Source organism: Arthrobacter sp. 05T423 (assembly GCF_056396245.1).
The window spans coordinates 396,787-453,011 of record NZ_JBFTLC010000001.1 but is presented as its reverse complement, the minus strand read 5'-3'; the positions used below and the strand labels follow the sequence as shown (position 1 = coordinate 453,011).

The 56,225-nt window shown below is 66.5% G+C and carries 55 protein-coding genes (2 of these 55 only partly in view); 11 read left to right on the top strand and 44 right to left on the bottom strand.

Features of this window, described 5'->3' with window-relative positions; genetic code table 11:
- Together AC1DFE_RS02150 and AC1DFE_RS02145 are read left to right on the top strand one after the other, a co-directional pair.
- Window positions 1-25, top strand: the final stretch of a protein-coding gene (locus tag AC1DFE_RS02150) for an alpha/beta fold hydrolase (protein WP_476904266.1). Its footprint begins 803 nt before the window's first position; 25 of the gene's 828 nt are visible here — the last part of the coding sequence; its start codon lies off the left edge, out of view; the stop codon is at window positions 23-25.
- 141 nt (window positions 26-166) lie between these two features.
- On the top strand, window positions 167-820 hold the full coding sequence (locus tag AC1DFE_RS02145; protein ID WP_476904265.1) for a phosphoribosyltransferase: 654 nt from the start codon (window positions 167-169) through the stop codon (window positions 818-820).
- 20 nt (window positions 821-840) lie between these two features.
- On the opposite strand, the gene AC1DFE_RS02140 is transcribed toward AC1DFE_RS02145, so the two are convergent.
- The 3 genes from AC1DFE_RS02140 to AC1DFE_RS02130 all read right to left on the bottom strand — a co-directional run bounded on the left by AC1DFE_RS02140 (window position 841) and on the right by AC1DFE_RS02130 (window position 4,327).
- Window positions 841-2,172 (bottom strand): MFS transporter, encoded by a 1,332-nt coding sequence (locus AC1DFE_RS02140; protein WP_476904264.1) that lies wholly within the window; start codon window positions 2,170-2,172, stop codon window positions 841-843.
- A 119-nt stretch (window positions 2,173-2,291) separates the two neighbouring features.
- On the bottom strand, window positions 2,292-3,746 hold the full coding sequence (gene hpaB / locus AC1DFE_RS02135) for a 4-hydroxyphenylacetate 3-monooxygenase, oxygenase component (RefSeq protein WP_476904263.1): 1,455 nt from the start codon (window positions 3,744-3,746) through the stop codon (window positions 2,292-2,294).
- A 50-nt stretch (window positions 3,747-3,796) separates the two neighbouring features.
- Complete coding sequence (locus AC1DFE_RS02130; RefSeq protein WP_476904262.1) at window positions 3,797-4,327, bottom strand: flavin reductase family protein; 531 nt, start codon at window positions 4,325-4,327, stop codon at window positions 3,797-3,799.
- A 201-nt stretch (window positions 4,328-4,528) separates the two neighbouring features.
- Here AC1DFE_RS02130 and AC1DFE_RS02125 point away from each other — a divergent pair, with 201 nt between their 5' ends.
- Window positions 4,529-5,263 carry an IclR family transcriptional regulator gene (locus AC1DFE_RS02125; RefSeq protein WP_476904261.1) on the top strand — a complete coding sequence of 245 codons (735 nt, stop codon included), beginning with the start codon at window positions 4,529-4,531 and terminating at the stop codon, window positions 5,261-5,263.
- Here the strand turns inward: AC1DFE_RS02125 and AC1DFE_RS02120 are convergent.
- The 4 genes from AC1DFE_RS02120 to AC1DFE_RS02105 all read right to left on the bottom strand — a co-directional run bounded on the left by AC1DFE_RS02120 (window position 5,251) and on the right by AC1DFE_RS02105 (window position 12,051).
- A complete protein-coding gene (locus AC1DFE_RS02120; protein ID WP_476904260.1) occupies window positions 5,251-6,618 on the bottom strand; it encodes an MFS transporter in 1,368 nt (455 codons plus the stop codon). The genes AC1DFE_RS02125 and AC1DFE_RS02120 overlap by 13 nt on opposite strands.
- Window positions 6,619-6,732: 114 nt before the next feature.
- Window positions 6,733-9,825, bottom strand: coding sequence for an AAA family ATPase (locus AC1DFE_RS02115; protein WP_476904259.1), 3,093 nt, complete (start codon window positions 9,823-9,825; stop codon window positions 6,733-6,735).
- Window positions 9,822-11,006, bottom strand: a complete 1,185-nt coding sequence (locus AC1DFE_RS02110; protein WP_476904258.1) for an exonuclease SbcCD subunit D — start codon at window positions 11,004-11,006, stop codon at window positions 9,822-9,824. Before AC1DFE_RS02110 ends, AC1DFE_RS02115 begins: the two co-directional genes overlap by 4 nt.
- Before the next feature lie 55 nt (window positions 11,007-11,061).
- Window positions 11,062-12,051, bottom strand: a complete 990-nt coding sequence (locus AC1DFE_RS02105) for an MIP/aquaporin family protein (RefSeq protein ID WP_476904257.1) — start codon at window positions 12,049-12,051, stop codon at window positions 11,062-11,064.
- Between the two features lie 188 nt (window positions 12,052-12,239).
- On the opposite strand from AC1DFE_RS02105, the gene AC1DFE_RS02100 reads away from it, so the two are divergent.
- The gene (locus AC1DFE_RS02100; protein ID WP_476904256.1) at window positions 12,240-13,346 is read left to right on the top strand and encodes an ADP-ribosylglycohydrolase family protein; all 1,107 of its coding nucleotides are present in this window, start codon (window positions 12,240-12,242) and stop codon (window positions 13,344-13,346) included.
- 181 nt (window positions 13,347-13,527) lie between these two features.
- Here AC1DFE_RS02100 and AC1DFE_RS02095 read toward each other — a convergent pair whose 3' ends face one another.
- A complete protein-coding gene (locus AC1DFE_RS02095) occupies window positions 13,528-14,538 on the bottom strand; it encodes a 3'-5' exonuclease (RefSeq protein ID WP_476904255.1) in 1,011 nt (336 codons plus the stop codon).
- Between the two features lie 68 nt (window positions 14,539-14,606).
- Between AC1DFE_RS02095 and AC1DFE_RS02090 the strand changes: the two genes are divergently transcribed.
- Window positions 14,607-15,380 carry a VTT domain-containing protein gene (locus tag AC1DFE_RS02090; protein ID WP_476904379.1) on the top strand — a complete coding sequence of 258 codons (774 nt, stop codon included), beginning with the start codon at window positions 14,607-14,609 and terminating at the stop codon, window positions 15,378-15,380.
- Between the two features lie 92 nt (window positions 15,381-15,472).
- Here AC1DFE_RS02090 and rdgB read toward each other — a convergent pair whose 3' ends face one another.
- The 6 genes from rdgB to clpS all read right to left on the bottom strand — a co-directional run bounded on the left by rdgB (window position 15,473) and on the right by clpS (window position 19,814).
- A complete protein-coding gene (rdgB, locus tag AC1DFE_RS02085) occupies window positions 15,473-16,135 on the bottom strand; it encodes an RdgB/HAM1 family non-canonical purine NTP pyrophosphatase (protein WP_476904254.1) in 663 nt (220 codons plus the stop codon).
- On the bottom strand, window positions 16,132-16,890 hold the full coding sequence (gene rph, locus AC1DFE_RS02080; protein ID WP_078026682.1) for a ribonuclease PH: 759 nt from the start codon (window positions 16,888-16,890) through the stop codon (window positions 16,132-16,134). The genes rdgB and rph overlap by 4 nt, the downstream gene beginning before the upstream one ends.
- A 40-nt stretch (window positions 16,891-16,930) precedes the next feature.
- Window positions 16,931-17,728: an MBL fold metallo-hydrolase gene (locus AC1DFE_RS02075; RefSeq protein ID WP_476904253.1), complete on the bottom strand. Its 798-nt coding sequence runs from the start codon at window positions 17,726-17,728 to the stop codon at window positions 16,931-16,933.
- A complete protein-coding gene (murI, locus tag AC1DFE_RS02070) occupies window positions 17,725-18,750 on the bottom strand; it encodes a glutamate racemase (RefSeq protein WP_476904252.1) in 1,026 nt (341 codons plus the stop codon). Before murI ends, AC1DFE_RS02075 begins: the two co-directional genes overlap by 4 nt.
- Before the next feature lie 124 nt (window positions 18,751-18,874).
- Window positions 18,875-19,441: a DUF2017 domain-containing protein gene (locus AC1DFE_RS02065; RefSeq protein WP_476904251.1), complete on the bottom strand. Its 567-nt coding sequence runs from the start codon at window positions 19,439-19,441 to the stop codon at window positions 18,875-18,877.
- Entirely contained in the window at window positions 19,434-19,814 is a 381-nt protein-coding gene (clpS, locus tag AC1DFE_RS02060; RefSeq protein WP_476904250.1) for an ATP-dependent Clp protease adapter ClpS, read from the bottom strand. The genes AC1DFE_RS02065 and clpS overlap by 8 nt, the downstream gene beginning before the upstream one ends.
- A gap of 96 nt (window positions 19,815-19,910) precedes the next feature.
- Here clpS and AC1DFE_RS02055 point away from each other — a divergent pair, with 96 nt between their 5' ends.
- Complete coding sequence (locus AC1DFE_RS02055) at window positions 19,911-21,239, top strand: nicotinate phosphoribosyltransferase (RefSeq protein ID WP_476904249.1); 1,329 nt, start codon at window positions 19,911-19,913, stop codon at window positions 21,237-21,239.
- Between the two features lie 9 nt (window positions 21,240-21,248).
- Entirely contained in the window at window positions 21,249-21,884 is a 636-nt protein-coding gene (locus AC1DFE_RS02050; RefSeq protein ID WP_476904248.1) for an isochorismatase family protein, read from the top strand.
- Between the two features lie 27 nt (window positions 21,885-21,911).
- Here AC1DFE_RS02050 and AC1DFE_RS02045 read toward each other — a convergent pair whose 3' ends face one another.
- The 8 genes from AC1DFE_RS02045 to AC1DFE_RS02010 all read right to left on the bottom strand — a co-directional run bounded on the left by AC1DFE_RS02045 (window position 21,912) and on the right by AC1DFE_RS02010 (window position 31,264).
- Window positions 21,912-23,690, bottom strand: coding sequence for a DEAD/DEAH box helicase (locus AC1DFE_RS02045; protein ID WP_476904247.1), 1,779 nt, complete (start codon window positions 23,688-23,690; stop codon window positions 21,912-21,914).
- Window positions 23,690-24,031 carry a DUF3039 domain-containing protein gene (locus AC1DFE_RS02040; RefSeq protein ID WP_476904246.1) on the bottom strand — a complete coding sequence of 114 codons (342 nt, stop codon included), beginning with the start codon at window positions 24,029-24,031 and terminating at the stop codon, window positions 23,690-23,692. Before AC1DFE_RS02040 ends, AC1DFE_RS02045 begins: the two co-directional genes overlap by 1 nt.
- A 51-nt stretch (window positions 24,032-24,082) precedes the next feature.
- Entirely contained in the window at window positions 24,083-24,865 is a 783-nt protein-coding gene (gene nagB, locus AC1DFE_RS02035) for a glucosamine-6-phosphate deaminase (RefSeq protein WP_476904245.1), read from the bottom strand.
- 91 nt (window positions 24,866-24,956) lie between these two features.
- Window positions 24,957-26,528 (bottom strand): transporter, encoded by a 1,572-nt coding sequence (locus tag AC1DFE_RS02030; RefSeq protein ID WP_476904244.1) that lies wholly within the window; start codon window positions 26,526-26,528, stop codon window positions 24,957-24,959.
- A complete protein-coding gene (locus AC1DFE_RS02025; RefSeq protein WP_476904243.1) occupies window positions 26,510-27,274 on the bottom strand; it encodes an ABC transporter ATP-binding protein in 765 nt (254 codons plus the stop codon). The genes AC1DFE_RS02030 and AC1DFE_RS02025 overlap by 19 nt, the downstream gene beginning before the upstream one ends.
- Window positions 27,275-27,331: 57 nt before the next feature.
- Window positions 27,332-28,429 (bottom strand): NADH:flavin oxidoreductase/NADH oxidase, encoded by a 1,098-nt coding sequence (locus tag AC1DFE_RS02020; RefSeq protein WP_476904378.1) that lies wholly within the window; start codon window positions 28,427-28,429, stop codon window positions 27,332-27,334.
- Window positions 28,430-28,434: 5 nt separating this feature from the next.
- Window positions 28,435-29,415: a co-chaperone YbbN gene (locus AC1DFE_RS02015; RefSeq protein WP_476904242.1), complete on the bottom strand. Its 981-nt coding sequence runs from the start codon at window positions 29,413-29,415 to the stop codon at window positions 28,435-28,437.
- Between the two features lie 79 nt (window positions 29,416-29,494).
- Window positions 29,495-31,264 carry a hypothetical protein gene (locus tag AC1DFE_RS02010; protein WP_476904241.1) on the bottom strand — a complete coding sequence of 590 codons (1,770 nt, stop codon included), beginning with the start codon at window positions 31,262-31,264 and terminating at the stop codon, window positions 29,495-29,497.
- A gap of 192 nt (window positions 31,265-31,456) precedes the next feature.
- Here AC1DFE_RS02010 and AC1DFE_RS02005 point away from each other — a divergent pair, with 192 nt between their 5' ends.
- Window positions 31,457-32,821, top strand: a complete 1,365-nt coding sequence (locus tag AC1DFE_RS02005) for an AI-2E family transporter (RefSeq protein ID WP_476904240.1) — start codon at window positions 31,457-31,459, stop codon at window positions 32,819-32,821.
- 65 nt (window positions 32,822-32,886) lie between these two features.
- Here AC1DFE_RS02005 and AC1DFE_RS02000 read toward each other — a convergent pair whose 3' ends face one another.
- Both AC1DFE_RS02000 and AC1DFE_RS01995 read right to left on the bottom strand, forming a co-directional pair.
- Window positions 32,887-33,684, bottom strand: a complete 798-nt coding sequence (locus tag AC1DFE_RS02000; protein ID WP_476904239.1) for an alpha/beta hydrolase — start codon at window positions 33,682-33,684, stop codon at window positions 32,887-32,889.
- A 59-nt stretch (window positions 33,685-33,743) separates the two neighbouring features.
- Complete coding sequence (locus AC1DFE_RS01995) at window positions 33,744-34,100, bottom strand: ATP/GTP-binding protein (RefSeq protein ID WP_476904238.1); 357 nt, start codon at window positions 34,098-34,100, stop codon at window positions 33,744-33,746.
- 128 nt (window positions 34,101-34,228) lie between these two features.
- Between AC1DFE_RS01995 and nucS the strand changes: the two genes are divergently transcribed.
- Entirely contained in the window at window positions 34,229-34,924 is a 696-nt protein-coding gene (gene nucS, locus AC1DFE_RS01990) for an endonuclease NucS (RefSeq protein WP_476904237.1), read from the top strand.
- A gap of 295 nt (window positions 34,925-35,219) precedes the next feature.
- The gene (locus tag AC1DFE_RS01985) at window positions 35,220-35,423 is read left to right on the top strand and encodes a cold-shock protein (protein ID WP_003804766.1); all 204 of its coding nucleotides are present in this window, start codon (window positions 35,220-35,222) and stop codon (window positions 35,421-35,423) included.
- 124 nt (window positions 35,424-35,547) lie between these two features.
- Here AC1DFE_RS01985 and AC1DFE_RS01980 read toward each other — a convergent pair whose 3' ends face one another.
- The 12 genes from AC1DFE_RS01980 to AC1DFE_RS01925 all read right to left on the bottom strand — a co-directional run bounded on the left by AC1DFE_RS01980 (window position 35,548) and on the right by AC1DFE_RS01925 (window position 45,143).
- Complete coding sequence (locus tag AC1DFE_RS01980; RefSeq protein WP_476904236.1) at window positions 35,548-35,979, bottom strand: DUF2550 domain-containing protein; 432 nt, start codon at window positions 35,977-35,979, stop codon at window positions 35,548-35,550.
- A 10-nt stretch (window positions 35,980-35,989) separates the two neighbouring features.
- Window positions 35,990-36,274 (bottom strand): F0F1 ATP synthase subunit epsilon, encoded by a 285-nt coding sequence (locus AC1DFE_RS01975; RefSeq protein WP_306924356.1) that lies wholly within the window; start codon window positions 36,272-36,274, stop codon window positions 35,990-35,992.
- A gap of 1 nt (window position 36,275) precedes the next feature.
- Complete coding sequence (gene atpD / locus AC1DFE_RS01970; RefSeq protein ID WP_476904235.1) at window positions 36,276-37,730, bottom strand: F0F1 ATP synthase subunit beta; 1,455 nt, start codon at window positions 37,728-37,730, stop codon at window positions 36,276-36,278.
- A 73-nt stretch (window positions 37,731-37,803) separates the two neighbouring features.
- The gene (locus AC1DFE_RS01965) at window positions 37,804-38,694 is read right to left on the bottom strand and encodes a F0F1 ATP synthase subunit gamma (protein ID WP_476904234.1); all 891 of its coding nucleotides are present in this window, start codon (window positions 38,692-38,694) and stop codon (window positions 37,804-37,806) included.
- A 76-nt stretch (window positions 38,695-38,770) separates the two neighbouring features.
- The gene (gene atpA / locus AC1DFE_RS01960; protein ID WP_476904233.1) at window positions 38,771-40,408 is read right to left on the bottom strand and encodes a F0F1 ATP synthase subunit alpha; all 1,638 of its coding nucleotides are present in this window, start codon (window positions 40,406-40,408) and stop codon (window positions 38,771-38,773) included.
- An 83-nt stretch (window positions 40,409-40,491) separates the two neighbouring features.
- Window positions 40,492-41,319 (bottom strand): F0F1 ATP synthase subunit delta, encoded by an 828-nt coding sequence (locus AC1DFE_RS01955; protein WP_476904232.1) that lies wholly within the window; start codon window positions 41,317-41,319, stop codon window positions 40,492-40,494.
- Complete coding sequence (locus AC1DFE_RS01950) at window positions 41,319-41,876, bottom strand: F0F1 ATP synthase subunit B (RefSeq protein ID WP_476904231.1); 558 nt, start codon at window positions 41,874-41,876, stop codon at window positions 41,319-41,321. The genes AC1DFE_RS01955 and AC1DFE_RS01950 overlap by 1 nt, the downstream gene beginning before the upstream one ends.
- Window positions 41,877-41,929: 53 nt before the next feature.
- Entirely contained in the window at window positions 41,930-42,148 is a 219-nt protein-coding gene (gene atpE / locus AC1DFE_RS01945) for an ATP synthase F0 subunit C (protein ID WP_211882710.1), read from the bottom strand.
- A 77-nt stretch (window positions 42,149-42,225) separates the two neighbouring features.
- Window positions 42,226-43,026 carry a F0F1 ATP synthase subunit A gene (gene atpB / locus AC1DFE_RS01940; protein WP_476904230.1) on the bottom strand — a complete coding sequence of 267 codons (801 nt, stop codon included), beginning with the start codon at window positions 43,024-43,026 and terminating at the stop codon, window positions 42,226-42,228.
- A gap of 81 nt (window positions 43,027-43,107) precedes the next feature.
- Complete coding sequence (locus AC1DFE_RS01935; RefSeq protein WP_476904229.1) at window positions 43,108-43,446, bottom strand: AtpZ/AtpI family protein; 339 nt, start codon at window positions 43,444-43,446, stop codon at window positions 43,108-43,110.
- A complete protein-coding gene (locus AC1DFE_RS01930) occupies window positions 43,439-43,924 on the bottom strand; it encodes a hypothetical protein (RefSeq protein ID WP_476904228.1) in 486 nt (161 codons plus the stop codon). Before AC1DFE_RS01930 ends, AC1DFE_RS01935 begins: the two co-directional genes overlap by 8 nt.
- Before the next feature lie 91 nt (window positions 43,925-44,015).
- The gene (locus AC1DFE_RS01925; RefSeq protein ID WP_476904227.1) at window positions 44,016-45,143 is read right to left on the bottom strand and encodes an MraY family glycosyltransferase; all 1,128 of its coding nucleotides are present in this window, start codon (window positions 45,141-45,143) and stop codon (window positions 44,016-44,018) included.
- A 331-nt stretch (window positions 45,144-45,474) separates the two neighbouring features.
- On the opposite strand from AC1DFE_RS01925, the gene AC1DFE_RS01920 reads away from it, so the two are divergent.
- Window positions 45,475-46,371 (top strand): glycosyltransferase, encoded by an 897-nt coding sequence (locus AC1DFE_RS01920; protein ID WP_476904226.1) that lies wholly within the window; start codon window positions 45,475-45,477, stop codon window positions 46,369-46,371.
- A 34-nt stretch (window positions 46,372-46,405) separates the two neighbouring features.
- On the opposite strand, the gene AC1DFE_RS01915 is transcribed toward AC1DFE_RS01920, so the two are convergent.
- The 8 genes from AC1DFE_RS01915 to AC1DFE_RS01880 all read right to left on the bottom strand — a co-directional run.
- On the bottom strand, window positions 46,406-47,176 hold the full coding sequence (locus tag AC1DFE_RS01915) for a WecB/TagA/CpsF family glycosyltransferase (protein WP_476904225.1): 771 nt from the start codon (window positions 47,174-47,176) through the stop codon (window positions 46,406-46,408).
- Entirely contained in the window at window positions 47,173-48,012 is an 840-nt protein-coding gene (locus tag AC1DFE_RS01910; RefSeq protein ID WP_476904224.1) for an L-threonylcarbamoyladenylate synthase, read from the bottom strand. The genes AC1DFE_RS01915 and AC1DFE_RS01910 overlap by 4 nt, the downstream gene beginning before the upstream one ends.
- 15 nt (window positions 48,013-48,027) lie before the next feature.
- The gene (gene prmC / locus AC1DFE_RS01905) at window positions 48,028-48,927 is read right to left on the bottom strand and encodes a peptide chain release factor N(5)-glutamine methyltransferase (RefSeq protein ID WP_476904223.1); all 900 of its coding nucleotides are present in this window, start codon (window positions 48,925-48,927) and stop codon (window positions 48,028-48,030) included.
- Between the two features lie 15 nt (window positions 48,928-48,942).
- Window positions 48,943-50,016: a peptide chain release factor 1 gene (prfA, locus tag AC1DFE_RS01900; RefSeq protein ID WP_476904222.1), complete on the bottom strand. Its 1,074-nt coding sequence runs from the start codon at window positions 50,014-50,016 to the stop codon at window positions 48,943-48,945.
- A 195-nt stretch (window positions 50,017-50,211) separates the two neighbouring features.
- Window positions 50,212-52,398, bottom strand: coding sequence for a transcription termination factor Rho (rho, locus tag AC1DFE_RS01895; RefSeq protein ID WP_476904221.1), 2,187 nt, complete (start codon window positions 52,396-52,398; stop codon window positions 50,212-50,214).
- A 440-nt stretch (window positions 52,399-52,838) separates the two neighbouring features.
- Window positions 52,839-53,813: a homoserine kinase gene (thrB, locus tag AC1DFE_RS01890; protein WP_476904220.1), complete on the bottom strand. Its 975-nt coding sequence runs from the start codon at window positions 53,811-53,813 to the stop codon at window positions 52,839-52,841.
- 2 nt (window positions 53,814-53,815) lie between these two features.
- A complete protein-coding gene (thrC, locus tag AC1DFE_RS01885) occupies window positions 53,816-54,922 on the bottom strand; it encodes a threonine synthase (RefSeq protein WP_476904219.1) in 1,107 nt (368 codons plus the stop codon).
- Window positions 54,923-56,225, bottom strand: partial view of a homoserine dehydrogenase gene (locus tag AC1DFE_RS01880; RefSeq protein ID WP_476904218.1) — the 3' portion only. 14 nt of this gene lie beyond the right edge of the window; 1,303 of the gene's 1,317 nt are visible here — the last part of the coding sequence; the start codon falls outside the window, past its right edge; its stop codon occupies window positions 54,923-54,925.

Below are 56,225 nucleotides of genomic sequence, written 5' to 3'. Positions count from 1 at the left end.
GGCCATCGCGTTCCTCGGCGGTTAAGGGACCCGGCAACTCGGCGACCTCCGGCGGCGGCCTTCCGCTCTACAGCCACTGCCGCAACCATGTCGAATACCCCCCCTCCCGCCGGAGTCGACGGGCGTAGGCTGGATCCTGGGGGCGGAAACACCGGAAGAGGAACCCATGGGCATGGTCTTTGAGGACCGGGAAGACGCCGGACGGCAGCTGGCTGCCGCCCTTCCGCAGTTCCGCGAGCGCCCGGACACCGTCGTGCTGGGCCTCGCCCGGGGCGGCATTCCCGTGGCCGCCGCCGCGGCCGACGTCCTGCACCTGCCATTCGGAGCCCTCCTGGTCCGCAAACTCGGAATCCCCGGCCATGACGAGACCGCGTTCGGTGCCCTGGCCTTCTCGGGCGGAAGGGTGGTCCGGCTGCTCAACAGGCCGCTCGTGGAGCGGATGCATGACGACGGCGTGCGGCAGGAATGGCTGGACCAGGTGGAGCACCGGGAGCGCGCCGAACTGATGCGCCGCGCCGCCAGCTACCCGGCCGCGCAGCCCGACGTCCACGGCAAGACGGCCCTGCTCGTGGACGACGGACTGGCGACGGGGGCCACCATGCGGGCAGCCGTCGAGGCCGTCCGGTCCGCCGGCGCGGCAGCCGTGGTGGCCGCCGTCCCCGTCGGTTCGATCGAGGCGCAGAAATCACTGTCCCGCGTCTGCGAAGTCCTCTGCCTCCACCTGCCGGGAAGGTTCCGGGCCGTGGGAGCCTTTTACCGGCATTTCGAGCAGCTGAGCGATGAGGATGCCATCTCCCTGCTGCAGGGCGCCCGCATCTAGGGGGCCGGCTGGCCGCCGAATCAGTGGTGGCTCACGCCAAGCGGGCGGCCCCGCGTTTCCTTTGCCAGGATCACGCCGACGGCCGAGATGACGCACAGAATCATGATGTAGATGCCGATGGAGCCGGTCCACTTGGTGCTCTGCAGAAGTGATTCGGCAATGGTGGCGGCAAACGCGCCGCCCAGGATGGCGCCGAACGCGTAGCCGATCGAGATGCCCGAGTACCGCACGTCGGCGGGGAACATCTCCGCGTACATGGCCGACATCGGACCGTAGGACAGGCCCAGGCCCACCGTGAGGACGAACAGCGCCACGCCGTAGAGCACGATGTCCCTCGTGTCGATGAGGGCGAACATCGGGATCATCCACGCGAACACGATGGCGTAGCCGGTCAGGAAGGTCTTGACCCGGCCGATCCGGTCGGAAAGCCAGCCGCCGACCAGGGTGAAGATCAGCCACCCGAACGATGCCACCGTGGTGGCCAGCAGGACCTGTGGCGTGGGCATCTTCAGCGTCCTGGTGGCGTAGGCGATGAAGAAGGCAATCAGGAGATAGCCGGCGGCGTTGTTGCCGATGAAGATCATGGTCGAGTAGAGGACAGCCTTCTTGTGGCTCCGGATAAGTTCGCCAAGCGGCGCCTTGCTTTCTTCCTTGCGCGCAGCCATTTCCTTGAAGACCGGGCTTTCACCCACGGCGCGGCGGATGAGGTAGCCCACCACGATCAGCACGATGGAGAGCAGGAACGGAACCCGCCAGCCCCACGAGGCGAAGTCTTCCTTGGACATGCTGGTGTTGAGGAAGAACAGCAGGCCGGTGGCGAGGATCATCCCGACGGGAACGCCGATCTGCGGATAGGCGCCGAACAGGCCACGCCTGCTCTTGGGGGCGTGTTCCACCGCCATCAGGGCCGCGCCGCCCCATTCGCCGCCGGCGGAGAAGCCCTGGATCACGCGGAGGGTGATCAGCAGCACCGGCGCCCAGAAGCCGATCTGGGCATAGGTCGGCAGCAGGCCGATCAGGGCCGTGGCGGCACCCATCATGATCAGGGTGAACACCAGCATAGCCTTGCGGCCCAGGCGGTCTCCCAGGTGTCCGGCAACGATCGCGCCGAGCGGGCGGAACAGGAAGCTGATGCCGATCAGGGCGAAGGAGAGGATCTGCGCCAGGCCCGGGTTGGATTCGTTCAGCGGTGCCAGGAACAGCGGCGACAGCAGCGTTGCCGTCAGCTGGGCGAAGATGAAGAAGTCGTACCACTCGATGGTTGTGCCGACCAGCGTGCCGGCGAGGACTTTGCGCTCCTCGCGCTTGCTGCTGGGTCCCGTCTCTGAATCGACGCGTGAAGTTGCGGTCATTGAAACTCCGTGGCTGGGGGCAGTGCTACTGCCGGTGGCGATCAAGGGGGTTGCCGATTTACTGATCGAACGGTCAGTTAGTGTGAAGGATACTATGGATTTATGGTGTGGCGCACCCCTCAGTCGGTCCGGTGCAGGAACTCGCGCAACCGCGCCCTGACGGGTTCGCGGTTGTAGGTGTTGACCAGCGCGCTGGCCATCCGGACGGGATCGCCGAAGAAGAAGTACTCATAGAGGGACTGCCGGCCGGAGAATCCGGAGATCGAGGCGTCGAAGGCAAGCTTGAACAGCCGGACCCGCTCGGGCCCTGTCAGCGTCTTCCCCTGCAGGTACAGGTCGATGTCCGCCCCGGCCTCACCATTGACGTCCGCTTCACCGGGCAGGGCCATCAGCCCTGACGCGGAGAACTTCCGGATGATCTGCGGGAAACGCTGAGCCGTCTTCGGGTACCAGTTGCGGGCAGCGTTGAGGGTGGTCCACCTGGGCAGCATCACGCCGGCCTCGTTGAGTTCGGCGTCAGCTTCCGACGCGCGGACCAGCGCCTTGCCGATTTCGACGTCGATGATCAGCTCGGCAATGTCCTCCTGGATATGCTGGAATCCGTCGATGCCGATCGACTCTGCGAGCTCGGACGCCAGGCCCAGGAAGAACTCGCTCTTGGCGATGGTCCGGGTGACCACCTGGTGGGTCATGAGGGCGCCGGCGCCCGTCTCGGCATAGAACGAGTTGCAGAGCTGGGGATTGCCGAGCATGAAGATCCGGCTGCTGGGAACGAAAACGTCGTCGAAGACGGCCACGGCGTCCATTTCCTCGTAGCGGGACGCCAGCGGTTCATCGTGGGTGCTGCCGCCGTTGTACAGGGAGGTCCGGCACAGGTACCGGAGCCCCGGTGTGTCATTGGGGATGGCGAAGGCGAAGGAATAGGGGGCATCCTCCGGAGTGCCGCGCAGTACGGTGGACGGGAAGACCAGCAGTTCATCGGCGATGGGTGCGATCGTGGCCAGCATGCGCGCGCCGCGGACCACGATGCCGTCGTCGCGTTCCTCCACAATGCGGGCGGTGAGCTGGCCGCCCAGCTGCTCAGAACCGGAGACCGACCTGTTCACCTGCGGCGGGATCAGGGTATGCGTTGCCAGCATGTCGTTTTCGCGCGCCCACTCGTAGTAGTTGCCGATGTTCTCGGCAAACGTGGGGTCGGCCTGGGAGAACCATTTCCCGGCCGCACCCAGGGCGGTGAGCGCGGAGTTCATGTAGTCGCCCGTGCGGCCCAGGAATCCGTTGGTGGCCTCAGCCCAAGTGGAGATCGCCAGGCGCCGGCGCTGCAGGTCCTCGATGGTCCGGGGCACCAGGAAGGACGCGTTGACAAGATCTCCCGTAGCCGGGGACGCATAGGTCAGGGCCTCCTGGTACCGCTGGTCGTGCTGCATGTCGAACAGCTTGGCGTAAGAGCGCGCAACGTTATGGAAGGCGGGGTGTTCGGCCACTTTTTCCCTGACCACTTCGCCGTCGATCGCGATGTTCAGGGTCATGGCATTGAGCTTGTCCAGGTACTGCCGGCCGGTTCGAATACCCATTGCTGCCTCCAGTCGTCGTTGAACTGTCAATTGGTGGTGGTGAAGCGCTCCTACAGCAGGTCTTCCATCCCCAGCTGGCTCTCCGGAATGATGGTGAACGCACTGTTGGCAAAGGCCAGGGCGTCTCCGCTGCGGTGGTTGAAGTCCACCACCTCGCCGAGGTACAGGGTGTGGTCGCCGCCGTCGTACGCCGCCCACGGCCTGCACTCAAAGTAGGCGAGCACCCCTGAGAGCCGGGGCGCCGCTGCGCCTTCCACCCACCGGGGCTCGGGCCCCTGACGCCCGGCGAAGTGCAAGGCCAGCAGCCGCTGCTCAGCGCCCAGGATATTGACGGCGAAGGGCCGGCCGGCCAGCTCGTCGTGCGCTTTGGCGGTGCGGGCTATGCTGACCAGGACCAGCGGCGGGTCCATCGAGACGGCCGTGAAGGAATTGACCGTGATGCCGTGACGCTTGGCGGCCCCGTCGAAAGTGACAATGGCGACCCCGGTGGCGAACCGGCCCAGGCTGCCGCGGAAGCGGTGGGCATCGGGAACCGAGGTCCTGCCCGGAACGCCGGGTCCCACCGCCGGGTTGACCGTCATCGTTGATCCCCTGGGTACTTGACCCTCGCCTTCGGCGTATGCCTCCGGCCTACTGTCCACCGCCTCTGGCGTACCGGTCCGCATTCGCTAGACTGTTCTATAGTTGAACGTGAAATTCCTATATGGAACGCTAGCCCAAGGTGACGGGCAACACAAGACCCGTTGGCTATTCGCCCCGCTTACATGCCTAGGATGGACAGCATGACTCCCAACGCCGGTGCCGCAGCGCAGATTGCGCCCGCCCAGGCATCCCCTTCCCAGACCCTCTCCAGGGGCATCCGGGCACTGGAAATCCTTGCGGAAGCCGACCGCCCGCTGACCATCGCCGAGCTCGCGGAGGCCATGGGCGTCCACCGCTCCGTCGCCTACCGGATTCTGCGGACCCTTGAGGACCACTCGCTGCTGGTGCGCGACGACGCCGGCCGGGTCCAGCCGGGCCCGGGGCTCGCGGTGCTGGCGCGCGGCGTTTCGAGGAACCTCCAGACCGCTGCCCTTCCCGAACTGACCCAGTTGGCGAACACGCTCACCATGACCGCCTTCGTGGCAGTGTGGGACCATCAGGAATGCGTGACGCTCGTGACCGTGGAGCCGCGGCACTCGGCCGCAACAGTGGTGCAGCACCCCGGATCCCGGCATCCAATCAGCTCCGGCGCGCCCGGCATCGCCATCCAGTCAGCCCTGACGGAACTCGAGTGGAACCAACTCGCGCCCGCCGTACCCTATAGGCCCGAGGCGGCCGAGGCCAGGAAACGCGGTTACGCGGCTAGCCACGACGAAGTCATCGCCGGTGTTTCCTCCCTCGCCGCCCCCGTACGGGTGCCCGGCGGACGCCCGGCGGCCGTGGCCGTCGTCTACATCCGCTCAGCCCAGGATCCGGCCGAAGTGGCCGCCGCCCTTACCGCCAGCGCAGCACGGATCGAGGGTCAGCTCGCCTGAGCTCGCCGCTCCCTGGAACGGACGACGACGGCGGCCCCCGCGCCAAGTGCCAACAGAGCCGCCGCGGCTGCTGCCGTGACGAGGAAGGCGGCGTTGTGGCCGCCGCCCTGCGCCAGCTGGCCGCCCAATGACGAGCCCAGGGCGGTGCCCGCGACGATGCCGCTGGCGAGCGCTGTCATCACCGTGGCGAGGCGACCCGCCGGTGCCATCAGGCCGCCGATGGCAAAGACCGTCACCATGACCGGACCCACCGGCAGGCCCAGGGCAAGGAGAACCAGCACCATGCCCCAGCCGTCGGTGGGGAGGAAAAGCAGGGCTGACAGCGCGGCCATCGCTGCCGCACCGGCGACCCAGCGGGCGGCCAGCGGGAAGCGGGCGGGCCAGTAAGCCACCGAGATGGCGGCCGCCGCCGAGCTGATCCCCATGACGGCGTACAGGAGTCCGGCCGCCTCTGACGTTGCGAAACCGGCCGAGAAGGCGCTCAATGCTGCCTGCGAGGACCCGAAAAACGTGCCCATGCAGACCATTGCCAAGACAGGGAGTGCCACGGGGGCCAGGCCCCCACGCCTGCCGCCGGCAGCGGCCACCGAATTTCCGGTGCGGGCAGCTCCGTTGCGGGCGCGGGTGCTGGCAGCAGCGCGCCGCGGAACGGCCGTATGGGTCCGGTGAAGGGCAAAGGCCGGGACGAGCGTGAGCGTGAGCGCGGCGGACAGGGCCAGCGGGAGCCACGGGGCCACCAGGCTGGCCAGGACTCCCACGAGGGCCGGACCGAGTACGAAGGTCAGTTCATCGGCCGTGCTCTCATAGGACAAGGCGACGTCCAAGTCAGAACTGTCGCCGGTGCGCCGGCTTTCGGCTGTGAGGGCCATCCACCGGACGCGGGCCAGCGGGCCGACCTGGGGGCAGCTGAAACCTGCCAGGAACGCGACCGTGATGACACCCCACGCGGCGGCGACGTCCCGCGCCCCGGGATCCAAAAACGTGGCGGCGATGACCGCAAGCACGGCTACGACATTCAGGACAGCCGAGACCAGCAGCACCGGTCGCTGGCCGAGCCGGTCCGCAAGCGCGCCGAGGATCGGCGCGCCGACCGCGGAACCGATGCCCACGGCGCCGGCTGCGGCTCCGCCCACGGCATACGAGCCGGTAACCGATGTAACGAGGGTAAGGGTTCCCAGGGTCAGCATCGCGAGGGGCAGGCGGGCAAACAGGCCCAGGGGCAGGAATCCCCTGCCTGCCAGCGCCGGAAGGCGGGCGAAGCGGCCGCCGAACCGTGACGCTGGAGCCTCCGTGCTCGCGGACGGGGTGATGGGACGGGAGTCGGCGGGTGGCTGGGGCGCGGTTGAAGTGCTCATGTATCCGGGCTCGTTCAGTCGTGCGCATCGTCCCTCCTCCCGATGCGCTGAACCCGGTAACGGTCCCATGATACTGGATGCGTTGATGCCCGCGAGGTGGCGGGTATCCGCGGATCAGGCCGTCATGAGTGCGTCAACGATGTGCACGGTGGAACCGTTGCGCTGCTTCACCACCCGGAGCTGGCTGCCGATGCGCTGCTTCATCTCCCCCACGTGGCTCACGAGACCCACAACCCGGCCGCCGTCACGCAGGCCCTCCAGGGCATCCATGACTTGCTCCAGGGCCTGCTCATCGAGGCTGCCGAATCCTTCGTCGACGAACAGCGTTTCAATGTCGACGCCCCCGGCCTCCTGCTGCACCACGTCTGCGAGGCCCAGGGCAAGCGACAGCGAGGCCATGAAGGATTCGCCGCCGGAGAGTGTTGAGGTGTCGCGGTGGCGGCCGGTCCATTCGTCCACGACTTCCAGCCCCAGACCGGACTTGGCGTTCCTGGCTGCCCTCGCGTCCGAGTGCCGCAGTGTGTAGCGGCCGTCGCTCATGGACACGAGCCTTTCAGATGCGGCAATGGCAACCTGCTCGAGCCGTGCCGCCAGCACATACGCGTTCAGGCTCATGCGGTAGCTGTTGTCGCCGGAACCGCGGACCGCTTCGGCCAGGCCCTTCAGGACCTCCGCGCGTTCCCGCGGCTCCCGGCCGGATGCGGCGAGATCGTCGTACTCCGCACGCAGGTGTCCGAGCTTCGTGGCGGCCTGCAGGGCCAGGCCTGCCGCCAGTGCAATATCCTTTGCTGCCCCGGCAGCCTGCTCAGCTTCGGTGCGCAGCTGGTCCAGGTCCGCTGCGGCCGTTGCTGATCCGGTGTCCTGTTCCTTGGCCGCCAGGACAAGTTCCTCACTGGCGAACAGTTCCTCAAGCCGCGCTTCCTCGTTCCGCCCGGCCTGGACGGCCGACTCCAGCCTCGCCGCTTCCGGGCCCGGCAGGAGGGCAAGGCGTGCCTCGGCGGCGGACTCAAATCCGGCCTCGGGAAGTGCGCGGTCCAGCTGGGTCCGCGCCTCGGCCAGGCGGTCCGCGGCCTGGTCCAGCTCCGCCCGGGCAGCATCAGCCTGTTCGAGAATGTCGATGACCTGACCGATGACGCCGCTGCGGAGACCAAGGCTGGCGTGGCCGGCACGAAGTGCCTCCAGCGATGATTCCAGGGCGGCCGACTGGCCTTCGATTTCGGTCAGGGCGGCCTCCGTCTGCGCCAGGTGCGACAACGTGTCCACGCGCACTTGTTCCGTGGCGTCGATGCGTTCGGCAAGCTCCTCCTGCCGCCTCCGGCTGGCTGCCAGCTCCGCTACGGCGGCTGCGGCCTCGGCAGCCGCTTCCCGGGCGGCCCCGGCGGCCTCCTCCGCCACCGCAGGATCCGTGTCGCCGCCCTGGCCGGCGAGAACGGCGACCAGCTGCCTTGCCTCGGAGAGCTCGGCGTCCAATGCAGAAAGGGCCTTGTCGGCCACCTCGCTGCGCTCCTTGGCGCGCTCCTCTTTCTCGGCGAGACCCAGGACGGAGTCCCCGGCCGGTACAGGTGCCGGATGCTCCGGGCTGCCGCAGACAGGACAGGGCGTCCCCTGTTCCAGCCGCGAAGCCAATTCGGCGGCGGCATTGGTCAGGCGTTCCTCACGGACGTCCAGCCATTGGCGGCGCAGTTCCTGGTGCTGTTCCCTGCCGCTGAGGTGCCGTTCGGCCACCACGGCACACTGGGCCACCGCGGTTCCGTAGCGCGCGACGACGTCCACCAGCTCATCCGCAGCTGCGGCTTCCTTGGTGCGCAGCACGGATTCGCCTGCGAGCTGCTCCAGTGGCTGCAGGGCAGCACGCAGGGCATCCATCTCGGTGCGGAGGGAAAGCAACCGGACTGTGTGGTCATCACCGGCGCAGCTGAGTTCCTGCCGCCGCTGAGTAAGACCGGCCAACCGTGCCTGGAGGCCGTCCAACCGGTCCTCGTCGGCAAGCCGTTCGCCGATCACAGCGGCCAGCGCCCGCAGGCGCGAAAGCTCCGCTGCCACGCCGGCGGCGCTGAATTGTGCGGCGGCAGTGTGTTCTGCGGGGCTGCCTTTGGCGAAGGAACCGTGTCCCATGCGGAGTGCCATACCGCCCAGTTCGGTGCTGGACTCCGCTGCCTCCTGTAAACCGGACGCGGCAAGACTCATGGATCCCTCAGCCCGGACCAACAGTGCCTCGGCGGCGGTTACCGCCTTTAGCTGGCCGCCGAGGAGTTCTGCCTTCCGGTGCAGGCCGAGCGCGGCCGCCGAGCTCCCCAGTCCCGGTGCGGCCGCCTCCGCGTCTGCCTTGCGGCGCAGGGCAGAGGCAAGCTTCAGGCGCCTGCTCTCCCTGGCCAGCTCGACGTCGAGCCTCTCAGCGCACCCGCGGCGCCGCTGTTCGCAGGATTCCGCGTCCTTGGCCAACGCAGAGGCGCGCTCGGAGGCAGCACCCTCCAGCCATGACAGCAGTCCAGGAGCGCCTGGGGATTCCTGCGCTGCCTCGGGATCCACCTCAAGAGCCGCCGCCTCGGCCAGTGCCCTCGCCCTTAGAAGGCCCAGCTTGCCCTCAAGTTCGGCCACTTCGCTGGCGGCCCGTGCGGCCTGCGACGCCAGTTCGCGCTCTACCGCCTCGAACCGTTCGGTTCCGAAGAGTTTCTGCAGCAATTCCAGCCGGTCCGAAGCCTTGGACCGCAGAAAGGCGGCGAAGTCCCCCTGGGGGAGCATGACCACACGGGTGAACTGCTCCCGGTCCATGCCAAGGAGCTCGGTGATTTCAGCACCGGCTTCGTCGTTCCGGCCGGATTTTTCCACCCATGCACCCGCAACCCGTTCCCGGAGGAGAGTCTTGGCCTGCTGCGTGGTGAACCCGTTCCGACCGCGGGCGCTCGGCTTGTCCCAGGCCGGAGACCGGGAAACCTCAAAACGCCTGCCCCTGGCCGTGAACTCACACGTGACGCGGGGTTCGGCCGCCGAATCAGCATGGTCGCTGCGAAGCCTCTTGCCGTCCTGCCGGGCGCCGGGCACGGACCCGTAGAGCGCATAGCAAACAGCGTCCAGCACACTGGTCTTGCCGGCACCGGTGGGGCCGTTCAGCAGGAACAGCCCGTGGGCGCTCAGCCGGTCAAAGTCGATTTCCTCAGTTCCGGCGAACGGCCCGAACGCGAAGATTTCCAGACGGTGGATCCTCATAGTGACGCCTCCTGCAGACGGACGTTCTCCAAAGCCTCGGTCAGCGCGGCCTGTTCTTCCGTGCCGGGTTCCCGGCCGCGGACATGCTCCAGGAATCCGCAGCAGACGGCAAGATCATCCTCGGCCTCCGCCAGCCGGGTGCTGTAGTTCGCCCCGGACGCTGCAGGTGCTCCCTCCGGCTCGAAACCAAGGACGAGGGTGTCCGGGAACCTGACCCGCAGCCGCTCCATGGCCTGGGCCGGCCGCTGGGCATCCGTCAGGGTCACCTGGCAATAGGCCTGCTCTGCCCAGGCGTGCTCGGGTGACTCCAGCAGTCCGTCGAGGCTTCCCCGGAGGACGGCAAGTTGCCTGGGCGCGTCCCAGAGAATCTCCTCAACCGCGGTGACCCCAGACGCATCGACGTCGATGAGCCAACCGCCCTTCTGGTGCTTCGCTTCGGAGAAGGAGTAGGCCAGCGGCGAGCCCGAATACCGCACCTCGGCGGAGAGGGACTGCCGGCCATGCAGATGGCCCAGCGCGGTGTAGCTGAACCCGTCGAACAGGTCCAGGGGGACGGCGCCCACTCCCCCGATGCTGAGGTCACGTTCGCTGTCCGAACTGATCCCCCCGCTGGCGAAGGTGTGTGCCAGCACAACTGAATGGACCGTCCGGGATCCGCCGCGCGCGGCGACGTCGGCCCGGATGCGTTCCGTAGCGGCGCGGGTGACTTCGAAGTGGCTGGCTGTATCCACCCCCAGTTGATCGGCGACCAGCCGTGGCTCGAGCCACGGGATGCCATAGATGGCCAGGACCGGGTCCTGTTCGCCATGCCGGTCCGCCCCGCCGAGCGGCAGCATGACGGGGACGTCCAGTTCCCGGAGGAGGGTGCGCAGATGAACGCCGCCCTTCTCCAGCAGCCGGGAGGCGAAGCCAAGCCGAATGGCGGAGTCATGGTTTCCGCTGGTGAGCACCACCTGCGCCCCTGCCCCGGTCAGGCGGACCAGGGCATCGTCGAGCAGGTTGACGACATCGACGCCGGGCAGTGCTCTGTCATAGACGTCGCCGGCGATCAGCACGACGTCGACGGACAGCTCTCCGACCCGGGCCACGAGCTGGTCGACAAAGGAGCGCTGGGCGTCCAGCATGCCGACGCCGTGGAAAGACCGGCCCAGGTGCCAGTCGGAAGTGTGCAATAACCGCATATTCATAAGCTAAACGCGGGCACTGACAAAATTGCCGACCCCGCGCTTCGGCGCGTCAGGACTGCTTGCTGCGCGGCCCGTCGAAGAAGTCGCGCGCCTCGTCGCGGCCGGCGTCATCTGCTACGGCCGTGTGGCCATCAGCCACACGGCCCTCGGCCGCACGGGTTTCCTTGGCAGCCGCAGGTTTTTCGGCCGGGCCTTCGTCCACGTCGTCCACGAGGTCAGGCTCCGGATCCGCCTCGTCATCGGAGTGGTCCGTGGCCACGGCAGCGGCAGTGCGGCTGCGAGCGTCGGCGAACCCGCGGAAAACCAGGCCAGCGATGCCGGCGCCGACGATCGGGGCAACCCAGAACAGCCACAGCTGCTCCAGCGCCCAGCTGCTGCTGAACAGCGCCGAGGCGGTGGCCCTGGCCGGGTTGAAGGGCGCGTTGCCAAGGGCCTGGCCCAGCTGCAGCAGCACGGCAAACGCCAGGCCGACGGCGAAGGGGGCGGCGGCCGCGTGGTGGTTGCGGCGGGCCGTCATGCCGAGGAACACGGCGACCAGGAGGACCGCTCCCAGCACCTCCACGAGCAACACACCGGCCATCGACGTCTGGATCACGGAGTGCTCGCCGAAACCGGCCGTAACGGTGTCGAACGCCGTGCGGGCGTCGGGGATGTTGGGCACCGTGCGGAGGACCCCAAAGAGCGCGAGTGCCCCCGCCGCGGCGCCGACCAGCTGTGCGCCGATGTACGCTGCTGCGGCAGCGATGCCGATCCTGCCCGCCACGAGGTTGCCCAGCGTGATGGCCGGGTTGAAGTGTCCGCCCGAGATGTACCCGAAGGCCAGCATCGCCGCTGTTACGGCGAGGCCCCCGGCAAGGGCGCCGGGCAGCGGATTGGATTGTGGAAGGGTGAAGAGCGGCACGCCCAGCCCGGCGACCACCAAAAAGAGCGTTCCGAACGCCTCCGCTCCGAGCCTGGACAGGAGTCCCGGCCGGAATCCGTCGTCACCGGCAGAAGGCCTCCGGTCATCGGTCGGGGGGACGGACACAGGGGTGGTCATGTGAGGGAATTCCTTTGGTTCGGTCAGCGGGGAATGCCGCCCGCATCGGGAGCGGCCCAAGCAGTCTGGCAGCAAAGTCTGGACGGTTGCTGAAACTGAGCTTATCCTCCGGTGATCGGACACGCGGCACCCCGCGGCCAAAATCACAGGGTGCGGGACAGATCCGGCGGGCAGGTAAATTTGCCTGCATGAGCAATGAACCCGGCACTGTTCCGTCCCCCGAGTCCCGCATCCATGGCTGCCTGCTCGGCGGCGCGCTGGGAGACTCGCTCGGCTATGCCGTCGAGTTCGACCCGATAGGGGAAATCCGGCGCCGTTTCGGCGCTGCCGGACTCCGGGATTTTGACGTGCTCGACGGCGGATCCCACTTTTCGGACGACACCCAGATGACCCTGTACACAGTGGACGGGATTGTCGAGGCCCTGGAGTGGGCCAACTCGGGTGTTGGAGCTGACGCCAATGCCTGCGTGTGGCTTGCGTACCTGCGCTGGCTGGACACGCAGGGAGTGCCTGTTCCGGAATCCGCGCCGCGGCCGCAGCCGCGCTGGATTGACGGCCAGGAGGTGCTGCGGCACCGGCGGGCACCCGGCAATGCCTGCCTGAGCGGTCTGGCCACCGGCCAGATGGGAACGATCGCCCGGCCGGTCAATCCCGCTTCGAAGGGCTGCGGAACCGTCATGCGGTCCGCGCCGTTCGGCCTGGTCCCGCACATTCCAGCGGACTCCGTGTACAAGTTGAGCTCGGACGCGGCCTCGCTCACCCACGGGCACCCCTCCGCCCGGCAGAGCGCCGGCGCTTTCAGTCTGCTCATCCATTCCCTGATTCAGGGCAGCAGCCTGGCCGAGGCAGCACAGGACGCACTCGCCCGTGTACTGGCCGACGATGGGGCGGCGCCCGAACTCCGTGAGCGGCTGGATGCCGCAATCCGCCTCGCCGGCGAGGCCGTCGGGGACCCGGTGTCCGGTTCGGTGCTCAGCCCGGAGGACCTGGTCCGTGAACTCGGTGAAGGCTGGGTGGCGGAGGAGGCCCTCGCCGTCGGGCTTTATGCTGTTCTGGCGACCGCCACCCCATCAGGCGGAGATGCCCCGCCCAATCCGGTGGCCCATTTCAAGGCCGCCATCGCCGTGGCCATCAACCACAGCGGCGACAGCGATTCCACCGGGTCCATCGCCGGCAACATCCTGGGCGCGCACTACGGCACGGCCTGCCTGCCGGCGGAGTGGCTGGCGGCGCTCGAGGCCCCCGAGGTGATCCGCGGCATGGCCGGGCAGTTGGTTGCCGTCACGTCTGCCTGAGCGGAATGTTGTTGCAGGCCTCGCAGGCACCCTCGGGATGAGCCCCCGGCGCTGCTGCAGGCCGAAGATGGGCCAGCCGAGGCAGAATCCGGCGAAGGCTACCAGCGAGCCGGCGCCGAGCAAACCCACGCCACGGGCGCCAGCCTTGGGAAAGGCGACGGCAGCACTCAAGCGGGAAGCTTTATTGCGCCATGTGTACCGGCGCGCCGCCCACCATCTGCAGGAACTCCCCCTCGGAAATCACCTCGATGGCCTGGCCGCGGTCGTGCAGTTCCAGGACGCGTTTGGCCTTTCCGGTGAGCCGGCCCGAGCGCAGGTCACCGGCCACGAAGCCGTCCCCCACCACCAGGACGCTGGTCCGCGCCGTGACCCGGCTTTCGGGGCGCGCCCCCAGTTCAGCGGACCGCGTCTTCGCTTCGGGCCGCGGAATCGCGAGCTGGCCTGTGAACACGACGGTCTGGCCGAACAGCGGATTCCCGGGTTCGGCGTCGGGATTGGGCTCAGGGTTTGGCCCCTCCTCAGGCCACCCGCTGCGGAACGGCCGGGCCGGGGCAGCACCGGCGCCGCCCGCGGCGGCGAGTGCCGAGACGGTGGCCTTCGAAAGCTCGCCGCTGAAAGGGTCGAACGCCGGCTGCTGGGGCAGGGACAGTCCCAGCGAAAGGTAGAGCTCGGCGACGCTGTTGGCCCGGTTTCGCCCCGCGATGTCGATGAGGATCCCGGCGCAGGCCCTTGCGTCCTCGGCCGCGTCGTGGTGGTTCACGAGCGGCACGCCTGCTTCCTCGGCGGCAAAGGGCAGCGAATTGGAAACCAGGGAGTAGCAGCGCCGGGACAGCATCACGGTGCACACGTAGTCGTAGGCGGGGCCCGGAAGCCCCGAGACCTCAAGGCCGGAGCGGATCACGCCGAGGTCGAAGGCAGCATTGTGGGCTGCGAGGATGTCGCCGCCGATGAACGCGCCGATCTCCGGGAAAAGCTCACCGAAGCGCGGCTTGCCCGCCACCTGTTCTGGCCTGATGCCGTGGACGCGGACGTTGTGATAGTCGAAGGAGTCGTGGTTTTCCGGCGGCCGCATGAGCCAGGAGGCTTCCTCGACGATGACGCCGCCGCGGACCTTGGTGAGGCCAACGGCGCACGGCGAACCGCGGAAGCCGTTGGCGGTCTCGAAGTCGATCGCCGTAAAGTCCAAACCCACGGGGACAACTGTAGCCCGGCGGGGGAACGGAACCCGTCAAGTACCCTTGAATCGTGAACTTTAATGCATTGAGCGACTTTGCCGTGCCCGCGCTGGGTGGCGCCGGCCCCGTCCAGCCGCATCTGGCATCCTTCCTGCCCGATTGGCTCAACCCCCAGGTCTTCCTGGCCGATCCGGCCCTCGCCCCCTGGGTTGTTCTGCTGGTGTGCGGGATCATCTTCGCAGAAACCGGACTGCTGATCGGGTTCTTCCTGCCCGGTGATTCCATGCTGTTTACGGCGGGCCTGCTCGTGGCCACCGACACGATCAAATTCAACATCTGGCTCTTCACCGCGCTGATCGTCGTGGCCGCAATCATCGGCAACCAGGCGGGCTACCTCATCGGCTCCAAGGCCGGTCCCGCCATCTTCAACAAACCGGACTCACGGCTTTTCAAGCGCGAGAACGTCGATAGTGCCCATAAGTTCTTCGAAAAGCACGGCGGCAAGGCCCTGATCCTTGCACGCTTTGTGCCCATCATCCGCACCTTTGTCCCCGTCATCGTGGGCGTTGCCCAGATGGACAGGCGCAAGTTCTTCCTCTTCAACGTCATCGGCGCTGTCCTGTGGGGCGGCGGCGTGACGCTTCTCGGCTTCGTGCTGGGCGACAAGGTTCCGTGGGTGCGCGAAAACCTGGACATCATCTTCATTGTCATTGTCCTGCTCTCGGTGATTCCGGTCGGCATTGAAGTGGTCCGCAGCATGACCGCCAAGCGCGCGGCTGCGGATTTCGGGTCGGATCCGGTGGATGAGTTCATCGAGGAGCACGAACCCGAGGCGGAGCGCAAGACGAATCTGGATTAACGCCGGCGGCCCGGCCGGGTTTCCGCTGCCAGCCGGACCACCACACGCAGAAAGGCACCTCACAAGGGAGGTGCCTTTCCTGTCTGTGGATATTAGCTGCCTGCCGGAACTTGGCGGAGGGCCTCGACGATCGAGGGAAGCAGCGCACGGAACGCCAGTCCGCGGTGGCTGATGGCGTTCTTCTCCTCCGGGCTGAGCTCGGCGCAGCTGCGGTCCAGGCCCGTGGGTTCCAGCACGGGGTCGTAGCCGAAGCCGCCATCGCCCCGCGGCTCGCGCAGCAGCGTGCCGGCCAACTGCCCATACTCCACCACTTCGCGGGCCCCGTCCGCGGATGCCGACGCCGGCACGGCGAGGGCCGCGGCGCACACGAAGGCGGCGCCCCGGTGGCCGTCCGGCACGTCTGACAGCTGGGCCAGCAGCAGTCGGAGGTTGGCGTCGTCGTCACCGTGGCGCCCCGCCCACCGCGCCGAAAAGATCCCCGGCGCGCCGCCAAGGACATCCACGGCCAGCCCGGAATCGTCGGCGATGGCGACCAGTCCCGTGGCCTCGGCCACGGCGCGCGCCTTCAGCAGCGAGTTTTCGGCAAAGGTCACCCCGGTTTCGGCGACGTCGGGCGCTCCGACGGCGGCCGCGTCGACCACCTGTGTGTCGACGTCGAGCCCCGGGACCTGCCCGCGCAGCAGCTCACGCAGCTCACGCAGCTTGCCGGCGTTGCGCGTGGCCAGCACCAGCCGGGGCGCGCTGTTCCCACTCACGGCGCTTCGGCAAGGGTCTCGCGCTGGATGGCGGCCAGCTGTTCGGTCCCCAGCAGGGCCAGGTCCAGCAGCTTGTTGAGCTCGTCCCGGTCAAAGGGTGCGCCCTCGGCCGTGCCCTGGACCTCCACGAACTTCCCGGAGCCGGTCACCACCACGTTCATGTCGGTTTCGGCGCGCACATCCTCGATGTACGGCAGGTCCAGCATCGGGATGCCGTCGATGATCCCCACCGACACGGCGGCGATGGTGTCCACCAGGGGCTGGGCGTTGCGCGCGATCATCTTGTTCTCACGGGCGAAGCGGATGGCCTCGGCGAGCGCCACGTAGGCGCCGGTGATGGCCGCCGTCCGGGTGCCGCCGTCGGCCTGCAGGACATCGCAGTCCAGCACGATGGTGTTCTCGCCCAGCGCCTTGGTGTCGATGATCGACCGCAGCGAGCGGCCGATCAGGCGGGAAATCTCGTGGGTGCGGCCGCCGATCTTGCCCTTCACGGACTCCCGGTCGGAGCGGGTGTTCGTGGCGCGCGGGAGCATGGCGTACTCGGCGGTCACCCAGCCCCGGCCCTCGCCCTTGAGCCAGCGCGGAACGCCTTCGGTAAGGGAAGCGGTGCACAGGACCCGGGTGTTGCCGAACTCGATGAGGGCCGATCCCTCGGCCTGCTTGGACCAGCCGCGGGTGATGCTGATGGGCCGGAGCTGGTCGGGGGTGCGGCCGTCGGCACGGATGACGGGGGCAGTGGTTGCTTCGGAAGTCATGCCTTTAGCTTATCGAGGCTGCACGTCATGCGGAGCCAGGTCAGACCGTGTAGTGCACGCCCGCCACGGCCACAGCCACGTCACCGGCAAAAGCGGGACGCGCCTCGGCCATGACTTTGGTCTGTGAGGTCCACACCGGAATATGGGTGAGCAGAAGGCGCCGGGCGCCGGCGGCAGTGGCTGCTTCCCCGGCCCGCTTGCCGGTCAGGTGGACGTCCTTGATGCCGTCGTCGCGGCCTTCCTCGAAGGCCGCCTCGCACAGGAAGAGGTCCGCATCCTTCGCCGCCTCCTCCAGCCCGCGGCAGGAGTCCGTGTCGCCCGAATAGGTCAGCACCCGGGTCACGGCGCCGCCCGCGGCACGCGGCTCGGTCACCTCCACGCGCAGCGCGTAGGCCTCCTCCACCGGGTGGTTCACGGCGAACGGCGTGACCGTGAAGGGGCCCACGGTGACGGACTGCCGCTCGGTCCAGTTGGTGAAGTCGAACTCCTCGTGCATCCCGGGATCCAGGTCCAGGCCGTAGGCGGTTGCCATCCTGTCGGCTGTGGCGGCGGGACCCCAGACGGGGATCCTTCCCCGGTCCCAGCCGCCGGGCTTCCAGCGCACCGCCACGTGCAGGCCGCAGAGGTCCATGCAGTGGTCGGGGTGCAGATGGGTGAGGAAGATCGCGTCGATGTCCTCGAGGTCGGTGTACCGCTGGATGGCACCCAGGGCCCCGCTGCCGAGGTCCATGACCACCTTCCACACGCGTTCACCGTCGGTTGCGGTCAGCAGGTAGCAGGAGGCGGGTGATCCGGGGCCCGGAAACGAGCCGGTGCAGCCGACGATGGTGAGCTTCACAGGACGGACCCCCCGGGGGCTGCTCCGCTGCCCGCGGCCTGCCCCACGAAGTTGGAGATGCGCGGGCGTGCGGCCGCGTTCCGCGCGGCCTCGATCATTTCCGGGGTGATCCGCGCCAGGCTGCCCGTCGGGTATTGCGCCGCGACGTGGTCAACATGCTTGACACTGAGCACCTCCGGCCCCAGGAACCTGCGGGCCAGCGCTTCGAACTGGCCGGGATCCCCGGTGGCGATGAAGCTGTGCTGCGGCGCCGCCGGGTCCGTCCGTTCGAGGCCGTTGGTGGCCAGCGCCCGGTAGACGTCCTTAGCGGTTTCTTCGGCGCTGGAGACCAGGGTGACGTCCTCGCCCATGACATAGGAGATCACGCCGGTCAGGAGCGGATAGTGCGTGCAGCCCAGCACCACGGTGTCCACGCCCGCTGCTTTCAACGGCTCCAGGTACTCGCGGGCGACGTCGAGCAGTTCCGGCCCCGTGGTGATGCCGGCCTCCACGTACGGCACGAACGCCGGGCAGGCCACGGAGGTGATCACCAGGTCAGGCGCCGCGGCGAACGTGTCCTCGTAGGCCCGCGAGCCCACCGTGGCGGAGGTGCCGATCACACCCACCCGTCCGCTGCGGGTGGCAGCCACGGCACGGCGCACCGCAGGCTGGATCACCTCGATGACGGGGATTCCGTAGCGGGCCGTGTAGCGCTCACGGGCGTCCCGGAGCACCGCGGCCGACGCCGAGTTGCAGGCTATGGTGAGCAGCTTGACGCCCGAGTCCACCAGCTCGTCCATGACGCCGAGGGCGTTGGCGCGCACCTCCGCGATGGGCAGCGGCCCGTACGGGCCGTGGGCGGTATCGCCGACATAGAGGATGGATTCGTTCGGCAGCTGGTCGATGATCGACCGTGCCACGGTGAGGCCGCCGACCCCGGAGTCAAAGACGCCGATCGGCAGCGATCCCACATTTACGCCGTCGGCCGTTGCGGACTCCGCTGCAGCCCCTGCTGCCGGATCCATGCTCGATGCTGAAGTCATGATTATTTGAGGATAGGTCTTCCCGGGAGGTGCGGCCATCACTTGTGGCGGGCGACTCATGTCGAATTTGTCACATTTGGCGCCGCGGAACAGCTCACGGCGGAACAGCTCACGGCGGAACAGCTCAGTGACGCGCCTCCAGTGACTGCAGCATCGCCTGCACGAGCGACTCCTGCAGCCACGTGGTGAAGTTATAGACGAGGGCGAGGTAGCTTTCAACGTCCTCGGCCTGCGACCAGTCCTGCATCTGGTGGACGTGGTCGGCGTCCGCCTCGTCCCGGAGGTCCAGTCGCTCGGCGAGGACCAGCCGCACGTCGTTGAGCGCCGTGGACCAGTGCCGGGCATCGGCAGGGGTCAGGATCAGGTCGTCCTTGTCCAGGCCTAGCGCGGCCGCGCGCAGCGCGCCGATCTTGCTTTCCCGGAGTGAGCGTTCGGTGAGCTGGCGGAACTCAAGGGAGGCCGCGGCGTCGTCCTTCACGGCGTTGGGCAGCAGCCGGCGGAGGGCGCGGTCGGACGGTTCGCGGGCCTCCATGTCGAGCCCGATCAGCGCGGCAAGCGGATCCTCGGAGCCGCGGTCGGCCGGCTCCAGCATGGAGATGACGTCGGCGAACAGGCTGCGCAGCAGCTCCCTCTCGGCCGGTTCCAGGAAACCGGTGATGCCCTTGAGTCCGTACTTGAAAGCCTTAGCCACGTTTTCCCTTGCCCTTGCCCGGTCCGCCGCGTTTGCCGCCCCCGCTGTCTCCGCCGGTGGCCTTCTCCACGGTGGCCCAGAGCCCGAACCCGTGCATCGCGACCGCGTGCTGCTCCACCTGTTCCTTGCTGCCGTGGGCAACGATGGACCGGCCCTTCCTGTGCACCTCGAGCATCAGCTTGTTGGCCTTGGTTTCCGAATAGCCGAAATAGCTCTGGAACACGTAGCTGACGTAGCTCATCAGATTGACGGGGTCGTTCCAGATGACAAGGTTCCAAGGGATGTCCGGGGCGGTCAGGGCGTCGGTGGACACCGCCGTTCCGGTCTGGATGCTCTCCTGGGTGTCAGGGCCGAGCGCAACGCTTAAGGTCATCTGTCCATTCTATGGCGATGCTGGGCCCACGCCGGCGGGGGCCCCGCGGCGAAGCGAAGCGAGACGTGGGAGCCGGTGGGGACTAGAGTGATTTTTGTGAGTACCTCCGCCGGCTGGGAGCAGCCCCGCACGTCCCTGTTCACCGACCATTACGAGCTGACCATGCTGCAGGGGGCCCTCCATTCCGGTGCCGCACACCGCAAGGCCGTGTTCGAGGCATTCGCTCGCCGGCTCCCGGATGGCCGCCGCTACGGGGTTGTGGGCGGAACGGGCAGACTGCTGGAAGGCATCATGGCGTTCCGGTTCGGCGACGCGGAGCTCGAATTCCTGGACCGCACCGGCGTGGTCAACAAGGAGACCCTGGACTATCTGGCCGATTTCCGGTTCAGCGGCGACATCTGGGGTTACGCCGAGGGCGACGCATACTTCCCCAACTCCCCCATCCTGATCGTCGAATCGACGTTTGCGGAGGCGTGCATCCTGGAGACGTACGTCCTGTCCGTCCTTAATCACGACAGCGCCATCGCGTCGGCCGCATCGCGTATGGTGATGGCCGCCGGCCAGCGGCCCTGCATCGAGATGGGGTCCCGCCGGACCCAGGAGGAATCCGCCACGGCTGCCGCCCGCGCCGCCGTCATCGCCGGCTTCGACAGCACCTCCAACCTGGAGGCCGGCCTGCGTTATGGCCTCAAGACGGTGGGCACCGCCGCCCACTCCTTCACACTCCTCCATGACACCGAGCGGGACGCCTTTGAGGCGCAGGTCGCCTCCCTGGGGGCCGGCACCTCGCTGCTGGTGGACACGTACGACGTCGAGACGGCCGTCCGTACGGCCGTGGACATCGCCGGGGACAAGTTGGGCGCCGTGCGGCTGGACTCGGGCGACCTGGTGGAGCAGGCCCAGTGGGTCCGGCAGTTGCTGGACAGTCTGGGCAACGAGCGCACCCGCATCACGGTGACCTCAGACCTGGACGAGTACGCGATCGCGGCGCTGCAGTCCGCCCCCGTTGATTCGTACGGCGTGGGCACGTCCCTCGTGACCGGCTCCGGCGCGCCAACCGCCAGCATGGTCTACAAGCTGGTGAGCCGGACCAACGCCGCCGGGGAGTTTGTTGCGGTGGCGAAGGCTGCGAAGAACAAGACGAGCAAGGGCGGCCGGAAGTACGCCCTCCGCCGGCTGAACAACCGCGGCACGGCCACCCAGGAGATCATCGGCGTGGGCCACCGCCCGGCCGACGACGGCAATGACCGCACGCTGCTGCAGCAGTTCATCAAGAATGGCGAACTCCTGCCGGGCTGGACCGGCCACGAAGGCGTCCTGCGTGCCCGGCAGCGCCACGCTGATTCGCTGGCCGAACTGCCAACGATTGTCCACCGCCTGCACCGCGGCGAGCCGGCAATCCCGACGCTCTACGAGGACAACTGAGGAGAACCGATGGCACGTGCACTCATCATCGTCGACGTCCAGAACGATTTCTGTGAGGGCGGCGCGCTTCCGGTGGACGGCGGGGCCGCCGTGGCCGGGGCCATCAGCGAGTACGTAGAGAACCACCACGGCCAGTTCGACCACATCGTGGCCACGCAGGACTGGCACGTCGATCCCGGCGCCCACTTCTCGGAAGCCCCGGACTTCAAGGACACCTGGCCGCCGCACTGCGTCGCGGGCACCCAGGGTGCCGAGCTTCATCCGGAGCTCGACACCGAACACATTCAGGCGTACTTCCACAAAGGCCTGTACACCGCGGCCTACTCCGGGTTCGAGGGCCTGCTGGCCCCTGAGGACGCCGTCCCCACCGGCGAGCGGCAGCCCGGCACCCTGCCCGGCGCGGCCGACCCCGGCTACGCGCCGGAGGAAGACGCGATCGGCCTCGACGACTGGCTCCAGAGCCACGACGTGGAGGACGTCGTGGTGGTGGGCCTCGCCACCGACCACTGCGTCATGGCCACATCCCTTGATGCCGTCCAGGCAGGCTATGCCGTCACCGTGATCAAGCGGCTGACGGCGGGCATCGCCGAGGACCTCGACGACGCCTACGCCGAAATGGAGCTGGGCGGCGTGGACCTCGAGTAGGTTCCTGCCCCGGTAGGTCCGGCCCCGCTATGTCCGGCCGATGAACCAGTCCTGAAGCTTCTTCAGCCTGGACTGCAGCTGCTCCTCATTGGCCTGCGCCACCGGAGGACCGCCGCAGACGGTCCGCAGCTTGGTGTGCACCACACCGTGCGGGGTGCCCGTCCGCGCAGACCAGGCCGCCACGTTCTTCGCCAACTCGTTCCGCAGGTCCATCAGCATCCGGTGGTCGGGTATTGCCGGTGCGGCGGGCGCAGCCGCGGGAGCCTGGCGTTTCTTCCGGCCCTGCTGCTCGTGCTGGCGCTGGCGCAGCAGCATGCCCACCTGCTCGGCGTCCAGCAGTCCTGGGATGCCGAGGAAGTCGAGTTCGTCCTCGGAGCCGATGTCGCCTCCGGTGCCGAACTCGCCGCCGTCGAACAGCACGCGGTCGAAGGACGCCTGCGAGTCCAGTGCCTCGAACTTGCCCTTGGTCAGGCTGTCCGAGGCCTTCTCCTCACGGTTGGCCTCGTCCATCAGCGACTCTTCGAGGTCCATCAGCCCGTCCGGGTCATCGCTCTTCGGCCGGTCCAGGGCATGGTCGCGTTCGGCTTCCATGCTGTTGGCCAGCGCCATCAGCTGGGGAACGGACGGCAGGAAGACCGAGGCCGTCTCGCCCCGTTTCCGGGAGCGCACAAAGCGCCCCACGGCCTGGGCGAAGAACAGCGGCGTGGACGTTGACGTGGCGTAGACGCCGACCGACAGGCGGGGCACGTCAACACCTTCGGACACCATGCGCACGGCAACCATCCAGCGCTTGTCGCCTGCGCTGAACTCCTCGATCTTGTCCGAGGCCTTCGCATCATCGGACAGAATCACCGTGGGCGACTCGCCCGTGATCTTCTTGAGCTGGCCGGCGTACGCCCGGGCGTCCTCGTGGTCGGTGGCGATCACCAGGCCGCCGGCGTCGGGAACGGACCGCCGGACCTCGCTAAGCCGCTTGTCCGCTCCCGCCAGGACGGCGGGGATCCATTCCCCGGCCGGGTTCAGTGCGGTCCGCCACGCCTGGGACGTGACGTCCTTGGTGACCGCCGCCTCGCCGAGGGAGGCGGCCATCTCGTCGCCTGCACTCGTGCGCCAGCGCATTTGCCCCGAATAAGCCATGAAGATGACGGGCCGCACCACGTGGTCGCGCAGCGCGTTGCCGTAGCCGTAGGTGTAGTCGGACTTCGAGCGCCGGATGCCCTCGCGGTCCTCGGTGTACTCCACGAACGGAATGGGTGAGGTGTCCGACCGGAAAGGCGTACCGGTCAGGGAGAGCCGACGGGCAGCGGGGTCGAACGCCTCGCGGAGGCCGTCGCCCCAGGACAGCGCCTCGCCGCCGTGGTGGATTTCATCAAGAATCACCAGGGTGCGGGCGGCCTCGGTCTTGGCCCGGTGGAGCAATGGCTTGCTGGCCACCTGGGCGTAGGTAACGGCCACTCCGACGAACCCGCGGCCGTGCTGGCCGTCCGAGTTCTTGAAGTTCGGATCGATGGCAATGCCGACGCGTGCCGCAGCGTCCGCCCACTGCCGCTTCAGGTGGTCAGTGGGCGCGACGATGGTCACGCGGTTCACCGTCCCGGCCTCGATGAGCATGGAGGCCACCCGGAGCGCAAAGGTGGTCTTGCCGGCACCGGGCGTGGCCACGGCCATAAAGTCGCGCGGAGCCTTGCTGAAGTAAAGGTCCAGGGCTTCCTGCTGCCAGGCACGGAGCTTCTGGGCGGTTCCCCAGGCTGCACGTTCCGGATAAGCCGGGGGCAGCGTGGGTCCGCCGAAGAGTGTCTCCGTCACTACTTGTTGTTGCCTGAATCTCCGCCGGGCCCCTTGCCGCCGTCGTTGCCCGGGCGGAGGCCGTCATAGACCTCTTTGCACTCGGGGCAGACCGGGAACTTCTGCGGATCCCGTCCGGGCGTCCAGACCTTGCCGCACAGCGCGATGACCGGTTCGCCCGTCAAGGCGGACTCCATGATCTTCTCCTTGCGCACATAGTGCGAGAAGCGCTCACGGTCGCCCGGCTCCACCTCCTGGCGCAGTTCCTCGCGCTCAATGGTTGCGGTGGACGATCCGGCGCCGGAAAGCTCACGCATGGGGTCGTTGTCGAGAGGATCCGTCATGCTACTCATGGCATCCATCTTAGCCGTTCCGCACGTGTGGCCGCGGGAGGACCCGGGCACCGGTTCCGGTTAGAGCCCCTGCCACTGCGGTTTGTGGTCGTAGGTGTGCCGGTAGTAGTCGGCGAGCTTCAGTGACGACGCCGCGGCCTCGTCCACCACGATGGAGGCGTGCGGGTGCAGCTGCAGGACCGAGGCGGGGCAGATTGCGGCGACAGGTCCCTCCACGAGGTCATGGACGGCCTGCGCCTTCTGGGCCCCCGTGGCCAGCAGGATGGCGTGGCGCGACTCGAGGATGGTGCCCAGCCCCTGGGTCACCACATGGTGCGGTACCTCGTCAAGGCTGCGGAAGAAGCGGGCATTGTCGCGGCGGGTCTGTTCGATGAGCGACTTAATCCTGGTGCGGGATGCCAGCGATGACCCCGGCTCGTTGAACCCGATGTGCCCGTCTGTGCCGAGGCCCAGAAGCTGCAGGTCGATGCCGCCACGCTCCCTGATCCGGTCCTCGTAGCCGCGGCAGGCCGCCGGGATGTCCGCGGCGCTTCCATCCGGTCCGAGGACATTGTCCGGGTTGATGTTGACCCGATTGGCGAAGTCGCGCCGGATCACCTCGCGGTAGGACTCCGGATGGCCGGGTTCCAGCCCGACGTACTCATCGAGGGTGAATCCGCACGCACGGCTGAAGTCCAGGCCGGCCCGTTCGTGTCGCCGGGCGAGTTCGTCATACACCGGCAACGGCGATGAGCCCGTGGCCAGTCCCAGCACGGCGTCGGGCTTGCTCCGCAGCAGGCTTTCCACCGCATCCGCCACGAGGGAGGCAATCTGCCTGCCGCCCGGAAGTATGACGACCTCCATGATCCGGCCTTTCTCTCAGGTGTCCTGTTAGTCAACCACGGCCGGTCCCGCCCGGCAGAAAAATTCAGGGCATGCAGCGGCTGACCGTCTTTCAGCGGTTAACCGAGACCTGGGCCAGGAGCTCCGGGCCTCGGGCATCGAGCCAGCGTCCGCCCACCCGGACTCCCACCGTGAACAGTGCCGCGCCGAGGACCGGGCCAAGTGCCAGGTTGATCCAGCCGAACAGCTGTTCTCCGGTCAGCAGCTGCGCGAGCACCAGGCCGGCCTCCGGGAGGACGAGCACCAGGAGGACGCCCATCCCGCCAAACTGCACGGCGAGGGTCTGCCCCACATTTCCCGGCGGCTTCTTGAACGGACTGTCGCCGGGAAGAGGCACGGCAATCGTGTAGCGGGCGGACACCACGGACGACAGGCCCAGCCCGGTCAGCAGCACTCCCACCGAGATCCCCAGGATGGCCGGACACCATGCCCAGTCCCCCGTTATGAAGAACGGCACGATGGCGAGGATCAGCACCGCGGGCAGCGCGAAGGCGAGGCAGGCCAGGGCGCGCCCGAGCCGGTCATGGACACCCCGCACGCCGGCGGCGACGTGCAGGGCAAAGGCGGTGTTGTCGTAGGACACATCCCCCGAAATGGACCACGCCAGCAGGAACGCCGTGAGCGGCCCGGTAATCATGAGGACGCCGTAGTCGTTGGTCTGGCTGCCCTGGAAAGCCAGCACAACCGGCAGCAGCGGAATGACCACCAGCGAACCGGAATACCGGGGGTCACGGAACCAGTACGTCAGGGAGCGCGCCGTGATTGCACCCGCCGGCGTCGCGGGCAGGAGGGAGAAGAGCCCCAGGCGACCACCCTTCCGGCGGCTGCTTCCGCTGTACGGCGGCGTCACCAGCGCGCGTTCCAGCAGCAGCTTCCAGCACCAGGAAAGTCCTGCGAGCGTGGCTGCGGCAATGAGCAGTTTCAGTGCCGCCGGGCCCGCCTGTCCGGTTTGGAGGTCGCCGCCCAGCGACCAGGCTGCCCCCAGCGGCGTCCAGGAAATCTTGCCCGCCAGGTCCGTCAGGAAGGCTCCCGAACCGGCCATGCCCTGGAAGATGCCGGCGGTGATCGGGCCCAGGAGAACCAGGGGAACCATGAAAGCGATTCCGCTGACGTCCTTGAACCGCCGGGAGGCCGCCAGGCTGGACGTTGCAGTGGTGACCACACGGGCGAACACCACACAGGTGAGCACGCCCAGGACAGCGCCAACCAGCGCGCCCGCCGCGGGCAGGACTCCGCGGGACCAGGTGACCACGGTGGCCAGGGAGACGAGCAGGGTGGCCAGCCCGGGGAGCCCGATGAGGCCGCCGAGGGCGAGGCCGGCCAGAAGCTGGGGCATGGGCACGGCCGACGTCGTGAACCGGGCAGGGTCCAGGGTCATGTCCACGGCCGAGGCAATGACGGGCACGATCCCCCAGCCCAGCAGAGCCACCGCGCCGCCAAGCACCACTACGGTCTGGGCCAGGGCCGGATCCTCCTGCCGGAGCAGGACCAGCAGCACCACGCACATGCCCACAATGAACAGTGCATACAGTGCAGCGACCGCCAGCCCCACCAGCTGCCACGGGCTGCGCTTCAGTCCGTTCCGCAGCAGCGTCAGCTTCAGCCTCAGAAGGTGCGCAACCATTCCAGCCCCTCCGTCTGGCTCCTGCCGCCCACGAGCTGCACGAACCGCTCCTCCAGGCTCGCCCCGGCGCGAACGTGGTCGACGGTTCCGGCAGCCAGGATCCGGCCCCCGGCAACCACGGCGACGTGGTCGCACATCCGCTGCACGAGGTCCATCACGTGGCTGGATACGATCACGGTGCCGCCGGTGGCCACATACCTGTCCAGGATGTCCCTGATGTTGGCGGCGGAAATGGGATCGACCGATTCGAAGGGCTCATCCAGCACCAGGACCCTCGGCGCATGGATCAGTGCGGACGCCAGCGCGATCTTCTTAGTCATGCCGGCGGAGTAATCAACCACCAGGGTGCCCGCATCCTGGCTGAGGTCGAGCGCAGCGAGCAGTTCCCCCACCCGGGCAGCCACCACGGCCCTGTCCATGCCCCGGAGCAGGCCGGCGTAGGTGACCAGCTGCTCACCGCTGAGCCGGTCAAAGAGCCGCACTCCGTCGGGCAGGATGCCCATCAGCTTTTTGGCTTCCAGTGGCTGCGCCCAGACGTCAACGCCGTGGACCACCGCCGTTCCAAAGTCCGGGCGGAGCAGGCCCGTGGCCATGGACAGGGTGGTGGTCTTGCCGGCACCGTTGGGTCCGACGATGCCGAAGAACGAACCGGCGGGGACGTCGAGGCTAATGCCGTCCACCGCAATCTTGCTGCCGAAGCGCTTGGCAAGCCCCCTGATCGAAAGGGCCGTTAAGGGAGTGCTCATGCTCTCACCCTAGCCGCGGCGTGTCGCCCGGGGGATCCTCCGGAAGGAGTAGAAACCTCAGAACGTGCGGCGCGGCACGGCCCGTTCGTATTGCGGCGCCCAACGCAGGTCATGGCCGAGTTCAAAGGCTGCCCGAAGCCACCAGTGCGGATCCCGCAGTGCCGCCCGTGCGATAAAGACGCCGTCGGCCTGGCCGGTGGCCACCACGTGCTCGGCCTGCCCGGGGGACGTCAGGAGCCCCACCGTGCCGGTGGCGACTCCGGTCTCGCGCCGGATCGTGGCCGCGAACTCAGTCTGGTACCCCGGCCCCGGCTGGATCTGCTGGCGCGCCACCGCCCCGCCGCTGGACACGTCGACGAGGTCCACTCCGCGCGCGGCGGCCTGCGCGGCCAGACTGACCGAGTCCTCGACGCCGATGCCGCCTTCAGCCCAGTCGGTGGCGGAGATCCTCAGCAGCAGTGGCATGGAGTCCGGGATTACGTTGCGGACGACGTCGATGACGGCCAGAGTTAAACGGTTCCGCCCCTCCGCATCGCCGCCCCAGGCGTCTGTGCGGTCGTTGATGAGCGGGCTTTGGAACTCGTGGAGGAGATATCCGTGGGCGCCGTGCAGTTCGATGGTGTCAAAGCCGATATCGACGGCGCGGGACGCTGCGGTGGCAAAATCCGCGATGACGCGCTTGATGTCGTCCTCGGTCATGGCCGCGGGCGGCGCGTAGCCGTCGAAGGCCTGGGCGCCCGGACCCACTGACTGCCAGCCGCCGTCGGACGCCGGAACCGATCCGTTTCGGCCGGAAAACGGCCAGTACGTGGACGCCTTCCGTCCTGCGTGCGCGAGCTGGGCACCGATCTTGGTGTCAGCGACGCCGTGGCGGTGCACAAAGCGGACGATCCTCTCCCACCCCGCCGCCTGGTCGTCGTTGTAGAGCCCCGCGTCGCGCGGACTGATGCGCCCCTGGGCATTCACTGCCGCAGCCTCGGTCAGGATGAGTGCCGCTCCCCCGGCGGCGAAAGATCCGAGGTGCATGAGGTGCCAGTCGTTCGGCACGCCGGGCGCATCGCCGGGCTCGCAGCTGTACTGGCACATCGGTGAAACCCAGCCGCGGTGCTGCAGTTCCAGGGACCGCAGCGTCAGGGGCTGGAACAGCGCGGGCACCGCCACTAAAACAGCACCCGGGCCAGGGCCTGGCGGGCCTTGCCCACGCGCTCGTCAGTGGTCCCGACAACTTCGAAGAGCTCGAGCAGGCGCACGCGGGCGGACTCACGTTCCGGCCCGAAGTTCCTGCCGATGAACGTCACCACGCGGTTCAGGGCATCCTCGACGTGACCGCCGGCAAGATCAAGGTCAGCAACGCCGAGCTGGGCCGTGAGGTTGTCGGGCTCGTCCGCGGCAAGCTGGCGCAGCGCCTCGCCTTCGGGCCCGGAAAGACTCTGCAGGCGTTCCATGAGTTCCACCTGCGCCAGGCCCGCCTTTGCCTCCGCGTCCGCCGGCATCTCGGTGAGCGCCTGCCGGTAGGCAGCGGCCGCAGCGGCATAGTCGCCCTCTTCAATGGCGTCGTAGGCCTGCTGGTGAAGCGGCGGCAGAGGAGCAGGGGCGGATTCGTCGGATGTKCCCGCGCCGCCGACCTTGCCCGTCACACCGTTGGCCGCGGCGACCGTGAGCAGTTCGTCCAGCAGGGGCCGGATCTGCTCCTCGTCAGCGCCGCCCTGGAAGAGCGGAACCGGCTGGCCTTTGAGCACGGCGACGGCGGTGGGAACGGCCTGCACCTGGAACGCCTGCGCCAGTTGCGGGAAGGCTTCGATGTCCGCAGCGGCGAGGACCAGCCGGCCGCCGTAGCTCGGGATGATCCGGTCAAGCGCATCCAGCACGCCGGTGGATTCGGGCGAATAGGCGGCCCAGAGGGCAAACACCACGGGCACCTGGGCGGACACCTCCACAAGGCTCTGGAAGTTTGCCTCGGTGACGTCGACCCGAAGGGCCGGTCCGCCGTCGGCCTGCTGGGCCTGCGGAGCGTCCCCCGCGGGGGCATTGGCCGGCACCGGCGGTGCCGGCCGCTGCTTGAGTGAGGAGAGATCGACGGCGCCGCGAAGGTTAAGCTGGCTCGCGGCCGAAGGGACAGGGCGGGAAGCTGGCGAACTCATAGCCCCCACTCTAGCCACAAGAGCGGCCGCAGTAAGCACCGCGGCCGCTCCAGTGTCGGCATGTTTACGGAAAGCCCGCCTACTTGAAGCTGGCGCCAACCAGTCCGCGCGTGGCGGCCACAAGCTTCATCGGATCCTTCGAGGTGGCCGGCGGCACATAGACGGCCACGGATTCGGCGAACTTCAGCACCATCCCGGTGGTGGTCTCCTTGCCGCCGGCGAGGACTGCTGCATCGTTGCCGATGGAGAGCTTGTCGCCTTCCGCCTTGGGGGTTCCGTCGAAGTTGAACGTCAGGCGGCCAAGGACTAGGGCCCCGCCGTCCTCCGTCCGGAAGACGACGGTGTTCTCCGGAACAACCTTGTGCGTGAACGCGAACTTGCCGTCGACGCCGGCCTTCACGATGTCAGCCTGGTAGGACAGCGTGTCCGCGATGTACGGGGACGATTCGCCTTCAACGAGCTTGCTCTTGAATGTGGAGTTGGACTTGGTCAGCCGGTCCGCCAGCCCGGCGAGCGCTTCCTGTCCGCTGTAGAGCAGTCCAGACTTGTCCCCTGCGGCAAGCGACTCCGTGCCGCCGCGGACGATCGCCGGGAAGGTCGTGCCCGGCTGCAGCGGGGACGTGCCTACGAGCTTGTAGTTCTCCCGCGGGGAATTCTGGACGAGGGTGAGCAACTGCGGCACAACGTTGCCATCGCCCTGCGTGACGGCCAGGACGGAGCGCGGCCATTCGCGCTTGTCCGTGACCACCGTGGTCAGGAGCTTTGTGGAACGCACAGGCATGCGCGCATCGTAAGAGGCCACCCGGGACCTGATCTTGTAATTCTGGGTGCGGACCTCAAGCTCCGTCCCGGCAACGCGGGCGGCGAGCTTCTTGGCGTCCTTGGCGGCGTCACCGGCGTCGGCGGCGCTGGCCACCTGTTCCAGGATGCGGCGGAACTGGGCGTCCAGGACCACCGGCGTGCCGCCGGCCGCGGGAGACGCGCTAGCCGCGGATCCACTCGTCGTGGAAGCCGGCGCGGCTGAGGTGCCGGCCTGGGCGGCGGCAGCGGTGCCGGCCAGTACGGCAGCGGTGGTGGCCGCAACCACCACGCTGAGCCGTGCGGAGGAGGACCGTTCGCCGGCCTTGGCCGCCGCCTTGGCGCGGGCGCGCCGCGCAAACGGGCTGCCCTGCTTGTTGCTGCCCTTGTCGGCGGAGCCGCCGCTTGCGGACCCGTTGTCCGGTGATCCGTTGTTCTGGGACCCGCCCTTGGGCTTGAGGACCAGCAGTGCCCCGCCGGCAAGAATCAGGAGCCCGCCGAGAACCATGAGCGGCACGGCCCACGGCATGGAGGTGTCATTGGGGAACGTCATGGAAATGGACGACGGCGCGGGCTTCTTTCCGTCTGCTGCGAGCAGCAGGGACCAGTCGCCGTCGGCCGGGGCGGACCACGTGTAGTCCATCTCGCCGCTGGCGTTCTCGGTGCTGACCCAGAGATCTGAGCCGGCGGGCGTCGGCGCGCTGGCTTCACCGTCGGTGTGCTTAACCTGCAGCGACTTCTTGTCGTCGGAGAGTCCGGTGACCGTGTTGTGCGCGGTCTTGCCCACCCAGGCGTCAACGTCATCCGGGCGTCCGGCCGCGAGCAGGAAGCTACCCTCACCCTTGACCTTGATGGTGACTGTTCCGCCCTCGAGGGTGCGGAGTTTCTGGTCGATAACGGTCAGGGGCGCGGCTTCGCCGGCGGAAGCCGTTGCCGTTACTGTCTCGGCGGGAGCCCAGAAGGTCTTCTGCCCGATGCCGGCCAGCAGTGTCAGGAGGCCGAGCAGCACAAGTGCAACTGCAGTCTTGAAACGCAAAGGAATACCTATCATCAGCGGGGGTTTACCTCCAATAGTAACCGTTTTGTTACCAATAGGCCGGATCGGGGGGAACGGTGCCCCCGCTCCCACTCCGGTCAATCGCCTCCCATCCGGGTATTCACAAGGCTGCTGATAGTGTTTGCGATGATCATCACATCCGGCCCGCAGCCGCGGCGCCACGCACCGTAAAGGCATCAAAAAGCAGTGACTGAACACACGGATCCGTCCAAGAGCGGCCCCGACGATCTGCCCGACGCCGACTCCCCCCAGAGCCTGCCGGCACCATGGGACACTGCTGCACACAACGCGGCAGCCAACGGCACCGCGCCACAGCCCACGCCGCCGAAGCCCACCAGGAAGAAAGGCCGCCCCGCCGCCTTGGGTGCTGTGTTGCGGCGCCTGCGCCAGCCAATCCCCGGCGCCCAGCCCAGGCTCCGGTTTGAGTTCCCGCCGGAGCATCCCGACAACTTTGGGACAGAAAATGTCGGCGAACCAGGGGACACCGCACGTTTCGGTTCCCCCGGTCCCCGCATCTCGGCCCAGCACCCGCTGTACCTGGGATTCATGGGCACCGTGGGTGTGGGCCTGGCCCTGCTGGTCTACTGGATCGGATCCCACACCACCCAGCTCCTGCTCTGGATCGTGGCTGCCCTGTTCATCGCCCTCGGCCTGGACCCGGTGGTGCGCTGGCTGGAGGGCCGGAAGATTCCCCGGCCCGCCGGCATCCTCGTGTCGGTGTCCGTGCTGATGCTCGCTGTGGTCGGCTTCTTTGCCACGCTCATCCCCACGATCGTGGAGCAGGTCACCGAGCTCGTGAAGCAGGCCCCGGTGTGGGTGCGCGACTTCATTAACTCGGATTTCTTCCGGACGGTGGACAACCAGTTCGGCGTGCGCGACCGCATCACCGAGGAGCTGGACAAGTTCGTCAAGAACCCGGAGGCCATGAGCGGCATCTTCGGCGGCGTCGTCGGTTTCGGCTCCACAGTGGCCAACGGCCTGTTCGGCACGCTGATCGTGCTGGTGCTGAGCCTTTACTTCCTTGCCGCACTGCCGGCGATGAAAAAGTGGGGCTACCGGCTGGCACCCCGCTCCCGGCGCTCCCGGGTCGAGGCGCTGTCGGAGGAGATCACCCGCTCAGTGGGCAACTACGTCATCGGCCAGGCCGTGGTGGCCCTCCTGAATGCCACGTTCGCCTTCATCGTCATGTCCATCATCGGCGTGCCGTTTGCCGTGCTGCTGACGTTCGTCGTGGCACTGCTGGCCTTTATTCCGCTGGTTGGCGGGCTGATCGCCGGCCTGGTGGTCATCCTGATCACGCTCACGCTGGGCTGGCAGTCGGCCCTCGCCTACGCCATCTGCTACTTCGCCTACCTTCAGTTCGAGGCGTACTTCATCTCACCGCGCATCATGCAGAAGGCCGTCGCGGTGCCTGGCGCTGTCGCAGTGATCTCAGTGATCGCCGGAGGCAGCCTGCTCGGCGTCCTGGGCGCGCTCATAGCCATCCCGACGGCGGCCGCCATCCTGCTGCTGGTCAAGGAGATCTACATCGTCCGCCAGGACAAGCATTAGCTCAGGCAAGCATTAGCTCAGGCAAGCATTAGCTCAGCAGGCACCAGCGCCGGCGACCGCCAGCCTCAGACGGCGGTGGCCACGGGACCTTCCCACTCCTGCGGCAGGCCTGCGGCGCCGGAACCGTGGCGCGTGACGTCGTCGACGATTTCGTTGAGTACCCGCGCGGCCTGTTTCTCCCCCACCCACAGGTGCTTGGCGCCGTCCACTCCCACCACCCTGGCCTGCGGCACGAGGCTGAAGCGGGCTTCCGCGGCGGCGGGCCGGAGGTAGTCGTCGTGCTCCGGCACCAGGACGGTCAGCGGCTTGCCGGACGCCGCCCACTGCCGGAGGTGATCGTCGGTGGCTCGGTGCAGGGGCGGGGACAGCAGCACGGCGCCCTCCACCTGGGAGGCCACCGGCTCCACGGCGCCGTACATGAGGGCGAGTTCGGTTCCGAAGGACCAGCCGACGAGCCAGCGGTTGGGCAGCTCCCGCTCGACGGCGAAGCGCACCGCGGCCTCGACGTCGTACCGCTCGCCGATGCCTTCTTCAAACGTTCCGTCGCTGGTTCCGCGCGGCGATGATGTGCCCCGGGTGTTGAAGCGCAGCACGGCCACCCCGGCCAGCGCCGGCAGCCGGTACGAGGCCTTGCGGTACACGTGGGAATCCATGAAGCCGCCGTGCGTGGGCAGCGGATGCAAGGTGATCAGCGTGGCGGTGACCGGACCCGAATCCGGCAGGGCGAGTTCGCCTACCAGGGTGTGGCCGTCCTCGGTGCTGATCTCGATGTTTTCGCGCCGGGCGGGAAGCACCGTTGAGGCGCGGATGGCGGTAGCGGCCGATGGCTGGCTGAAAACGTACGACGCCGGGTCAAAAGTCATGCGCACCAGCTTATCTTCCGGCCGGGTTGCTCCGGACACGGCCCACACGGCCGTCTGGCCTACCGGTAGCGGAAGTTACGGGATGTCCAGCAGTTGGTGTGCCAGTGGCGCCGCTCGGCTAGTCCCGCGGCAGCCCCGAACAGATGGTCGTCCGCCCAGACCACAAGGTGGGCGATGCCGGGCGGTACAGCGGTGGAGCAGCCCGGGCAGATGTACGTCTTTTCGGCGTTGCGGGCCGTCATGGTCCGCACTATCCAGTCGCCGTCGGGCGCGCTTTCCCGGCGGGCGAATCCTGCCCGGGCACGCTCCAGGTCAAGTTCCGGTGGGTGACCTCCGCCATGCTTCCCTCCGCCGGGAGCGTTTCCGGACGGACCGCGCCCGGTCTTGGCGCGGCGGGGACGGTTGGAGCGGGGCATGCCTCCATTCTGCCCCAGCCGGCGCCCCGGCCCCGCCCCGCGTGACACCGCGCGACTGCACGCCAAGCCTTGTGCCGTTGACGTCGGCCCGGCAGAGAAGGCACCGCAGAGAAGGTAGGGTGTAGGGCGTGCGTCTCGTCATAGCCCGTTGCTCCGTTGATTATGTTGGCCGGCTCAAAGCCCATCTCCCCCTCGCCACCCGGCTCCTTCTGGTGAAGGCCGACGGTTCCGTGCTGGTGCACTCCGACGGCGGCTCCTACAAGCCCCTGAACTGGATGAGCCCGCCCGCCACCCTCCGCGTCTCCTCCCCGGAGGACGCCGACATAGAACTGGGCGTCGTCGAACAGTGGACCGTTCAGTCGGCCAAGACGGACGACCGGCTCATCATCAACATCCACGAACAGCTCCACGACACCTCGCACGAGCTGGGACAGGACCCTGGCCTGATCAAGGACGGCGTCGAGGCAGACCTGCAACGGCTGCTCGCCGACCAGATCGAGACGCTCGGCGAAGGGTTTTCCCTGATCCGGCGGGAATACTTCACGGCCATCGGCCCCGTGGACATCCTTGCCCGGGATGCCGACGGGTCCACCGTTGCCATTGAACTGAAGCGCCGCGGCGACATCGACGGCGTGGAGCAGCTGACGCGCTACCTCGAGCTGCTCAACCGTGACCCGCTGCTCGCGCCGGTGCGGGGTATCTTTGCCGCCCAACAGATCAAGCCGCAGGCCAGGGTGCTCGCCACGGACCGCGGCATTGACTGCGTGACCCTGGATTACGACGCAATGAGGGGCGTTGACGACGTCGAATCCCGGCTTTTCTGACGGCATGTTGGAACCCACTGGACCGTAGCCAAGGGGTGATCGGGCGTTTACTCCGGATTTGCCCAAAATTTGCCGGAATCCGCCGTTTTGCCCGTTGACCTGACCGTTTACCCGTGAAATTCTTGTATCAGTCTTTGTGTAGGTGTTTTTCATGCTCGCAAGACATGTTGCGAGCGCGAAGCTCCTGCAAAGCGATTCCGGTTATCCGGAGTGCAGGCCAGGATTCTTCTCGCGGAGTAACCAAGACCAGTACGAGGTGTACTGGCCTTAAAAGTTCCATACTGAGGAGAAATAAATGGCACAGGGAACCGTCAAGTGGTTCAACGCTGAAAAGGGCTTCGGCTTCATCACCCCGGATGACTCCGACGGCGATGTCTTCGTTCACTACTCCGAGATCCAGACCGGCGGCTTCAAGACCCTCGACGAGAACCAGCGCGTTCAGTTCGAAATCGGCCAGGGCGCCAAGGGACCGCAGGCCACGGGCGTAACCGTAGTCTAATTTGTCTCAAACTAAATGATCCTCGGCATTCGTGCCGGGGATCATTTTTTGTGTCACAAATATTTTCAGATGTTGAAACATTCAGCAGCGGCGGCGCATTCGCGTAGCTGGGCGGCAGGAGCGTTCAGCGCCAGGTCCCCACGCCGATGACCGGTCCGGCTTCCAGCCACGAGGACAAACCCGTGTAGGCGTCGAACTTCATGGCCAGGAAAACGTCCTCACCCTCGTACCGCAACTCCACGATCACGACGTCAGGTTGAACCTTGACCAGCTCAGCCTCCGTCGGCTGGCGCCGGCCCAGCAGCTCAAGCGAGCTCCGTTTAAAGCGATGGCGGGGCCGGACGCTCAGCGAGAGCAGCTTGAACCACTCAAGCTCATTGTCCTGATAACGACAAACCCCCATCCGCCAGCTCTTTCCAGCCGTACGAATGGAGGCGTCCACCGTGCCCAGGGCGCGCCGCAGATTGAAGCGGCGCACCCCAAAAAGGCACAGTGTAAAAATCAGCACCGCAAACACGGTTGCTATGGCGATGAACGGCAAGGAAGTAACGTCCATCAGGGTTGTGCTATCGGATCCCCGCAGTGGCCGCGTCACCCAGTTGGGCGTTGTCAGCAACAATTACCACCCGGTTGTTGTCGACGGAGAAGAATCCGCCGTCAACATCTACGGCAATGCGGTCGCCGGAAACCGGCTCGATTGCCAGCTGACCCTCGGCCAAAATCGCCAGCACGGGCGAGTGGCCGGGCAGGATTCCGATTTCACCATCGCTGGTGCGGGCCTTGACCATCTTGGCCGCCCCGGACCACACAAAGTGGTCCGCTGCGACAATCTCAACCTCAAGCTCAGCCATATTACTTGGTCTGTTCCTGAATCTTGGCCCACTGGCGCTCAACGTCATCCAGGCCACCGATGTTGAAGAACGCCTGCTCTGCAATGTGGTCGAGTTCGCCGTCGCAGATGGCGGAGAAGCCTTCCACGGTGTCCTTGATGGAAACGGTGGAGCCCTCAACGCCGGTGAACTGCTTGGCGGTGTAGGTGTTCTGGGAGAGGAACTGCTGGATGCGGCGTGCACGCGACACCACGATCTTGTCCTCTTCAGACAGTTCGTCAACACCGAGGATGGCGATGATGTCCTGGAGTTCCTTGTTCTTCTGCAGGATCTGCTTCACACGGACAGCCGTGTTGTAATGGTCCTTGCCGATGTACTGGGGATCCAGGATTCGGGACGTGGACGTCAGCGGGTCCACGGCCGGGTACAGGCCACGGGAGGCGATTTCACGGGAAAGTTCCGTGGTCGCATCCAGGTGCGCGAAGGTCGTGGCCGGCGCCGGGTCGGTGTAGTCATCTGCGGGGACGTAGATGGCCTGCATCGAGGTGATGGAGTGGCCCTTGGTGGACGTGATGCGCTCCTGCAGGAGGCCCATCTCGTCGGCAAGGTTCGGCTGGTAACCCACGGCGGAAGGCATGCGGCCCAGCAGCGTGGAAACCTCGGAACCTGCCTGCGTGAAGCGGAAGATGTTGTCGATGAAGAGCAGTACGTCCTGGTTCTGGACATCGCGGAAGTACTCCGCCATGGTCAGTGCGGACAGTGCCACGCGCAGACGCGTTCCCGGCGGCTCGTCCATCTGGCCGAACACAAGGGCGGTGTCCTTGAGGACGCCTGCCTCTTCCATTTCAACCCAGAGGTCGTTACCTTCACGGGTACGCTCACCGACGCCGGCGAACACCGAGGTACCACCGAAGTTGCGGGCAACACGGGTGATCATTTCCTGGATCAGAACGGTCTTGCCCACGCCGGCGCCGCCGAACAGGCCGATCTTTCCACCCTTGATGTACGGGGTGAGGAGGTCGATGACCTTGATGCCCGTTTCGAGCATCTCGGTGGAACCCTCGAGGGACGCGAAGGACGGAGCCTTGCGGTGGATGGGCCAGTAGTCCGAAGCCTGGATCTCGGACTCATCGACGTCCAGCGGCTTGCCGAGGACGTTGAAGATGTGGCCCTTGACGCCATCGCCAACAGGCACGGTGATCGGCGAACCGCTGTCCACTACGGACGTGCCGCGGACCAGTCCGTCGGTTGCCTGCAGGGAGATAGCGCGGACGAGGTTGTCACCCAGGTGCTGGGAGGTCTCGAACGTGATGGTCTTGGTCTCACCATTGAGAGTGATCTCGGTGGTGAGTGCGTTGTAAATCGAGGGGATTGCGTCAGCCGGGAATTCGACGTCGACAACCGGGCCAATGACACGTGCGATACGGCCGGTAGCACCGGACGTTGCGGCTACGTGTTCGGTAGCGGTGGCAGTCATCTCTCTCACTTCACTCGTAGATGGCGTGGGGTTAAGTTTATCTTTTGTTGCAGGGGGTCCGGGACCGGTCCGGCTACGACGCGAGTGCGTCGGCGCCGGCCACGATTTCGGAAAGCTCCTGCGTAATCTCTGCCTGGCGGGCGGTGTTGCGCAGACGCGTGTACTTCTTGATGAGGTCCGTGGCGTTGTCGCCGGCGGATTTCATCGCCCGCTGGCGTGCGGCAAGCTCGGAAGCCGCTGCCTGCAGCATGGCCGCGAAGATGCGGGACTCGATGTAGCGCGGCAGCAGTGCGTTGAGCACCTGTTCCGGCTCCGGTTCGAACTCGTAAAGCGGAAGCAGCTCCGATTCGGACGCCGCCTGCTCTTCCACAACTTCGAGGGGAAGAAGTCGGATGACGGTCGGTTCCTGGGTCACCATGGACTTGAAGCGGGTGTAGACGACGTGGATCTCGTCCACGCCGCCCTCTTCGAAATCGATGGCAAAGTCCTCAAGCAGGGCCGCGCCGATTTCCCGGGCCGTGGCGAATTCCGGGGCATCGGTGTTGCCGGTCCAGACGCGCCCGTAGGGGCGGTTCCGGAAATCGAAGTAAGCCTGAGCCTTGCGGCCCACCAGGTACGTCTTGACTTCCTTGCCTTCGGCACGGAGCAGCTCGTTCAGGCCTTCGGCCTGCTTGAGCACACCGGCGGAGTACGAGCCTGCGAGGCCGCGGTCCGAGGTGATAACCAGGACGGCCGCCCGGCGGATGTTCTCCGGCTCGGTGGTCAGGGGGTGGTCGATTTCGCTCTGGCTTGCGACGGCAGAAACGGCGCGCGTGATCGCGTTCGCGTAAGGCAGTGAAGCTGCTACGCGTGCGCGGGCCTTGCCGATGCGCGAGGTAGCGATCAGTTCCATCGCCTTGAAGATCTTGCGCATCGACGTCGTCGAGCTGATCTTCTGGCGGTAGACCCGGATCTGGGCTCCCATACTTATCCTTTCCTAAGATCCCGATGGCCGGGACTGCCGGAACCCCGAGGAGTTCCGGCAGTCCCTGCCAGCGAAACTAGCGCTTCTGCCTGACGATTTTTTCCTGGTCGACCTGACCCTCCGAGATAGCTTCATGCTCCTCGTGGCCTGCGCCTACCAGATGGTTGTCCCCCTCGCCGAAGAAACCCTTCTTGAAGTCCACAATGGCGGTCTTCAGTGCTTCCACGGTGTCATCGCTCAGGACGTTGGTCTGCGCCAGCGTCGTGAGGATGGAGGACTTGTGCTTGAGGTGCTCCAGGAATTCGGACTCGAAGCGGCTGATGTCCTCAACCGGAACGTCGTCCAGGTAGCCCTGGGTACCGGCCCAGATGGATACGACCTGGTTCTCGACCGGGAACGGCGAGTACTGGCCCTGCTTGAGCAGTTCCATCAGTCGTGCACCACGGGTCAGCTGCTGGCGGGATGCGGCATCGAGATCCGATGCGAACATCGCAAACGCCTGCATGTCGCGGTACTGGGCAAGGTCCAGCTTCAAGGTACCGGAGACCTTCTTCATGGACTTGACCTGCGCGGCACCACCGACGCGGGACACCGAGACACCAACGTCAACAGCGGGACGCTGGTTGGCGTTGAAGAGGTCCGACTGCAGGAAGATCTGGCCATCGGTAATGGAGATCACGTTGGTCGGGATGTAGGCGGAAACGTCGTTTGCCTTGGTTTCAATGAGCGGAAGACCGGTCATCGAGCCGGCGCCGAGCTCGTCGGAGAGCTTGGCACAACGCTCCAGGAGGCGGGAGTGCAGGTAGAAGACGTCACCCGGGTAGGCTTCGCGTCCCGGCGGGCGGCGCAGCAGCAGCGACACGGCGCGGTAGGCTTCGGCCTGCTTGGACAGGTCATCGAACACGATGAGGACGTGCTTGCCGCCGTACATCCAGTGCTGGCCAATGGCCGAACCGGCGTAGGGTGCAAGGTACTTGAAGCCGGCGGGGTCGGACGCCGGGGAAGCAACGATCGTGGTGTACTCGAGCGCGCCGTTGTCCTCAAGGGTCTGGCGGATCGCAGCAATCGTCGAAGCCTTCTGGCCGATGGCGACGTAGATGCAGCGGACCTGCTTGGTGGTATCGCCGGAAGCCCAGTTGGCCTTCTGGTTGATGATCGTGTCGATCGCGATCGCGGACTTGCCGGTCTGGCGGTCGCCGATGATCAGCTGACGCTGGCCGCGGCCGATCGGGATCATCGCGTCGATGGCCTTCAGGCCGGTCTGCATCGGCTCGTGGACCGACTTGCGCTGGGTAACGCCAGGCGCCTGAAGTTCCAGGGCACGGGTGGTCTCGGCCTTGATCTCGCCGAGGTCGTCGATGGGCACACCCAGGGGGTCAACCACGCGGCCGAGGAAGGCGTCGCCGACCGGTACGGACAGAACCTGTCCGGTGCGGTGAACTTCCTGGCCTTCTTCGATGCCGTAGAAGTCACCGAGGACGATGACACCGATCTCGCGCACGTCGAGGTTCTGGGCGAGGCCCAAGGTGCCGTCTTCAAAGCGAAGCAGCTCGTTCGCCATGACCGAGGGAAGGCCCTCAACACGGGCGATGCCGTCACTTGCGGCGGTCACACGGCCGACCTCTACGCGCTCAGCGTTTCCGGGTTCGTAGGACGCCGCGAATTCGTTCAACGCATTACGGACGTCGTCGGCGTTGATGGTCAATTCGGCCATCTGCAGTCCCTGCTCTCCTGTATTCGTGATCACCGTTGCTCACGATGACCGGGGTTTCTATCAGTTGTGTTGTGCTTCTCCGGCTAACCGGCCAGCTGGCGCTGCAGCTCGTTCAGGCGGGTGAGGACCGAAGCGTCGAGCACTTCGTCCCCCACCTGCACCCGGATGCCGCCGATCAGCGTGGGATCAACATTGAAGTTAACCTTCAGCTCGCGTCCGTAGAGGGAGTTCAATCCCGCCTGCAGACGGTTCTCCTGCGTCCCCGTCAGGGGACGCGTGACGCTGACCGTCGCAATCCAGCGCTGCTGCCGCTTGGCGGCGAGCTCGGCGAAACGGCTAAGGAGCCTGGTTGCCTTGATGCCACGGGGTTGCGTCACTGCCTGTCCAATCAGGACTTTGGCTTCCTCACTCGCGGAAGGAACCAGCCTTTCGGCCAGGGTGATCTTTGCTGCGGCACTGGCCTGCGGTTCAGACAGGGCACGCTGCACCTCGTGGCTGCCAGCCACGGACTGGTTGAAGGAGAACAGATCGTTCTCGAGTTCTTCCAGACCGGTGATACCGGAGGCAGAAACGGCCGACTTGTTTTCAGCAACGGCGATGACCACCGTTGCGGCAAGCGTCTCGAGTGCATCGCCGATGTCTCGCGCCGATGCCCAGCGTGAGCTGGCCAGACGGGCTGCGATGTCCACGGCTTCGGCGGAAGCTTTTCCGCCGAAGAGCTGCTTGATCAACGCCGACTTTTCCTCACCGCTGCGGGAGGGGTCAGTCAGTGCGCGGCGCAAGCCAGCCGAGCTGTCAACCGTGCCCAGGATCCCGAAAAGTTCCTTTGCCAACTGCAGCGATGCAAACGGAAGCTTTGGCTCCAGCCCGGTCAGCGCCTTGGTCAGCGATTCGCTCGATACACCTGCCATTATTTAGCTACACCTGCGTTCTGGGACTCCAGATCGGCGAGGAAGCGATCAACAACACGTGCTGCGCGTGCGTCGTCCTCGAGGGTCTCCCCTACGATGCGGCCCGCAAGCGTGGTGGCGAGAGTGCCCACCTCTGAACGCAGCGACACAACTGCCGCCTGGCGCTCGGATTCGATCTGCACGTGTGCCTGAGCGGTAATGCGCGCAGATTCTGCGGCAGCCTTCTCCTTCAGTTCCGCCAGGATCTGAGCGCCTTCGGCACGTGCTTCCTCGCGGATACGGTTGGCCTCCGCACGGGCATCAGTGAGCTGCTGCTTGTACTCTTCGAGTGCGGCAGAAGCCTCAGCCTGGGCCTTCTCAGCCTTGGCGATGCCGCCCTCGATGGCCTCGGCCCGCTCCGCGAACGTCTTCTCGAACATCGGGACAACGAACTTGACCACGATGAAAAAGAGGACAGCAAAGCCGGCGAGGACGACGCCCATTTCCCAGGGGTTGGGAACGAGCGGGTTAGCCGCCTCGGCGCCTTGAGTGGCGGCTGAGATGATCAGCTGATTCATATTTCACCCGTCCTTATCTACTCGGTTCTGAATGTTCGCTAGGTTCTGAAGGTTTACTTGAGAACGAAAGCGAAGACCAGGCCCAGGATGGCGAGGGCTTCAGTCAGCGCAAGGCCGAGGAATGCAATCGGCTGCAGGACGCGCTGGGCTTCCGGCTGACGTGCCACACCGTTGATGTACGCAGCGAACACGAGACCCACACCGATACCACCGCCGATGGCCGAGAGGCCGTAGCCGATGAGGTTGAGGGAGCCGTTGATGGAGCCGTTCATGTTTCTTCCTTTCAAGATGCCATGTATATGGCAGGTTGTTTGGGTTGCTTCATCCCCCGGGGGGAAGTATGGAGTGCCTAGTGGCTGTCGGCGTGGAGTGCGCCTTCGATGTAGATCGCGGTCAGCAGGGTGAACACGTATGCCTGCAGCGCCATGATCAGCGCTTCCAGCATGTACATGGCAATCGCACCGGCGAGAACCAGGACCGAGGTGCCCTTGAGGAGGACGTTCTCCTGCAGGACGAGGTACTCGATGCCGGAACCGGCAATCATGACGATCAGGTGGCCGGCCAGCATGGTGGCGAAGAGACGCAGGCTGTGCGTGACCGGGCGGACCAGGAAGTTGGAGATGATTTCGATCGGGATGACGATCGGCAGGATGTACACCGGGACACCGGACGGAACGGTGGCGAGCTTGAAGTAGCGCAGGCCGTTCTTCTTGATGCCGATGCCAATCCAGGTGACGTACACGATGGCAGCCAGCACGTAGGCGCCGCCGACGTGCGAGAAGCTCGGGAGCTGGATCACCGGGATTGCGCCGTAGATGTTGTTCACCAAGATGAAGAAGAACAGGCTGAACAGCAGCGGGACGTACTTGATGAAGTCCCTGCCACCGATGATGTCCTTGGCGATGCTGTTGCGGACGAAGCCGTAGGCGGCTTCACCTGCGAACTGCAGCTTGCCGGGAACGAGCTGCTGCTTCCGTGCAGCGAGCAGAAAGAATGTAGCGATAATGACGACAGACAGGATAACCAGCAGCATCTGCTTGGAGAATCCGTCAGCCGCGCCCCACGGCAGGATTGCCGGCAGGTGCAGTTCTTCAATTCCGGGAGGAGTGAACTCTCCTGAATTCTGGGCCGGGAGCGCAAGCGCGATCAACGCGTTTCCTCTCTGCAGTGTCCATCGTTGGGCGTTGGTCGGGTTCCGGCGCGCGTCATGCTTGCCCTCCCCCTCGTGAAATTATTTGGCATTACTGTTCCCGTCCTCGGACGGGCCGCTGGCTGCACCGTTCCCGCCAGTTGGGTTCCTTGAACTGGTGAGGCCGTGCATATGGGACAGATAGAACCCTCCCGCAGCTCCAAGCAGAGCGCCTACGAGCACAATCCAGCGGGTTCCCCACAGATAATCCAGTCCCCACCCTATCAAACTCCAGACGATGATTCCGCCAATAATGTAGCTAAAGACGGCCATTCCAGCGTTGTAACCGCCGTCGGAATTTACGCCGGGTGCGGCGGCGGGACCGGGCGTCGGTGCAGGTGTTCCCGGGTCATTTTTACGGGGGTGGTTTCGCTTAGACATCGGTGCTGCCCTTGTCCGCTTCGGGGTCGTTGAAGATCTGCAACCGGGCTTTGCTGAAACCGTAAATCTCGGCAGCTTGCCAGGTGACCACGGCTACGACGGCGCCGATGACGAACCAGCGGCCATGCAGCCAGCCGGGTGCACCGACGGCGAACAGCACCACGGCGAAGCCGATGACCTTGACGAAGTACGTCGCCACGAACAGGCCGACCGCACCCGAGGGGTTGTTGCGGCCGACGAAATGTCCGATCAGCAGGCTGATGGCGAAGAACACAACTACCAGGAGGCCACCCAGGCTGCTGGACAAAACACCGGTCCAGCCATTTAGCAGGGCAGCCACCACGCCGGTGAGAACCAGGGCACTGCCGGCCACCGCGGAACTGAGTCCGAGCAAACCGAGCCAGAGCGAGCGCGTGGGCCCGGAGACGCCAACGGATCCTTTGCCGGACGCAGGTCCGGGCTGGGCGTTGGAGGTCATGCGAACCCAATCTTCGGGGCAGGGTGGAGTGGTGCAGGAAAGACCTACACCTGAATTCTACACGAGATAGAAATTTTCCGAAAAAGCTGCCCTACTCGGGCGTTTGCCCTGCTCCGGTGCTGTCGCCCCGGCGGCTCAGGTACGGCCACGCCGTGACGAGGCCCATAACCAGCGTTGCGACGATCATCACCGCCAGCACCACCTGCCAGGGGTAGACGGCAAAGGCCAAACCACCAAAGGACAGTACCGCCGCCCACAGGTAGAGCAACATGACGGCGGTGCGGTGAGAGTAACCGATGTCCATGAGCTTGTGGTGCAGGTGTCCGCGGTCGGCGGACCACGGCGAACGGCCGACGGCGGTGCGCCGCACCACCGCGAGGCACAAGTCCAGCAGCGGCAGAAAAAGGACCGCGAACGGCAGCAGGATGGGAATGATCGTGGGGATGCCGTTGACGCGGTCGTACAGACCGGAGGTGATCTGGCCTGTCGAAACGATACCCGCAGAGGCCATCAGCAGGCCGATCAGCATGGCGCCGGCGTCGCCCATGAAGATCTTCGACGGAAACCAGTTGTGCGGCAGGAAACCCAGGCAACTGCCCACAAGCACTGCCGTGATGAGCGTCGCGAGGTCCGAGCGGTCCAGGATGGGCGCGTTCCGGTGCACCCAGTAGGCCGTGAGAAAAAAGGCGGACCCGCCGATGATGGCAACTCCGGCTGCCAGACCGTCGAGCCCGTCGATGAAATTGAAAGCGTTCATCGTGACGACGATGAGGACGGTGGTGAGGATGACATGCACCGGGTCCGATTCAAAGCGGATCGGCTCAGGGATGAACGGGATGATGGTCATGCGCACTCCCCAGAGCGCCACTACCAGGGCGCCAAGCGTCTGCCCGATCAGCTTGACCCACCAGCGGATGTCCAGCAGATCGTCCGCAACGCCCACCGCCACGATCACCGCGGCCCCCGCCAGCACACCCCACGGAGCCCCGTTGTTCCGGAAGATGTCCTTGACGAAGAAAGACTGGCTCGCCACTGCCAGGGCCACCAGCACGCCGGCGAAGATGCCCAGGCCGCCCAGCCGCGACACCGGGCTGGAGTGCATGTCCCTGCTGCGGATCGGCGCGAACAGTTCCAGCCGGTTGCCGATCAGCCGTGCCCCCCAGGTTGCCGCGTAGGAGATGATTGCCGCCGTCAGCATCATGGACAGGTACATGATCATGGCGCGGCCACCGTTCCCGTGGCAGTGTGCCTGCTGCTGACGCCGCACCTGGTGTTGGCGCGCGCCATGCGGACTTGCTGCGGGCTATGCGGATGGGGATTCGGGGTCAGGCCGGGCGGACCATGCGGGCTCGATAGGTGTGGATCTGACGTGCAATAAATGAAACTTCTCCGTCGCCATGCGCACAGGCAGGCAGTGCATAGTGCCTGACAGGGCTGTATTACAGTGGACTCTAGTCAAGATACTAACGCCAACGGGTACATCGCTTCGCGTCACACGGCCATGCGCCGGCGGGAAACTTGCCGACGGCTGTGCTGAAAGGATCCCCGTAATGCCAGTGTCGGTCGCAGTTGCCGCCGTGACGTTTGACCGTCCCCATGAACTCGCTGTCCTGCTGAAAGCCATCAATGGCCAGACGGCACCGGTGTCGACAATCTGCCTTGTTGACAGCGGCACGGTGCCGGCGAAGGACGTCGCTGCAGAGCACGCCAACGTGGACTACGTCCGTTCTGAGGCCAACCTCGGCGGAGCCGGCGGATTCTCCCTCGCGGCCCTCAAGGCCGTCGCCAGCGGCGCCGACTGGGTCTGGATGATGGATGACGACGCCGAGCCCGCGGATGCCGAGTGCCTTGCCACGCTGATCCGGGAGGCAGAGGCCCGCGACCTCGAAGCCGTGGTTCCCCTGGTAGTCGCCCCGGGCCACCCCGACCAGCTCTCCTTCTTCTTCCGGCTGGATGGCAAAGTCTCCCATGACCGGTCCGCGCTCGAGAAGGTGGGCTTCCTGGCGAACGACGGCCATTTCTTCAACGGCGCGCTGATCCGCTCCGATGTTTTCTTCAAGGTGGGGCTGCCGGACATGCGCCTCTTCATCCGGGGCGACGAGGTGGACTTCACCATCCGGCTGCGCAAGGCGGGCATCCGCTTCGGCACCGTCACCACGGCAGCGATCACGCACCCGCACGCCTTTTCCGAAACGAAGCATGTGTTCGGAGCCCGCTGGCACGTCATCGTCCCGGAGAGCGCGTTCAAGCGCTACTACTACTACCGCAACCGCGGCTACCTTATTCGCCGCCATTTCCGGCTCAAGTCCCTGGTGGCCGATGTGGGCGGCTACCTCGGCTATTTCCTCCGCCGGGGCGATCTTCGCGGGCTGGCCGACTGGTTCCGGGCCTTCTCCACGGGGCTGCGCGGCAAGGGATTTGCCCCGCTCAAGGACCAGAAGTTCTAGCGTAGGCGGGGGCTGCGTTGCGGGCGCTGTTGTGTCAGCCCTGGCCGCGCAGCCGGCGCCGCAGCAGGAGTGCCAGCAGAACCCACGGCTCGCCGAATACCCGGTAGGCCACGCGCCGCGGATGAAGCAGCAGCCGCCACGCCCATTCCAGGCCCAGCCGGCCGAGCCAGCGGGGCGCCAGCTTCTGGATGCCGGCGATCTGCTCGATTGCGCCGCCCACGGCGCAATAGATTGCAGGCGGCAGCGACGGCAGGCGGCGCCACAGCACCTCTTCCTGCAACGGCATGCCAAGACCGATCAGCACCAGCTGGGGCTGGCGTTCCGCCAGCCATGCGGCGGCCTTCTCCTCCAGGTCCGGATCCCAGCCCTCCCCCGGCATTCCGGAGACAGTGGCGCCCGGGACAATGTCCTGCAGCTTCGCCACGGCCTTGGCATTGGCGTCCGCGCCGGCCCCTAGGATGGCGATGCGGTGGAGGCCGTCCAGCTGCCCCAGCGCGGGAATCCAGTCCGTTGAACCGAGCCGGTAGTCCATGACGGGCCGCGGGTCGCGGTCCGTCGTGTCCCGGCCCCTCCCCCACAGCCAGAGGACAGGCGCGCCGTCGAGAAGAACCACGTCGCTGTTCTCGTAGAACTTCCTGAACTCCGGTTCGGAGTGAAAAAGCGTCACGCTGTGGAGATTGTGTCCAACGACTGTTCTGGTAGTCCCGTCGGCCACGAAGCCGTTGAGGACTGCAGTGAGTCCGTCAACGTCCAGAGGCGTGGCATCCACTCCGAGAACGGGTATCGGTTGCCTCTGCAGCGTCATTCGGTGCTTGCGGGCTTTTCGCCGGCAGCGGACTGCGCAGAATCGTCCGCAGCGCTCTCCGACGCGGTGCCCTCTGCCACAGCGTCTTCGCCCGGGACCAATGTGGCCCCAGCCTCGCCCTCAGCGGTGACTTCAGCCTCCTCCGCAGTAGTGGCCTCAGTCCCCTCAGCCGCGTTGCCGTTGATGTCGAGAACCCCGGGAACCACCTCGCGCAGCCGCTCCAGGCTGATGGCACCCTCACGGACCACGCGCAGCGGAAGCGATGTGGCATCCACGATGGTGGAAGGCCGGGCGTCGGTTCCCTCGACCGGCCGGAAGCCGCCTTCAAGGTAGACCTCCACAGACTCCGCGAGCTGGGACCTGGCTTCAAAGGCTGTCTGCGCCGGCGCCTGTCCTGTGCGGTTCGCCGAAGACACGGCGAGGGGGCCCGTAACGGTCAGCAGGTCGATCGCCACCTCGTCGTCCGGAATGCGAAGGGCCACCGTGCCCTTGGTCTCGCCCAGGTCCCAGTCGAGCGACGGCTGGGCGTGGAAGATCAGGGTCAGGCCACCGGGCCAGAAGGCCTCGGCCAGCTCGCGGGCATCCGGATAGACATCCGTGGCCAGCCCGTCGAGCGCGTTCAGGCGCGGGATGAGGACGGGCGGCGGCATGTTCCGGCCGCGTCCCTTGGAGACCAGCAGCATGGTGACGGCCTGCGGGGAAAAGGCATCGGCCGCGATTCCGTAGACGGTGTCCGTGGGAAGGACGACGCACTTCTTCTCGAGGATCGCCCGCCGCGCGTGGGCGATCCCTTCGGTCCGTTCGTCATCGGCCGTGCAGTTGTACGTAGTGGTCACTGCCTCATTCTTTCATTACTCCGCGGGCACTGCGGCAAGCATGGCGCTGGTGGCCCGCTCCTTGCCATTAAGGTCGAAATGCGTGGTGACACCGGTCCAGAGCCCGGTCCGGTTCAGCATGGTCGAGATCCAGCCGGCCTGGACTTCAGCGTGTTCCATCACGAAGTAGCCCCCGGGAACCAGGAGCCGCGCCGCCGAGGCGGCTGCCGCCGTCGGAAGTTCCATGCCGTCCGCTCCGCCGCCGTAAAGCGCCTCCGGCGGGTCGTGGAGCGCCACTTCCGGTTCGTTGGGGATGGCTTCGGCGGGGATGTACGGCGGGTTGGAGACGACGACGTCGAACGTTCCGTTGAGTTCCGGCAGAGCGTCCCGCAGGTCCCCCAGCAGCAGGGTGACCCCCAGCGGCCGGAGGTTCTTTGCCGCCCAGGCGTGCGCGAACTCGCTGAACTCCACCGCGAAAACCTCGGCCTCTGGCACCTCGTGTGCGATTGATCCGGCGATGGCACCGGAGCCCGTGCCCAGGTCCACCACCTTGGGGCGGACCACTCCGGCGCGTTCTAGTGCGCGAAGCCGGTCGATGACAAGCTGCACGACGGACTCGGTCTCCGGCCGGGGAATGAAGACGCCGGGTCCCACCGCGAGCTGAAGGTAGCGGAAGTGCGCGACGCCCGTGATGTGCTGGAGCGGGATCCGGGTGGCGCGCTCGGCCACGAGTTCCGCGTAGCCGGCCGGGGCCGGGGCATCGCCGAGCATCATGGCCCGCAGCCGCCCCAAGCCCACGCCGAGCAGATGGTCCGCCAGCAATTCCGCGTCTACCCGGGGGCTGGGGACGCCGGCCTCGGTGAGGCGCTCGGTTGCCTCCTGCACCGCGGCGGCCAGGGACTGGGCCGGCAGCGCCGGACTGTACTCGGACGTCATCTGATCCCTGGGCGCCTAGTCGCCGATGGCGTCCAGCCGCGCCTGTTCGTCCATCTCGATGGCTGACTGGATGACCGGCTCGAGGTCGCCGTTCATGACCTGGTCAAGGTTGTAGGCCTTGTAGCCCGTGCGGTGGTCGGCGATCCGGTTTTCCGGGTAGTTGTAGGTACGGATCCGCTCGGACCGGTCCATGGTGCGGATCTGGGACTTCCGCTGGGCCGAGTTTTCGGCGTCGATCTGTTCCTGCTGGTGGGCCAGGATGCGGGCCCGGAGGACGCGCATGCCGGCTTCACGGTTCTGCAGCTGTGACTTCTCGTTCTGCATGGCCACCACGATGCCGGTGGGAAGGTGCGTAATGCGGACCGCGGAGTCGGTGGTGTTGACGGACTGGCCGCCAGGACCCGAGGACCGGTACACGTCGATCTTGAGGTCGTTCTGGTTGATCTCGAGCTCTTCGGGCTCATCAACTTCGGGCAGGACCAGGACGCCGGCGGCCGACGTGTGGATGCGGCCTTGGGATTCCGTCACAGGGACACGCTGGACCCGGTGCACGCCGCCTTCGAACTTGAGCCGCGCGTACACGCCTTCGGCGGGATCGTTGGAGCTGCCCTTGACGGCCATCTGGACGTCTTTGTATCCGCCCAGATCGGATTCGGTGGCGGAAATGAGTTCGGTCTTCCAGCCGCGGGACTCCGCGTAGCGGGTGTACATGCGCAGGAGGTCACCGGCGAAGAGTGCAGCTTCGTCGCCGCCTTCACCGCCCTTGACCTCAAGGATCACATTGCGGGCATCATCCGGGTCCCGGGGGATCAGCAGGCGGCGCAGATTCGCGGCCGTCTTCTCCAGGGCAGCCTCCAGCTCCGGCACCTCGGCAGCAAACTCGGGATCCTCGGCAGCCATCTCCTTGGCCGCTGCCAGGTCATCCGCAATAGCGTGCCACTTGTGGTAGGCCTCCACAATGCCGTTCAGCTGCGCAGACCGCCGCCCCAGCTTCCGCGCCAGCTTCTGGTCAGCGTAAACAGCCGGATCCCCCAACTGCGCCTGGATGGAATCATGCTCATCCAATAGGCCCTGTACGGACTCAAACATTTTCAAAACCTCTTTCGACTTGTAACCAAGTCTAGTAACTGCAACGCGGGGTCACTTACCGCCCAATCCGGCGTCTCCATTGGGCTATATCTGACCCCGCGTTGCTGTCGGGCCAGGAAGTGGCGACTTAACGACGAAGCCGCCCAAAATATGCCGGCCAGGGAGTGGCCGGCATATTTTGAGCGGCGTACGCAGCTACTTGTCGTTATCCGACTTCGAACCAAGCGTCGTCTTCTGGACCTGCATGAGGAACTCGACGTTGCTCTGGGTCTCGCGGATCTTGTTGGTCAGCAGTTCCAGGCTCTGCTGGGTCTCAAGACCTGACAGGACGCGGCGCAGCTTCCACATGATCTTGACCTCTTCGGCCGAGAGCAGGTTCTCTTCGCGGCGCGTGCCGGAGGCGTTGACATCCACGGCCGGGAAGATGCGCTTGTCAGCCAGCTGGCGGGACAGGCGGAGCTCCATGTTGCCGGTGCCCTTGAACTCTTCGAAGATGACCTCGTCCATCTTGGATCCGGTCTCCACGAGGGCCGTTGCCAGGATGGTCAGCGAGCCGCCGTTTTCGATGTTGCGGGCAGCACCGAAGAACCGCTTCGGCGGGTACAGCGCTGCGGAGTCCACACCACCGGACAGGATGCGGCCGGAGGCCGGTGCTGCCAGGTTGTAGGCACGGCCCAGACGGGTCATGGAGTCCAGGAGGACCACCACGTCCATGCCCATTTCCACGAGGCGCTTGGCGCGCTCGATGGAAAGCTCGGCCACGGTGGTGTGGTCGTCGGCGGGACGGTCGAAGGTGGAGGCAATGACCTCGCCCTTGACGGTGCGCTGCATGTCCGTGACTTCTTCGGGACGTTCGTCAACCAGCACCATCATGAGGTGGACCTCAGGGTTGTTGGTGGTGATCGCGTTCGCGATGGACTGCAGGATGAGCGTCTTGCCGGCCTTGGGCGGAGAGACGATCAGGCCACGCTGGCCCTTGCCGATCGGGGCAACCAGGTCGATGACGCGGGGGCCGATCTTCTTGGGGTCGGTCTCGAGGCGCAGTCGCTCGGACGGGTACAGCGGGACGAGCTTGGCGAACTCCACGCGGTCCCTGAGGTCCTCGGCGGTCTTGCCGTTCACCGAGGTGACACGAACCAGCGCGTTGAACTTCTGGCGGGCGGACTGCTGGCCGCGGTCTTCGCCGTCGCGGGGTGCGCGGATGGCGCCAACGACGGCGTCGCCCTTGCGCAGGTTGTACTTCTTGACCTGGGCAAGCGAGACGTACACGTCGTTCGGGCCCGGCAGGTAACCGGACGTGCGGATAAACGCATAGTTTTCGAGGACGTCCAGGATGCCGGCCACCGGCAGCAGGACATCGTCATCGGTCACTTCGACGTCGTCGACGTCGGGTCCCTGGCTGCGTCCCCGGCGGCGGTCGTTGCGGTCGCGGAAACGCTCGTTGCGGTTGCCGTCGCGGCTGTCGGAGCGCTCGTTGCGGTCGTTCCGGTCGCGGCGGTTGCGGCGGTTGCGGCGGCTGCCGCCGTCGTCGTCGGCGTCGCGGTTGTCGTCGCGACGGGTGTCGTCGCGGCGGGTGTCATCACGGCGGGTGTCGCGTCCGCCGGCTTCGCCAGCGTCACGGCCGCCGCGGCTGCGGGTGTCGCGGCGTTCGCGCTGCCCGGCTTCGCCTTCGGTGGCCTGCTCGCGGGCCTCAGCACCGCGGGTCTCGACACCGCGGGTCTCGGCACCGCGGGCCTCAGTGCCGCGTGCCTCAGTGCGGCCCTCGGCGACGCGTTCTTCAGCACCGCGTGCCTCGGGGGCTGCTTCGGCGGGAGCGGCGGGTGCCTCGGCGGGAGCCGTTGCGGCTGCTTCGCCGCGGCGGCGGTTGCGGGTGCGCGGCTGGCGGCGTTCGGCGCCTTCTGCCTCGGCAGCAGCACCCTCTGCGGGCACAGTTGCTTCAGCAGGCGCGGTGGCGGCAGGTGCTTCAGCCGGCGCAGCGGCCGGAGCCTCAGTGGCGGCCGATTCCGCAGCGGCTGCGGCGACAATTCCGTCACTCACTGCCCGGCGGCTGCGGCCACGGCCGCGTGCTCGCGTTTCCTGGGCCGGAGCCTCTGCGGCCGGCGTGGCGGCAGGGGCTGCAGCGCTGGCCTCGGCGGCCTTTGCTGCGGTACGCGCCGGTGCCTTGGTGGCGGACGTGCCGGCACGGTGCGCGGAAATAGCCGTCACCAGGTCACCCTTGCGCATGCGGGATCCGCCGGAGATACCAAGCTGGCTGGCGAGTGCCTGCAGCTGGGCGAGCTTGAGGCCAGCAAGGCCGCTGCTCTTGGCGGGAGCTTCCGTCAACGATCCGGAAGCAGAAGTTGGTGTGTCCACAGCTGGCGACAGCTCAGTGGTTTCGGTCACGAAGGATCCTTCCCCCTCGACGGCGTCCAGACTGTGAGCTGGACGCGATGATTGGATCTGGGCTGCAGTTCAGATCTGCAGCCAGGATGTCGGCCTTGCCGGTTGGACTTCGGCCAGCAGGGCCGGATACTGATCACCTTCAAAAGCTCCGCATAGATGGCGGGGCGGCGGACTGGCGGTTCAGGGAACAGAAAAACATCTGTAGGGTCCTGGCCAGGCCAAGCAGGTGGCACCGGAAAATATTGCGCATTAAGAGGTCGAAGCATCGGATCCAAGCAGATTCTGACCCGATGACCGATTAAGGCCTATCTCGGAGTCGTTGACTGCACGGTCGCTTGGCTGCAGGGCCCTCTCGACTGCAGATTCGCCGTCGCGCTGCATCAGTGAATGCTGTGGTGACTCAGTAAATGCGGTGATGACTGCGGAGACTGCATGCGGTGTTACCGCCGGTGCACTCCCACTTTAGCACCTTCGACGTCGACTGCCAGCTTCATCACACGCCAGTTGATGCCAGGCGTGTTCGCCTCGGAGAACGCGGCAATAAACTCCAGGACAACGGCGGCCTCTGCCTCACCGTTGGCCAGGGCCAGAACCGTGGGTCCCGCGCCGGAGACAGCGGCAGCGTGGCCGGCTCCGCGAAGCGCCTTGATCAGGGCGGCGCTGGGCCGCATAGCCTCCGCACGGTAGCTTTGGTGCAGGAAGTCCTCGGTGCCGGCGAGCAGGAATTCAGGCTTCTGCGTCAGGGCGTGGATCAGAAGTGCGGCGCGGCCGGAGTTCATCGCGGCCGCGTGATGGCCGATGGACGCAGGCAGCAAGGCTCGCGCGGCCTCGGTGGAAAGCTCGTAGTCCGGAACTGCGACGATGGGGATAACCGCAGCGTCCACGGTGGCGCACGTGGTGCTGTACTGGTCACTGTCCTGCCACGACAGCGCCAGTCCGCCGTAGATCGCGGGAGCGACGTTGTCCGGGTGGCCTTCCATCTCGCTGGTCAGCTGCAGGATCCAGTTCCGGTCCTGCTGCTCCCCCGCCGGCAGCAGCGCGTTGGCCGCCGTCACGGCTGCCACGACTGCGGATGCCGACGAACCGAGGCCACGGCCGTGCGGATTGACATTTTGCGCCGTGATCTTCAGGCCGGTGTGGCGGTAGCCCAGCCGCCCGAAGGCGGCATTCATGGCCCGGACCACCAGGTGGCTGGCGTCCCTCGGGAGGGAGTCCGCCCCCTCACCGCTGAGCTCGAAGACCAGCTCGCCGCTGTCCAGGCTCTCCACGGTGAGGGTGTCGTGCAGCGTCAGGGCCAGTCCCAGGCTGTCATAGCCGGGGCCGAGGTTGGCACTGGTGGCCGGAACCCGGACCGTCACCTGCTGCCCGCTCTGGATGGCGGGCAGCTGGGTGGTCTGCGGCAGCGTGGTTTCCACTGTTATTTGTCTTCCAGTCCCAGCTCTGCAGCAACGGTCACGACGTCGTTCGGCACCTTGACAGGCTGGACATCGCTGCCGTCTTCGGTCCGGAGTGCCCACTGGGGGTCCTTGAGGCCGTGACCGGTGACGGTGATGACGATGGTCTTGCCGGAGGGCACTTCACCGGCAGCGTGCTTCTTGAGCAGGCCTGCGACGCCGGCTGCGGAGCCGGGCTCCACGAAGACGCCCTCACGGGCGGACAGCCAGCGGTGGGCGGCCAGGATCTCATCGTCCGTGACGGAATTGATGAATCCGCCAGACTCGTCACGTGCGGCGATGGCGCCGTCCCAGGAGGCAGGGTTGCCGATCCGGATGGCGGTGGCGATGGTGTCCGGTTCCGTAATGGGGTGGCCGGCCACGAACGGCGCGGCACCGGCGGCCTGGAAGCCCCACATCGCGGGGGTCTTCGTGGCGACGGGAGCAAGCGTGCCCGCGGTGGCGGACTCGAACGGGGCGGAGTACTCCTTGTAGCCCTTCCAGTAGGCGGTGATGTTTCCGGCGTTGCCCACCGGGAGCACGTGGATGTCCGGGGCGTCGCCCAGCGCATCGACGATCTCAAAGGCACCGGTCTTCTGGCCCTGGATGCGGGCCGGATTTACGGAGTTGACCAGGAACACCGGGTAGGACTCGCCCAGCTTGCGGGCGATGTCCAGGCAGTTGTCGAAGTTGCCGTCAACCTGCAGGAGCGTGGCGCCGTGCGCAATGGCCTGGCTCAGTTTTCCCATGGAGATCTTGCCTTCGGGCACCAGCACGGCACACGTCAGGCCCGCGGCGGTGGCGTACGCTGCAGCCGATGCCGAGGTGTTTCCGGTGGACGCGCACACCACAGCCTTGGCCCCGGCCTCCACGGCGGCCGTCATGGCCATGGTCATGCCGCGGTCCTTGAAGGAGCCGGTTGGGTTCATGCCCTCCACCTTGAGGTAGACGTCCGAGCCCGTCAGCTCCGAAAGCTTCTGGGCGTGGACCAGGGGCGTGCCGCCCTCGCCGAGGGTGATGACCCTGGTGGCCGCCGTTACGGGCAGACGGTCAGCGTATTCGCGGATGACACCGCGCCATTGGTGAGCCACTTAAGCTCCTTCTACCCGCAGTACGGATGTAACGGAATTGATCACGTCAAGGCCCTTGACGGCCTCGACGGTCGCTGCCAGTGCAGCTTCGCTTGCGCGGTGGGTGACGATCCGCAGCTCGGCCGATTCCACGTTGGAGTCGGCATCGCGGTGGATGGTCTGGCGCATGATTTCGATGGAGACACCGTGCTCGGCGAACAGCTGGGCGATCTTCGCCAGGACGCCGGGCTGGTCGGCAACATCCAGGCCGATGTAGTAGCTGGTGGTCGCGGCGTCGATCGGCAGCGCCGGGACGTGGCCGGTGGTGGACTCGATGCGTCCGGGGCCTCCCAGGACGATGCGGCGCGCGGCCGAGACGACGTCGCCCAGCACCGCAGACGCCGTCGGGGTCCCGCCGGCACCTTGGCCGTAAAACATCAGCTCGCCGGCGTTCTCCGCCTCGACGAAGACCGCATTGAAGGCGCCGCGGACAGCTGCCAGCGGGTGTTCGCGCGGAAGGAGCGTCGGGTGGACCCGCACAGAGACCCCTTCATCACCTTCGCCGTTGCCGATTTTTTCGGCAATGGCCAGCAGCTTGATGACAAAACCGGCTTCCTTGGCGGCCGCGATGTCGGCGGCGCTGACGCGGGTGATGCCCTCGCAGTGGACGTTCTCCAGGTCGAAGCGCGTGTGGAAGGACAGGGACGCCAGGATCGCGGCCTTGGCAGCGGCGTCGTGGCCCTCGACGTCGGCCGTCGGGTCGGCCTCGGCGTAACCGAGCCGCTGGGCCTCGGCGAGGGCGTCGGCGAACTGGGCGCCGGTGGAATCCATCTGGTCCAGGATGAAGTTGGTGGTGCCGTTGACGATGCCCAGCACGCGGGTGATGCGGTCACCGGACAGGCTGTCGCGGATGGGGCGCAGGATGGGAATGGCGCCTGCCACGGCGGCTTCGTAGGACAGCTCGACGCCGGCCTTGTCCGCCTCTTCGTAGAGGGCGGGGCCGTCTGCGGCAAGCAGGGCCTTGTTGCCGGTGACGACGCTTGCGCCGTTCTGGATGGCGGAGAGGATCAGCGAACGGGCAGGCTCGATGCCGCCCATCAGCTCGATCACGAGGTCGGCGTCCTTGACGAGCGTTTCACCGTCGGTGGTGAACAGGTCGCGCGGAAGGTCCACATCGCGCTCGGCGTCGAGGTTGCGTACGGCGATGCCGGCCAGTTCCAGGCGGGCGCCGGTGCGCGGCGCCAGGGTCCCGGCGTCGTCAATCAGAATCCGCGCCACCTGAGCCCCGACGTTGCCACAGCCCAGCAGGGCCACTTTCAGGGTT

Coding starts and splice junctions, on each gene's coding strand:
- AC1DFE_RS01995 (WP_476904238.1), bottom strand. CDS start 34,100: ATGCCCCGCTCCAACCGTCCCCGCCGCGCCAAGACCGGGCGCGGTCCG.
- AC1DFE_RS01965 (WP_476904234.1), bottom strand. CDS start 38,694: ATGGGAGCCCAGATCCGGGTCTACCGCCAGAAGATCAGCTCGACGACG.
- AC1DFE_RS02010 (WP_476904241.1), bottom strand. CDS start 31,264: ATGATAGGTATTCCTTTGCGTTTCAAGACTGCAGTTGCACTTGTGCTG.
- AC1DFE_RS01950 (WP_476904231.1), bottom strand. CDS start 41,876: ATGAATCAGCTGATCATCTCAGCCGCCACTCAAGGCGCCGAGGCGGCT.
- clpS (WP_476904250.1), bottom strand. CDS start 19,814: ATGACCTTAAGCGTTGCGCTCGGCCCTGACACCCAGGAGAGCATCCAG.
- prfA (WP_476904222.1), bottom strand. CDS start 50,016: ATGTTTGAGTCCGTACAGGGCCTATTGGATGAGCATGATTCCATCCAG.
- AC1DFE_RS02105 (WP_476904257.1), bottom strand. CDS start 12,051: ATGACCACCCCTGTGTCCGTCCCCCCGACCGATGACCGGAGGCCTTCT.
- prmC (WP_476904223.1), bottom strand. CDS start 48,927: ATGACGTCCGAGTACAGTCCGGCGCTGCCGGCCCAGTCCCTGGCCGCC.
- AC1DFE_RS01925 (WP_476904227.1), bottom strand. CDS start 45,143: ATGATCATGTACCTGTCCATGATGCTGACGGCGGCAATCATCTCCTAC.
- atpA (WP_476904233.1), bottom strand. CDS start 40,408: ATGGCCGAATTGACCATCAACGCCGACGACGTCCGTAATGCGTTGAAC.
- AC1DFE_RS02040 (WP_476904246.1), bottom strand. CDS start 24,031: ATGGATGCCATGAGTAGCATGACGGATCCTCTCGACAACGACCCCATG.
- AC1DFE_RS02130 (WP_476904262.1), bottom strand. CDS start 4,327: ATGACGGTCAACCCGGCGGTGGGACCCGGCGTTCCGGGCAGGACCTCG.
- AC1DFE_RS02110 (WP_476904258.1), bottom strand. CDS start 11,006: ATGCGGTTATTGCACACTTCCGACTGGCACCTGGGCCGGTCTTTCCAC.
- nagB (WP_476904245.1), bottom strand. CDS start 24,865: ATGGAGGTCGTCATACTTCCGGGCGGCAGGCAGATTGCCTCCCTCGTG.
- AC1DFE_RS02100 (WP_476904256.1), top strand. CDS start 12,240: ATGAGCAATGAACCCGGCACTGTTCCGTCCCCCGAGTCCCGCATCCAT.
- AC1DFE_RS01980 (WP_476904236.1), bottom strand. CDS start 35,979: ATGGACGTTACTTCCTTGCCGTTCATCGCCATAGCAACCGTGTTTGCG.
- hpaB (WP_476904263.1), bottom strand. CDS start 3,746: ATGGGTATTCGAACCGGCCGGCAGTACCTGGACAAGCTCAATGCCATG.
- AC1DFE_RS02050 (WP_476904248.1), top strand. CDS start 21,249: ATGGCACGTGCACTCATCATCGTCGACGTCCAGAACGATTTCTGTGAG.
- AC1DFE_RS01915 (WP_476904225.1), bottom strand. CDS start 47,176: ATGACGCTGCAGAGGCAACCGATACCCGTTCTCGGAGTGGATGCCACG.
- AC1DFE_RS01985 (WP_003804766.1), top strand. CDS start 35,220: ATGGCACAGGGAACCGTCAAGTGGTTCAACGCTGAAAAGGGCTTCGGC.
- AC1DFE_RS02000 (WP_476904239.1), bottom strand. CDS start 33,684: ATGACTTTTGACCCGGCGTCGTACGTTTTCAGCCAGCCATCGGCCGCT.
- rph (WP_078026682.1), bottom strand. CDS start 16,890: ATGACTTCCGAAGCAACCACTGCCCCCGTCATCCGTGCCGACGGCCGC.
- AC1DFE_RS02030 (WP_476904244.1), bottom strand. CDS start 26,528: ATGGTTGCGCACCTTCTGAGGCTGAAGCTGACGCTGCTGCGGAACGGA.
- AC1DFE_RS02145 (WP_476904265.1), top strand. CDS start 167: ATGGGCATGGTCTTTGAGGACCGGGAAGACGCCGGACGGCAGCTGGCT.
- AC1DFE_RS01930 (WP_476904228.1), bottom strand. CDS start 43,924: ATGACCTCCAACGCCCAGCCCGGACCTGCGTCCGGCAAAGGATCCGTT.
- murI (WP_476904252.1), bottom strand. CDS start 18,750: ATGACTTCAGCATCGAGCATGGATCCGGCAGCAGGGGCTGCAGCGGAG.
- AC1DFE_RS02140 (WP_476904264.1), bottom strand. CDS start 2,172: ATGACCGCAACTTCACGCGTCGATTCAGAGACGGGACCCAGCAGCAAG.
- AC1DFE_RS01920 (WP_476904226.1), top strand. CDS start 45,475: ATGCCAGTGTCGGTCGCAGTTGCCGCCGTGACGTTTGACCGTCCCCAT.
- AC1DFE_RS01955 (WP_476904232.1), bottom strand. CDS start 41,319: ATGGCAGGTGTATCGAGCGAATCGCTGACCAAGGCGCTGACCGGGCTG.
- AC1DFE_RS01975 (WP_306924356.1), bottom strand. CDS start 36,274: ATGGCTGAGCTTGAGGTTGAGATTGTCGCAGCGGACCACTTTGTGTGG.
- atpE (WP_211882710.1), bottom strand. CDS start 42,148: ATGAACGGCTCCATCAACGGCTCCCTCAACCTCATCGGCTACGGCCTC.
- AC1DFE_RS02025 (WP_476904243.1), bottom strand. CDS start 27,274: ATGAGCACTCCCTTAACGGCCCTTTCGATCAGGGGGCTTGCCAAGCGC.
- atpD (WP_476904235.1), bottom strand. CDS start 37,730: ATGACTGCCACCGCTACCGAACACGTAGCCGCAACGTCCGGTGCTACC.
- AC1DFE_RS02115 (WP_476904259.1), bottom strand. CDS start 9,825: ATGAGGATCCACCGTCTGGAAATCTTCGCGTTCGGGCCGTTCGCCGGA.
- AC1DFE_RS02120 (WP_476904260.1), bottom strand. CDS start 6,618: ATGAGCACTTCAACCGCGCCCCAGCCACCCGCCGACTCCCGTCCCATC.
- AC1DFE_RS02125 (WP_476904261.1), top strand. CDS start 4,529: ATGACTCCCAACGCCGGTGCCGCAGCGCAGATTGCGCCCGCCCAGGCA.
- AC1DFE_RS01935 (WP_476904229.1), bottom strand. CDS start 43,446: ATGTCTAAGCGAAACCACCCCCGTAAAAATGACCCGGGAACACCTGCA.